Origin of the sequence: Salmonella enterica subsp. diarizonae (assembly GCF_008692785.1) — a bacterium.
GTDB lineage: Bacteria > Pseudomonadota > Gammaproteobacteria > Enterobacterales > Enterobacteriaceae > Salmonella > Salmonella diarizonae.
Genome location: NZ_VXJV01000002.1, coordinates 516543 through 573853, shown reverse-complemented (window position 1 = coordinate 573853; position 57311 = coordinate 516543). Strand labels below are relative to the sequence as shown.

Below are 57311 nucleotides of genomic sequence, written 5' to 3'. Positions count from 1 at the left end.
TATGCTGGAAAAACGCGTTAAGCGTCAGCTTCTGGAAGAAGTTCAGTCTATTTGCCCTCCGCATGTCACTATTATGCAGGTACGTCAGGGGCTGGCAAAAGGCCTGGGTCACGCCGTATTATGCGCACATCCCGTTGTCGGAAACGAACCTGTCGCCGTTATTCTGCCAGACGTTATTCTTGACGAATATGAGTCCGATCTGTCTCAGGATAACCTCGCTGAAATGATCCGCCGTTTCGACGAAACCGGAAATAGTCAAATTATGGTTGAGCCTGTAGAAGATGTGACTGCTTACGGTGTTGTCAATTGCAAAGGCGTTGAGCTGGCGCCGGGTGAAAGCGTGCCTATGGTTGGCGTAGTTGAAAAACCCAAAGCGGATGTCGCGCCGTCTAACCTTGCGATTGTCGGGCGTTATGTACTGAGTGCGGATATCTGGGCGTTATTAGCGAAAACCCCTCCGGGTGCCGGGGATGAAATTCAGTTGACCGATGCTATCGATATGCTGATCGAAAAAGAAACGGTTGAAGCTTACCACATGAAGGGTAAAAGCCATGACTGTGGTAATAAGTTGGGATATATGCAGGCATTCGTTGAATATGGCATCCGTCATAATTCGTTGGGGGCTGAATTTAAAGCCTGGCTTGAAGAAGAAATGGGTATTAAGAAGTAACGTTACGTTATAAATTTTTTAACAGAAGCGCTGGAAAATCCGGCGCTTTTTTTATGTATGTTTGCGTCAGGGGAGAACGCAGACAAAAAAATCCCGCCAGCGGCGGGATTTTAAGCAACCAGGGAGTAAATTATTCCTTGATCAGGAAGTCTTCCAGCTGCTTACCTTGTTCTTCCATTGCTTTTTTGATTACAGCCGGTGTACGACCCTGGCCAGTCCAGGTTTTAGTTTCACCGTTTTCGTCAACATAGCTATATTTAGCCGGACGAGCTGCGCGTTTAGCTTTGGTACCGGATTTAGCGGCAGCCATGCTATTCAGCAGTTCATTCGGGTCAATGCCATCGGCAATTAACATTTCACGGTACTGTTGCAGTTTACGAGTGCGCTCTTCCACTTCAGCAGCAGCAGCGCTTTCTTCTTCACGACGCTCGTTAACGACAACTTCTAATTTCTCCAGCATTTCTTCAAGCGTTTCCAGAGTGCATTCTCTTGCCTGCGCACGAAGAGTACGGATGTTGTTCAGAATTTTAAGTGCTTCGCTCATTGTAGTAATCTCAAACTTATATTGGGGTGGTTTGTTGAGCTAATAATAGAGCGATAAATTCAGTTGTGCAATAGCCAGGAATGTAAGGAATTCAAAATTACGCTTTATTAAGTACACGTCTTAATTATCTCAACTTAAATTTTCCTTGAAGCGACGCACAAAAAAGAGCTTATTGACAGGGGGGATACTCACCTCCGGTCACTAAAAATTTAGGATTCAGGTCACATTTTATCACGATGAAATACGATCTCATTGCAGAGATATCAACCCTTTGTATTAGCTTTCCTTACAAGAAACACCTATTACTTTGCACCAGGTATGAGTAACGGTAACAATAAGTGCAAGGTTTTCATATTGGTGAGGGATGTTAAGCATTGTTGATGAATTTTAACGGCATAATTTGTGAAGGAATGTGTATAGTGAACGATGTTTGCACAATTCTTAATACTCACCGGAGCGCGAGCCGCGCTGTCGCGTGGGTAAATTATGGTACAATCCCGCCAATCTTTATTTCACTCAGGTGAGGTCCTGCGACCAATGGCACAGCTATATTTCTACTATTCGGCAATGAATGCGGGTAAGTCGACTGCACTGCTGCAATCTTCATACAATTATCAGGAACGCGGGATGCGTACCGTCGTATATACGGCAGAAATCGACGATCGTTTCGGCGCAGGCAAAGTCAGCTCTCGTATCGGTTTGTCGTCGCCGGCAAAATTGTTTAACCAAAATACATCCTTGTTTGAAGAGATTCGTGCCGAGAACGCGCGACAGACAATACATTGCGTGTTAGTCGACGAAAGCCAGTTTTTGACTCGCCAGCAGGTTTATCAATTATCCGAGGTTGTCGATAAATTAGATATTCCGGTACTTTGCTATGGGCTACGAACAGACTTTCGTGGGGAGCTTTTTGTCGGCAGTCAATACTTACTGTCATGGTCAGATAAATTGGTGGAATTAAAAACCATCTGTTTCTGCGGTCGTAAAGCCAGTATGGTTCTGCGCCTCGATCAGGATGGCAGACCTTATAACGAAGGCGAACAGGTGGTTATTGGTGGGAATGAACGCTACGTTTCGGTTTGTCGTAAGCATTATAAGGACGCGCTGGAGGAGGGCTCACTGACGGCGATTCAGGAGCGCCATCGGTACATGTGATACCAGGACAGCGTTAGGCTAATAAAATGCCCTGTAGCGCTTTGGGCGTTATTATTCAGGCATACTGGTGGCAGGGGAGTGGCGTGAACACGTAGGTCTGATAAAGCGCAGCGCCATCAGGCATCTGATAAACAGGTAAAACAAAAAAACGGCCTCAATTGAGGCCGTTATAGTCATGCTAAAGCGGATAACGAATTAAGCGGATTTTTTCGCTTTCTTCTCTGCTTTCGGTGCGGCAACGACATCTTTCTTCGCTGTAACTTCACCTTCGGTGAAATCACGACCGTAGTAGGTGTCCAGCAGAATCTGTTTCAGTTCGGAGATCAGCGGATAACGCGGGTTCGCGCCGGTGCACTGGTCATCGAAGGCATCTTCAGACAGTTTGTCCACATTTGCCAGGAAATCAGCTTCCTGAACGCCTGCTTCACGAATGGATTTAGGAATGCCCAGTTCAGCTTTAATATTTTCCAGCCATGCCAGCAGTTTTTCAATCTTAGCGGCAGTACGGTCGCCCGGCGCGCTCAGACCCAGATGGTCAGCGATTTCCGCATAACGACGGCGTGCCTGCGGACGATCGTATTGGCTGAAAGCGGTCTGCTTAGTCGGGTTGTCATTCGCGTTGTAGCGGATAACATTACAAATCAGCAGCGCGTTCGCCAGACCGTGGGGAATGTGGAACTGAGAACCCAACTTGTGCGCCATTGAGTGACATACACCCAGGAAGGCGTTCGCAAACGCGATACCGGCGATAGTGGCTGCACTGTGTACACGCTCACGAGCTACCGGGTTCTTAGAACCTTCATGGTAGGATGCCGGCAGGTTTTCTTTCAGCAGTTTCAGTGCTTGCAGAGCCTGACCGTCAGAGAATTCAGATGCCAGTACAGAAACGTAGGCTTCCAGGGCGTGAGTTACGGCATCCAGACCACCAAATGCGCACAGAGACTTCGGCATTTCCATGACCAGGTTGGCGTCGACAATCGCCATATCCGGGGTCAGCGCGTAGTCTGCCAACGGATATTTCTGACCGGTGGCGTCGTCGGTGACAACGGCGAACGGCGTCACTTCAGAACCAGTACCGGAGGTGGTGGTGACGGCGATCATTTTCGCTTTCACGCCCATTTTCGGGAACTTATAGATACGTTTACGGATGTCCATAAAGCGCAGCGCCAGCTCTTCGAAATGGGTTTCTGGATGTTCGTACATTACCCACATGATTTTCGCCGCGTCCATCGGGGAACCGCCGCCCAGCGCGATGATCACGTCTGGTTTGAAGGAGTTAGCCAGCTCAGCGCCTTTGCGAACAACAGAAAGGGTCGGGTCAGCTTCAACTTCGAAGAATACTTCGGTTTCAACGCCAGCCGCTTTCAGAACAGATGTGATCTGGTCAGCGTAGCCGTTGTTGAACAGGAAGCGGTCAGTCACGATGAGCGCACGTTTGTGGCCATCGGTAATCACTTCATCCAGCGCGATGGGCAGAGAGCCGCGGCGGAAGTAGATAGATTTCGGAAGTTTGTGCCACAACATGTTTTCAGCTCGCTTAGCAACGGTTTTCTTGTTGATCAGGTGTTTCGGACCAACGTTTTCAGAGATGGAGTTACCACCCCAGGAACCACAACCCAGAGTCAGGGAAGGTGCGAGTTTAAAGTTGTACAGGTCGCCGATACCACCCTGAGAAGCCGGGGTGTTAATCAGAATACGCGCGGTTTTCATCTTCTGACCGAAGTAGTTAACGCGATCCTGCTGGTTGTCCTGGTCGGTGTACAGGCAAGAGGTGTGACCGATACCGCCCATAGCGACCAGTTTTTCTGCTTTTTCTACCGCTTCTTCGAAATCTTTCGCACGGTACATCGCCAAAGTCGGAGACAGTTTTTCGTGTGCGAACGGTTCGCTTTCGTCAACAACCGTGACTTCACCGATCAGAATCTTGGTGGTCTCTGGTACGGAGAAGCCTGCCAGTTCAGCGATTTTGTAGGCTGGCTGACCCACGATAGCGGCGTTCAGCGCGCCATTTTTCAGGATAACATTCTGAACCGCTTTCAGCTCTTGACCCTGCAGCATATAGCCGCCGTGGCTGGCGAAACGTTCGCGAACGGCGTCATAGACGGAGTCAACAACGACCACAGACTGTTCAGAAGCACAGATTACGCCGTTATCGAAGGTTTTGGACATCAGAACAGACGCAACAGCGCGTTTGATATCAGCGGTTTCATCAATAACAACCGGGGTATTGCCTGCGCCTACGCCGATAGCAGGTTTACCGGAGCTGTATGCTGCTTTAACCATACCCGGACCGCCAGTGGCGAGAATCAGGTTAATGTCCGGGTGGTGCATCAGCGCATTAGACAGTTCTACGGAAGGTTGATCGATCCAGCCAATCAGATCTTTTGGCGCACCGGCAGCGATAGCAGCTTGCAGAACAATGTCTGCCGCTTTGTTGGTCGCTTCTTTTGCACGCGGATGCGGGGAAAAAATGATGGCGTTACGGGTCTTCAGGCTAATCAGAGATTTGAAGATAGCGGTAGAGGTCGGGTTAGTGGTTGGAACGATACCGCAAATAATGCCGATAGGTTCTGCGATGGTGATGGTCCCGAAGGTGTCGTCTTCAGACAGCACGCCGCAGGTTTTTTCATCTTTATAGGCGTTGTAAATATATTCAGAAGCGAAGTGGTTTTTAATCACTTTATCTTCGATGATACCCATACCCGATTCGGCAACGGCCATTTTGGCCAGCGGAATTCGGGCATCAGCGGCTGCCAGAGCGGCGGCGCGGAAGATTTTGTCGACCTGTTCTTGAGTGAAACTGGCATATTCACGCTGGGCTTTTTTTACACGCTCTACGAGTGCGTTAAGTTCAGCGACATTAGTAACAGCCATAATGCTCTCCTGATAATGTTAAACTTTTTTAGTAAATCATCTGCGCGATACGTGAGTATAGACAGATCGACGATACTTTGTATAAATACCTGAAATTCAGGTGGTTACTTAACGTCCGTTTCGCTCTGATTTACTAAAAGAGCTTCTGCGTCAGTATCGTTTAACGCTAACGCATTACGTCTAGGTGGCGTTAGCAAGATTACTCACTTCTGAGTAGTGATTGTGTGATCTAAATCAAGTTTACGCAAAGCTGACACCTTTCAGCAGGCCATTTCAACGTTTTACGTTAAGTGTTAATAAAATGTTGTCATGAAGAGTGGGTGGATTAGCATAACTAGTACATATTAATAACAGCGAAGAATGGATGAAATTAGGTGTAGATAAGAGGTGAACTATGCGAATAAAAGGCGTATCTTCTGCGCGTTTTGATCATTAACGAACATTGACTTCATCCGGCTAACGCTTCGGAGCTAACCGTGATTCAAACGCTTTTTGATTTTCCTGTTTACTTTAAGTTTTTTATCGGGCTCTTTGCGCTGGTTAACCCGGTGGGGATTATTCCCGTTTTCATCAGCATGACCAGCTACCAGACGGCCACGGCGCGTAATAAAACTAACCTCACCGCGAATCTGTCGGTGGCGATTATCTTGTGGAGTTCCTTATTCCTCGGAGATGGCATCCTGCAGCTATTTGGCATTTCTATTGATTCGTTCAGAATTGCGGGCGGTATCCTGGTTGTCACCATTGCGATGTCGATGATCAGCGGTAAGCTGGGGGAAGATAAACAAAACAAGCAAGAAAAATCAGAGACGGCCATACGCGAGAGCATTGGCGTTGTGCCGTTAGCGCTACCGTTAATGGCGGGGCCTGGGGCGATTAGCTCCACTATCGTCTGGGGGACGCGTTATCACAGCATCGCGCATTTGCTTGGTTTTTCAGTTGCCATTGCGCTTTTTGCGCTTTGCTGCTGGGGCGTGTTCCGTATGGCGCCGTGGCTGGTCCGTTTGCTGGGGCAAACCGGTATCAACGTTATTACCCGAATCATGGGGTTGTTGTTAATGGCGCTCGGCATCGAATTTATTGTCACAGGAATAAAAGGCATTTTCCCCGGCTTGCTCAATTAAACTCCCTCATTGATTTACAGGCGGCGCCCTAAGGGGCTGCCTTGTGACATTCCCACGTAACACTTCTTACTTTGATACGCATTCAGCATTTAAATGATAAAGAATATTAATATAGCCTAATGCTATTTATTTTTATTAATCAAATCATTATGAACATTACTCAGTCCGTGAGAAGCGGTGCGTCTGTTATTTTATTCACATCATACTCTGGGGCTTGATGAAGGATTATTGAAATGTTATTAGTTGTTTCAGCGCCATCCTAGATTAATGTGCTAAATAATGAGCATTTGTTAAATTTGTGTGTTTTTTTTGAGGCGAGCATATCACTACAGAGTGATAAAGAGAGGTTTTTCTACCAACTCATTGATTAAAAATAATAAATTAAAATTTTTTAACATTTTTTAGCCGTTTTTCGGGGCAGAGAATTTTCCATAAAAGAGAATTGGTTAACAAATTTGTAAAATGAATTGGCGGTTCAGAAACGCATTTGATACTTTCCGGCCAAACATTTTGCAGAAGATTTTACATTGTTGATAACTATTTTCATTTAGATGGTTGTCAGGAATAACGTGCGACGTGGGCAGGTACGTCGTATACCGAATCGACGAAAGGCGATCGAACGAATCGTCAGAATAAATAAAGTCGGTGATAGCAAAAGCAGTGACAGACCTGGCAGTACACCACCAGTGCTGTACAGGAACCCTGACGGGATTAAACAGGCTGGTAAAAACCAGTAATTATAATGAGTGGAGTACAAACACAATGTCTAACATCACGAAAAAAAGTTTGATTGCAGCGGGAATACTCACTGCGCTCATCGCCGCCAGCGCCGCGACTGCGGCAGACGTGCCCGCCGGCGTTCAGTTAGCCGACAAGCAAACGTTGGTACGTAATAATGGCTCGGAAGTGCAGTCTCTCGACCCGCATAAAATTGAAGGCGTGCCGGAATCGAACGTCAACCGTGACCTCTTCGAAGGCTTATTAATTAGCGATGTAGAGGGACATCCTTCACCGGGCGTTGCGGAAAAATGGGAAAATAAGGATTTTAAAGTCTGGACATTCCATCTGCGTAAAAATGCGAAATGGTCAGACGGTACGCCCGTCACCGCCCATGATTTTGTTTATAGCTGGCAACGCCTGGCCGATCCTAATACGGCATCGCCGTACGCCAGCTATCTGCAATACGGTCATATTGCTAATATTGATGATATTATCGCCGGTAAAAAACCCGCCACCGATCTGGGGGTAAAAGCGCTTGATGATCACACCTTTGAAGTGACCTTAAGTGAGCCGGTGCCTTATTTCTACAAATTGTTGGTTCACCCTTCAGTGTCTCCTGTACCAAAATCAGCGGTCGAAAAATTTGGGGATAAATGGACGCAACCAGCCAATATTGTCACCAACGGTGCCTATAAGTTAAAAAACTGGGTAGTGAACGAACGTATCGTGCTGGAACGTAACCCGCAATACTGGGATAACGACAAAACTGTCATCAATCAGGTGACTTATTTGCCTATCTCTTCGGAAGTGACGGATGTGAACCGCTATCGCAGCGGCGAGATCGACATGACTTATAACAACATGCCGATCGAGTTATTCCAGAAACTGAAAAAAGAGATCCCGAATGAAGTCCGTGTAGACCCTTATTTGTGTACCTATTATTACGAAATTAATAACCAAAAAGCGCCGTTTAACGATGTCCGCGTGCGTACCGCGCTGAAACTGGCGTTAGATCGCGATATTATTGTTAATAAGGTTAAAAATCAGGGCGATTTACCCGCTTATAGCTACACGCCGCCGTATACCGATGGCGCGAAACTGGTAGAGCCTGAGTGGTTCAAATGGTCCCAGGAAAAACGTAACGAAGAAGCGAAGAAATTGTTGGCTGAAGCCGGCTTTACGGCGGATAAGCCCTTAACATTCGACCTGCTGTATAATACCTCCGATCTGCATAAAAAACTGGCGATTGCCGTGGCGTCTATCTGGAAGAAAAATCTGGGCGCCAATGTGAAGCTGGAGAATCAGGAATGGAAAACCTTCCTGGACACCCGGCATCAGGGCACGTTTGATGTTGCGAGAGCCGGGTGGTGCGCAGATTATAATGAACCGACCTCATTCCTCAACACCATGTTATCCGACAGTTCAAACAATACTGCGCATTACAAGAGCCCTGCGTTTGACAAGCTGATTGCCGACACGCTGAAGGTGACGGACGACGCGACGCGCAGTGAACTGTACGCTAAAGCGGAGCAGCAGTTAGATAAAGACTCCGCCATTGTGCCGGTGTATTACTACGTTAACGCGCGCCTGGTGAAACCCTGGGTGGGCGGGTATACCGGTAAAGACCCGCTGGATAATATCTATGTGAAAAATTTATATATTATCAAACATTAATGGCAAGACATGGGACAACAGTGGTTGTCCCATGGTGTCTTTTTTCATCGCACTATAACTTTCCCTGGCGGACCTGTTTGTCACGCCCGGGAAGTAAAGGCACACGCCAGAAGGTACGGGCAATGTTGAAATTTATTTTACGCCGCTGTCTGGAAGCGATTCCGACGCTATTTATTCTTATTACCATCTCTTTCTTTATGATGCGCCTCGCGCCGGGCAGTCCTTTTACCGGCGAGCGCGCATTGCCACCGGAAGTACTGGCCAATATTGAAGCAAAATATCATCTGAACGATCCCATCATGACGCAGTACTTCAGCTATTTGAAACAGTTGGCGCATGGCGATTTTGGACCCTCATTTAAATACAAAGATTACACGGTCAACGATCTGGTTGCCGCCAGTTTCCCCGTTTCGGCGAAACTTGGCGCCGCCGCTTTTTTGCTGGCGGTCATTATTGGCGTCAGCGCTGGCGTGATTGCCGCGCTAAAGCAAAATACGCGATGGGATTATACGGTCATGGGATTTGCCATGACCGGCGTCGTTATCCCCAGTTTTGTGGTGGCGCCGTTACTGGTGATGGTCTTTGCGATAACCTTGCAATGGCTGCCTGGCGGCGGCTGGAACGGCGGGGCGTTAAAATTTATGATCCTGCCTATGGTCGCGCTTTCACTGGCCTATATTGCCAGCATCGCTCGTATTACGCGCGGCTCAATGATTGAAGTTCTGCATTCGAACTTTATTCGTACCGCGCGGGCAAAAGGATTACCGATGCGCAGAATCATCTTCCGCCATGCGTTAAAACCTGCGCTGCTGCCGGTTTTATCCTATATGGGGCCAGCCTTTGTCGGCATTATTACCGGCTCAATGGTGATTGAAACTATTTATGGCTTACCGGGCATTGGGCAGCTTTTCGTTAATGGCGCGCTCAACCGCGATTACTCGCTGGTGTTAAGTTTGACCATTTTAGTCGGGGCGCTGACCATATTGTTTAACGCCATTGTCGATGTGCTCTATGCCGTTATCGACCCGAAAATTCGCTACTGATACTGGAGCTCGCGATGATGTTAAGTAAGAAAAACAGCGAGACGCTGGAAAATTTCAGTGAAAAGCTGGAGGTGGAAGGCCGTAGCCTTTGGCAGGATGCCCGCCGACGCTTTATGCATAACCGCGCGGCGGTGGCCAGTCTTATTGTCCTGTTCCTGATTGCCTTATTCGTGACAGTGGCGCCTATGCTGTCGCAATTTACCTATTTCGATACCGACTGGGGCATGATGTCCAGCGCGCCGGATATGGCGTCCGGCCACTATTTCGGCACTGACTCTTCCGGGCGCGATCTGCTGGTACGCGTTGCCATCGGCGGGCGTATCTCATTGATGGTCGGTATTGCCGCCGCGCTGGTGGCGGTCATTGTCGGAACGCTGTATGGCTCGCTGTCCGGGTATCTGGGCGGCAAAATTGATTCCGTGATGATGCGTCTGCTGGAGATCCTCAACTCGTTCCCGTTTATGTTCTTTGTTATTTTGCTGGTGACGTTCTTTGGACAGAACATTCTGTTGATTTTCGTCGCCATCGGCATGGTCTCCTGGCTTGATATGGCGCGTATCGTGCGTGGTCAAACCCTAAGTCTTAAACGTAAAGAGTTCATCGAAGCCGCGCAGGTTGGCGGTGTGTCGACCGCCAGCATTGTGATCCGCCATATTGTGCCTAACGTCCTGGGCGTAGTGGTAGTGTATGCGTCGTTGCTGGTACCCAGCATGATTCTGTTTGAGTCTTTCCTCAGTTTCCTGGGGCTTGGGACGCAGGAGCCGTTAAGTAGTTGGGGAGCGTTGTTGAGCGATGGCGCGAATTCAATGGAAGTCTCACCGTGGCTGCTGCTGTTTCCGGCTGGCTTTCTCGTGGTGACGTTATTCTGTTTTAACTTTATTGGCGATGGCCTGCGTGATGCCCTCGACCCGAAAGATCGTTAAGGAGTACAGCCATGAGCTTATCAGAAACTGCAAGCGTGACTCAGGCGCAGCAACCGGCGAATGTACTGCTGGAGGTAAACGATCTTCGTGTCACGTTCACCACGCCTGATGGCGATGTAACGGCGGTCAACGATCTGAACTTTACGCTTCACGCCGGAGAAACGTTAGGCATTGTTGGCGAGTCTGGATCGGGGAAATCGCAAACTGCGTTCGCATTAATGGGATTGCTGGCGACTAATGGCCGAATCGGCGGTTCTGCGACCTTCAACGGACGTGAAATTCTTAATCTACCTGAACGCGAACTGAATACGTTGCGCGCGGAACAGATTTCGATGATTTTTCAGGACCCGATGACCTCGCTAAATCCTTATATGCGCGTTGGGGAGCAGTTAATGGAAGTCCTGATGCTGCATAAAGGGATGAGCAAAGCGGAAGCTTTTGAAGAGTCCGTCAGAATGTTGGATGCCGTAAAAATGCCGGAAGCGCGCAAACGGATGAAAATGTACCCGCACGAATTTTCCGGCGGAATGCGTCAACGTGTGATGATTGCGATGGCGCTGTTGTGCAGGCCGAAACTGCTTATTGCCGATGAGCCTACCACCGCGCTTGATGTTACCGTGCAGGCGCAGATTATGACCTTGCTTAATGAGCTAAAGCGCGAATTTAATACCGCCATTATCATGATTACCCATGATCTGGGCGTGGTCGCAGGCATTTGCGATAAGGTCCTGGTGATGTATGCCGGGCGTACAATGGAATACGGTAAGGCGCGCGATGTCTTTTATCAGCCCGTTCATCCGTATTCGATCGGCCTGCTTAATGCGGTGCCGCGTCTGGATGGCGAAGGGGAGGAAATGTTGACGATTCCGGGCAACCCTCCCAATTTATTGCGTTTGCCTAAAGGTTGTCCGTTCCAGCCGCGTTGTCCTCATGCGATGGAGATCTGCAATAATGCGCCGCCACTTGAAGCGTTCAGTCCTGGTCGGTTGCGCGCCTGTTTTAAACCGGTGGAGGAACTGCTATGAGTGCTGTGATTGAACAACGTAAAGTCCTCCTCGAAATCGCCGATCTGAAAGTACATTTCGATATCAAAGAAGGAAAGCAATGGTTCTGGCAACCGCCGAAAACCCTGAAAGCGGTGGATGGCGTTACGCTACGTCTGTATGAAGGCGAAACGCTGGGCGTGGTGGGCGAATCCGGCTGCGGTAAATCGACGTTTGCGCGTGCCATTATTGGTCTGGTGAAAGCGACAGACGGTAAAGTCGCCTGGCTGGGGAAAGATCTGCTGGGCATGAGAGCGGATGAGTGGCGCGCGGTGCGCAGCGATATCCAGATGATTTTCCAGGACCCGCTGGCGTCACTTAACCCGCGAATGACGATTGGCGAAATTATCGCTGAACCGCTGCGCACTTATCATCCTAAGCTTTCGCGCCAGGACGTGCGTGACCGCGTGAAAGCCATGATGCTGAAAGTGGGGCTCCTGCCGAATCTCATCAACCGTTATCCCCATGAGTTTTCCGGGGGGCAGTGCCAGCGCATCGGTATCGCCCGGGCGTTGATCCTGGAACCTAAGCTCATTATTTGCGATGAGCCGGTGTCGGCGCTGGACGTTTCTATTCAGGCGCAGGTGGTGAATTTGCTCCAGCAGTTACAGCGAGAGATGGGGCTGTCGTTGATTTTTATTGCGCACGATCTGGCGGTCGTAAAGCACATATCCGATCGTGTATTGGTGATGTATCTCGGTCATGCGGTAGAATTGGGCACCTATGATGAGGTGTACCATAATCCACTACATCCTTATACCAAAGCGCTGATGTCGGCGGTACCGATTCCCGATCCCGATCTGGAGCGAAATAAGAAGATACAATTGCTGGAGGGCGAATTACCTTCGCCCATTAACCCGCCTTCCGGCTGCGTGTTCCGTACACGCTGTCCGCTAGCCGGACCAGAATGTGCGCAAACGCGACCGGTGCTGGAAGGGAGTTTTCGCCATGCCGTTTCCTGCCTTAAAGTAGACCCGTTATAATCGCAAGGGCTGACAATTCGTCAGCCCTTCTTTTAGGTGAGGTTACCGTGTCACTTTCTTTGTCGTCGGTTCGCCGTCGTCTTTATCATAATCTGTTCGATCTGACTACGCGCTCAGGCCGCCGTTTTGAAGGGGTATGCGCGCTGTTTGCGCTGCTTAGCGTACTGGTCATTTTTGTTGAATCCGGCGTAGGAACGGAATATCACCTGACATTTGATGAATGGCATATTTTTGTCTGGCTGGAGCTCTGTATTACCCTGATCTTTACCGGCGAATACTTGCTCAGACTGTTTAGCTGGCCCGCCCCGGCACAATACGTTTTTAGTTTCTGGGGATTTATTGATCTGGTGACGATTTTGCCGCTGTACGTCATGTGGCTGTGGCCGGAAATTAGCCTGAACTATATGTTTGCCTGGCGCGCTATGCGAGCGATTCGCGTGCTGCGCATTCTTAAACTCCTACGCTTTATGCCATCCCTGCGGGTATTCTGGAGCGCCATTATTAGCGCGCGTCATCAGCTTATTCTGTTCTATTCATTTATTGCGATCGTGATGATTATTTTCGGTGCCCTGATGTATCTTATTGAGGGACCGAAATATGGCTTCACGACGCTTAATGCCTCGGTGTATTGGGCGATAGTGACAGTCACAACCGTGGGGTATGGTGATATTACGCCGCATACGCCGCTGGGACGTATTGTCGCGTCGGTGCTTATTTTGATTGGTTATTCGGTGATTGCGATTCCTACAGGACTGATTACCACGCACATGAGCAGCGCGTTTCAGAAACGTCACTGGCAGCGAAAATGTCCGCAGTGCCAGCAAAGCCAGCATGAACATAGCGCGCAATATTGTAACCGATGCGGCAGTAAGCTACCGGATTAAGTACGCTTGCCGGAGGGCGCAATCAGACGCCATCCGGCCTGAACCGCTTATTCGCGCCAGAGAATATGGCACAGCTTGTGGTCCTTTTCCCGGCACAGCAGAACGCGGGCGAAAATGTCGTTAATTTCGCCGTCTTCGGTATCCGCCAGGCCAATAACTACCTCGGCAAAAAAGTCTGGATTCAGGTCAAAATCGACGTGCTCTTGCCAGTCTTCTGCCGGATCAAACAATTCCGCGCCGCCGCGCTCTTCGAATTGCAAATTGAACAGAATGATGTCAGCCGGATCAAGATTATCCGCTGCCAGCTCAAGAAAAATATCGTAAGCCTGCTCAAGCGTTTCGTCTTCAGTCAGGCGATTGTTCAGATCCATTTCCATAGTGACTACCTGTTTACTCATGTTGGTCACGTTTTACAGCAATGGACTAAAGAAGTAAAACAATCGCTCGGTAATCCGCTGCCATAGCGGACGTTTTACCCACAAACGCGCATCTAACAGGCGGGAGCGCGAAATATAATCGTCCTGCACCGCAGCCAGATCGGCGCCGAAACCCGTATCATCAATGACCAGCGTAATCTCGAAATTAAGCCACAGGCTACGCATGTCGAGATTCACGGTACCGACCAGGCTCAGTTCGCCATCGACCAGCACGCTTTTGGTATGCAACAGTCCGCCTTCGAACTGATAGATTTTCACGCCCGCCGCCAGTAACTCGCTGAAAAAGGCGCGACTGGCCCAGCCGACGAGCAGTGAATCATTTTTACGGGGCAGGATAATACTTACGTCCACGCCACGCTGCGCGGCGGTGCAAATGGCATGCAGCAGATCGTCGCTGGGGACGAAGTATGGCGTGGTCATAATTAAATATTCACGCGCGGCATAGGTGGCGGTTAATAATGCCTGGTGAATGAGATCTTCCGGAAAGCCAGGACCGGAGGCAATGGTATGAATGGTATGCCCGCTGGCCTGCTCAAACGGCATAATATTCACATCCGGCGGGGGAGGCAGAATGCGTTTACCCGTCTCGATCTCCCAATCGCAGGAGTAAACTATCCCCATTGCTGTCGCGACGGGGCCCTCCATCCGCGCCATCAAATCAACCCATTGCCCAACGCCAGCATCCTGTTTGAAAAAACGCGGGTCTACCATATTCATACTGCCGGTATAGGCGATGTAATTGTCAATCATCACCATTTTACGGTGCTGGCGAAGATCCATACGGCGTAAAAAGACGCGCATCAGATTCACCTTCAGCGCTTCTACGACTTCAATGCCAGCGTTACGCATCATGGCCGCCCAGGGGCTGCGGAAGAAAGCGACGCTACCCGCGGAATCCAGCATAAGCCGGCAGTGGATGCCGCGGCGGGCGGCGGCCATTAACGATTCAGCGACCTGATCCGCCATGCCGCCTGGTTGCCAGATGTAAAACACCATTTCGATATTATGCCGCGCCAGTTGGATATCGCGAATAAGCGCCTGCATGACATCATCGGAGTCGGTAAGCAATTGCAACTGGTTGCCTTTGACGCCCGCAATCCCCTGACGTCGTTCGCACAGCTTAAACAAGGACGATGCGACGCTACTGTTTTCTTGCGCGAAAATGTGTTTGCAGGCTTTGAGGTCATTGAGCCATTTGGCGGTAGACGGCCACATAGCGCGGGCACGCTCGGCGCGACGTTTACCTAAATGCAATTCGCCAACGGACAAATAGGCGATGATCCCGACCAGCGGAAGGATATAGATGATTAACAACCAGGCCATTGCGGAGGGAACTGCGCGCCGTTTCATTAGAATACGTAATGTGACGCCGGCAATGAGAACCCAGTATCCCAAAATGACCAGCCAACTCACCACGGTGTAGAAGGTTGTCATAACTTTAAAAATCCTTTAGAAAGCGTGTTGTTAAGAGTTTACGCGTCAGGATTCACATGGCAAATAAAAACACGGGAAAAGCGCTGGTCTGCATCCTGCGAGGGGGTATAATGGCGCTTCTGTTACAGTGAGAGTCGTAAACATGAAGCGTAGTAGAACGGAAGTGGGGCGCTGGCGAATGCTACGTCAGGCTGGCCGCCGTAAAGCGCGTTGGCTTGAAGGGCAATCACGCCGTAATATGCGTATCCATACCATCAGGAAATGTATCTTTAATCGTCAGCGTAATTCATTACTCTTTGCGATTCACGGTGTGTAAGCCAGAAAGGGCACCGTATGCGGTGCCCAACAGACCCTTCTTTTTAAAAAACCTTCTTATACGGTTTGACCGAAACCTGCGCATAGACGCCCGCTGCGACGTAGGGGTCCGCATCAGCCCAGGATTGCGCCGCTTCTAAAGATTCAAATTCAGCGATCACCGTTGACCCGGTAAATCCGGCTACCCCAGGATCGTTGCTGTCCACCGCGGGCATCGGTCCGGCAGTTAATAATCGCCCTTCATCATGCAGAAGTTGCAGGCGCGCCAGATGCGCTGGCCGTACCGAGAGGCGTTTTTCAAGCGAGTTGGCATTATCCTGAGCGTAAATGACATACAGCACGGGTAGAGCTCCTTAATCGGTAAAAGTCGCTGATTACGTTATTGGAAAGGGCATTTGACTGCAATGTAAAGATAACGACTTTGTTAAACATGCACATTTTGTGGTGTTTATGTACGATATCATCTTTTAAATGCCTCTATCGGCAATGCCTTATTGAATATGATTGCTATTTGCATTTAAAATTCAGCTCTGGTTTTTCAACTGAAACGATTATGACTTCAATGACCCTTGATTTACCTCGTCGCTTTCCCTGGCCGACGTTACTTTCCGTAGGCATTCATGGTGCTGTAGTGGCAGGTTTGCTCTATACCTCGGTACATCAGGTTATTGAATTGCCTGCGCCAGCGCAGCCTATCACGGTGACAATGGTTTCACCCGCCGACCTGGAGCCGCCCCAGGCGGTTCAGCCGCCGCCGGAGCCGGTGGTTGAACCAGAACCGGAGCCAGAGCCGATCCCTGAACCGCCTAAAGAAGCGCCCGTGGTAATTGAGAAACCCAAACCTAAGCCAAAACCCAAGCCGAAACCGAAGCCGGTGAAAAAGGTTGAAGAGCAGCCGAAGCGCGAAGTCAAACCGGCCACGCCGCGTCCAGCCTCACCCTTTGAAAATACCACGCCAGCGCGCTCAACAAGCAGCACCGCGTCGGCGACCAGCAAGCCTGCGGTGAGCGTGCCGGCCGGACCTCGCGCTCTGAGCCGTAACCAGCCGCAGTATCCGGCGCGGGCGCAGGCGTTACGCATTGAAGGACGGGTAAAGGTGAAGTTTGACGTGACCTCTGCCGGGCGAGTGGAGAATGTACAGATTCTGTCCGCACAGCCAGCCAATATGTTTGAGCGTGAAGTTAAGAATGCGATGCGCAAATGGCACTATGAAGCAGGCAAGCCGGGTTCCGGGCTGGTGGTCAATATTATCTTCCGTCTGAACGGTACGGCGCAGATTGAGTAACTCTGGTGCCGCCAGCGGGAATATAACATCACCTGCTGGCGGTGTAAGTATGTTACCTGACGGGCATACTTAACCCTGAACCGGGAGCGGGCGGGGTTTACCGTCCGGATCGACGGCAACATAAATGAACAGCGCCTCGGTGGCCTTGTAGCGCTGTCCAATCGGTTCTGACGCCACTTTTTTCACCCAGACTTCAATATTGATGCTAACAGACGTCGTACCGCGTTTAACGCAGCGCGCGTAGCAGCATACGACATCGCCAACCGCGACGGGGCGCAGAAATGTCATTCCTTCCACGCGAACGGTGACAACCCGACCGTGCGCGATCTCTTTGGCCAGTATCGCGCCGCCAATATCCATTTGCGACATCAGCCAGCCGCCAAAAATATCGCCGTTTGCATTGGTATCGGCAGGCATGGCCAATGTACGTAAAACCAGCTCGCCCTTAGGGGTATTATCCATTATTGTCATTGTAAACCGACTATCAGAAAAAATTACAGCCGCGATGCTACTATGAATTTTGTGTGGAGAATAGTGGGAATAAAGGTACTGAAGGGAAAGTGCAGGGCGTAAAGGTGGAGAAAATATCGCCAGACGTTCTCAGTCTGGCGATAAGTCACGGGAGGATTATGATTTATCTTCCTGTGGCAGATGCCGGTAGATATAGACACCGCTCAGCAGGGTAAAAATGAGCGTCAGCGCCGTGAGTCCGAAGACCTTAAAGTTGACCCAGATATTTTGCGGCAACCAGAAGGCGATATAAATGTTAGCCAGACCGCACACAATAAAAAACAGCGCCCATGCCAGGTTCAGCTTTGACCAGACCTGTTGCGGCAGTGCCAGTTCTTTACCTAACATACGTTGGATTAACGGTTTTTTCATCACCCACTGGCTTATTAACAGCGCGCCGGCGAACAGCGCATAAATAACTGTCACCTTCCATTTAATAAACTCATCGTTATGGAAAAAGAGCGTCAGACCGCCGAAGACGGCAACCAGAACAAAGGTAATCAGCGCCATCTTCTCTATTTTCCGATAGCGTACCCAGCTATAAATCAGCACGATTGCCGTCGCGACAATCAGTGCGGAGGTCGCCGCATAGATGTCATAAAGTTTATAAAACGCAAAAAAGACAACCAGCGGTAAAAAATCCAGAAACTGCTTCATTCTTCGATTCCATCATCAACGAGCGTCGAATGCGCCGCGTAACGGCGCATTGCGGATTATTGGCGAATCAACATATACAGGCGGAATAAGTAGATAAGCAATACTGCGGAAATCAGATTGCTCAACGTATTCGCCAGTACAGCGCCTACATTTGGGGTCAGTACAGCGAAGCTGGGCGCGAATAACAATAGCAATGTTTTAGCCAGTAACCAGCCTATCACCGCAGGCGCGACCAGTCTCATGTTAGCCCAGGCCAAACGCATACTATTGCGCATTGCGGCAAACACGCCCATTTTCTCTTCAACCAACATCACTGGCGCAAGCGCCAGCACAATGGCCATAATAATCCCCGGAACGACAATCAGCATTATACCGATTTGCACTAACAGGGTAGTGAGAAAAATGAGAATAAACAGTTTAGGTAATGCAGGGGCGCTGGCACCGATAGCGCGCAGCGCGCTAACCCGATGTCCCGCTGAAACTAACTGAATCATCAGGATGATACCGCCAGCCAGAATAGCGTTGCCGATAAGCCCGGAAAACGTCGAGGCGGCAGACGCGCGCAACAGGATTTGCTGCTGCTCCGGCGTCATATTTTGTACCAGCTCAAACAGGCCAGCGCTGCCTGCCAAATGTTCTCCTTCACTGAGTTGCGCGATTTGCGCATCGCTGGGCGAAAAGGCATGACCTAAGATCACCGTGATAAATGCGCACAGCAACGAAACCAGCAAGATAGTAATAAATTGATTTCGGAAAAAATTTCCGGCGTCACGGTAAACGGACTTCGCCGTGATAGACATGCACTCTCCTTGAGTTTTGCAGGTGTTAATTTGCGGGCAATTGTACCCTGGATAACTCTACAGTGGCAGTATCAGCAGTTGTATGGAAAAGCATATCTTTGTAAAGCGGCGGTAATCTGTATCGCGTGCGGGCGCGATTACACGCCTCATTCACTTCGCCTCCTTCGCCCGATCTCGAAAATTCACGACAGGTTGAAGGGCGGTTTTCATAAATAGCGCAACTGACGTTGTCGCCCGGTGTTCCAGGTAGTGCTTTACAGTGCGGCTGTTTATGGTTGATGCCGGCCATACAACGTAAAAAAGGGGTAACAGGTTCGGTTAATGACGCCGGAACGCGTCCGCTGGCATCGTCGCCTTCAGCCCAGTAAAAAGAGACACGAAAACAGGCACAACAGGCACCGCATGTCATGCATGGGTTAAGAATGCTCATGACTCACCTGCAAAAAACTCACGTATCAATAGATTACAACGGAAATTAATCTGTCCCGCAGTGTTCGCGAATCTTAACGCCACGCGCCATTGCGGAACATTGATTACCTTAGCCAGCCTTTATCGCCAGGGCAACAGGAGCAGGCAAATATTTGCATAGCGTGAATATGTCAAAATTGATCTGAATTCCTATAACCAGGATTTTTAATGCAAGTTCTAAATTAATCTGGATCAATAAATGTTAAATTATAAGAACAAATGTGATCTGTGTTAGATCACTTATTACTTCATTGTGGGTATATTCATCACGCTTTTATAACCATAACGATGGAGCGGGTATGAAAAAATTCACAGTGGCGGCACTGGCATTAACAACTCTTCTCTCAGGCAGCGCGTACGCGCACGAAGCCGGAGAATTCTTTATGCGCGCAGGCCCGGCAACCGTCAGACCTACAGAAGGGGCGGGTGGTACGCTGGGGCATTTAAACGGGTTTGATGTGAGTAATAACACGCAACTCGGCCTGACATTCACTTACATGGCGACGGACAATATCGGGGTTGAATTGCTGGCGGCCACGCCGTTCCGCCATAAGGTGGGTACGGGCACGACGGGCGATATCGCCACGGTTCACCTGTTACCGCCAACGTTAATGGCGCAGTGGTACTTCGGCGATTCCAGCAGCAAAGTGCGTCCTTATGTCGGCGTAGGGGTGAATTACACCACCTTCTTCGATAACGACTTCAACGATAATGGTAAAAATGCCGGGCTGTCCGATCTGAGCTTTAAGGATTCCTGGGGCGCGGCAGGGCAAGTTGGGGTAGATTACCTGATTAACCGCGACTGGTTAATTGGCGCCTCTGTCTGGTACATGGATATTGATACTACCGCCAATTATAAAATGGGCGGCGTTCAGCATCATGACAGCGTGCGTCTGGACCCATGGGTATTTATGTTCTCGGCAGGCTATCGTTTCTAATCGCGTGATGTTGTGACGAAAAAAGACCCCGCCAGGCGGGGTCAAAAAAGGACATGACACACGGATTTTACTTGTCGGAACTCACTTGTCTTCTTTCGGTTCGCCGCAGCCTAGTTCTGCGCCAGTGAGAGGATCAACGGTGGGGTCCGATTTCGTTCTTTCTGCCATCGCTTTGAGCAGCGCCAACTGCTCGCGCGGCAATTTCACTGTCGCCAGGCCATCGCCGCCATCAACAGCAGGCATCGGTTCTGCGACATAGTTGAAGTTCTCATCGCTATTCCAGCTACCTCGCGGATCGTCGCCTTGCGACATGTTGTAGTACACGTCGGTATACTGTTCTACCGGCGGTAATTTACCCGGCGGGAAGTTGTTACGAATCGAATACAGCGCCTTTTCAAAAGAGAGCTGGTGCGCGACTTCACGGGTCATTAAGAAGCTGAGCGTGTCTTTTACGCCAGGATCGTCGGTCAGATTAATCAGGCGTTCATAAATAATCTTCGCTCGCGCCTCTGCCGCGATGTTTGAGCGTAGATCGGCTGTGACTTCGCCGATAGTATCAATATAAGCCGCAGTCCACGGTACGCCGCCGGAGTTCGTTAACGCAGGGCCGCCGCCATACAGCAGAGAGGTGATATGGCTGTCATTACCATTCTGCGTCAGCGAGCGATAAAGTTCCGCTTCGCTTTCGGTGCCTTCCGCCAGCTCGCCTTTAGCGCCTTTGTTAAGCATCCCTACCAGTGAGCCGATAATTTCCAGATGACTCAGTTCTTCGGTGGCGATGTCCATTAACATCTCTCTACGACCGGCATCATCATCGCTTAAACCTTGAGTGAAATAGCGACATGCAGCCGCCAGTTCGCCCTGCGGGCCGCCAAACTGTTCCAGCAGCAGGTTCGCTAATCCAGGATTAGGCTCGCTTACTCGCACTGTATATTGAAGTTGTTTTACGTGTCGAAACATATTGCCTCCTGCTTATTATTTATTTCTTGGCTTCAACGCCATCTGCTTCAGATCGCAGTAAAAATTGTTCCGTAGTCTGCGGAATATGTTTGATAAGCCAGTCAGCCATTTGCATTTCTTCTTTCAGAATGGCTTCAATCGTCGGAATTGAAGCGGTATCGCCCGCTTTTTTTGCCGCCGCCAGCAGGGAGGTATAACAAGCAATTTCGAACTGCTCGAAAACATAACCGCTAATTGAGCCTTTGACAATTTCATCGGAAGGGAACATGCCACCGATAGATTGCCCCATTGCTGCCATTTTACTCATGGAGTCTTTCAACACCGAACGGGAAATGCCATTACGGTCCAACACTTCCTCGAGCATGGTAATTTGATGTTTGGTTTCACTAATATGTTGTTCAATTCTGGCTTTTATATCAGGATAATTTTCAATACGGCTGGCCATAGATTCAAGCATCGATTCTGCCTGTTTTTCCATGGCATGGGCGTCACGAAGCCAGTCATGATAATGTTCAGTATAATTCATTTTAAATTCCTCAATGCGTGATAATCTGCTCCGATAATAAAATCGGAATCATGCAAGCTGATAATTAAAAATATTATTTCGATTTGCGTTCAGCACTTTTATTAACATTGCTGACTGCTAAATCGGTAAGTTTTAAATCAGTTTGTTTTTCCTCGTCGAGGGTTTCTTTGAGCAGTTTTAATGCCTTGCTATAGCCGAGCTGCTCGGCCAGGGTGGCTAGCGTGCCGTAGCTGGCGATTTCGTAATGCTCGACTTTTTGCGCCGCGGCGATAAGCGCTGCATCGCGTACTTCATTTTTCTCCGTACTTTCGATGACTTCATTGGCTTCTTCAATCAGCCCTTCCATAGCGACGCATTTCATTCTTTTCAGTTTAATGCCAGATTCAGATTCGACGATCTGATCAATACGTTCAATCTGACCCTGGGTTTCTTCAAGATGAGAATGAAAGGCCTGGCTTAATTTTTCATTAGAGGTGGCTCTGGCAAGTTTAGAAAGAGCCTTGGTTAATTGTTTTTCTGCACTATAGGTGTCTGAAAGTAGATGGATAAAAAGGTCTTCAACGGTTTTGATATTCATAAATCTAACTCTCCTGGGCAAAATACTGCGAGCCAGAAGACTCGCAGATTTCTTGATAAAATCACGCGATATATTTACGTTACAGTAAATCAGGAATTATCGGATTTACGTCCGCCGTGACTATTCTGGCCACCTTTTTTACCGGCTTCAGAAGCTCGTTGCGGATCGTTTTTGAAATTCCCACCGCTATGTTGACCGCCTTTGCGGCCTGCTTCAGATGCTTTCTCACGATTTTCGGCGAAATTTCCTGAACCACCACGATGTTCGGCCATATTATTTCTCCTGTCTCGTTGATTACTGAAAAATTCGGTTTTTAACCGTGTCGACACCCTATTAAAATTAGTTGGTTAAGCCGATTAGTCAAATTGGCGGAATTAGTTGTGATTTACCACGTAAATAACGTATAAAAACAGGTTTAGTGATAATATATTCTATATTTTCTTTTAGAATAAGCGATTTAACAGAAAATGCTTTGCATTGCTATTAATAACAAGAGTCACTATCTGCGGCAATAGAAACATTAACGTATCGTTTGCTGACATTTCTTTACATAAAGAAGGGGAAACTGACGTGAAAACGATAAATTTATCGGCGTGATTAGGAGTTTTCTTAGCAAAACTTCGCTTCAGACTTTCTGAAAGCCAGACAGAGAATATCACCAAAAAGATTGATGATGTACTTCTGAAGCATGGCTATGGCTCAGCACAACCAATAATTAAGCCGCCAGCGTTATGCTGACGGCTTTACTCGTTATACGCGACTGGCGGCTTTCATGGCTGAGACAAAGGACCTGAGTTCCGCCAACATCTGCTCTGAAGACGAGTGGTTTTTCTCGATAATGTTGACAATGGCTGAACCGGAGATTGCGCCAGCCGCCCCGGCACGAATGGCCGCAGACACCTGTTCCGGCGAGGAGATGCCGAAGCCCTGTAACGCAGGCGCGGCATGGTACTCTTTAAGCTTCTCAAGGAGATGATGCAACGGCAATGCGCCACGGTTTTCTGCGCCGGTGACGCCCGAGCGGGAAAGCAGGTAGGTATAACCGCGGCCGTAAGATGCGATCTGGCGCAGAAGATCATCATCCGCATTTGGCGGGCAGATGAAGATCGGCGCGATATTATGTCGTAATGCCGCCTGGCGGAAGGGGGCCGATTCTTCAACCGGGACGTCCGCGACCAGCACGGAATCTACGCCAACCTGTTCACAACGGGCATAAAACGCATCTATGCCGTTATTGAACACCAGGTTGGCGTACATTAGCAGGCCAATCGGAATGGTCGGGTGTTTTTCACGAATCAGCGCCAGCATTTCAAAGCACTGAGCTGGCGTGACGCCAGCGGCAAAGGCGCGTAAGTTCGCATTCTGGATAGTGGGGCCATCGGCCAGCGGATCGGAGAAGGGAACCCCTAACTCCAGAGCATCGGCGCCAGCGTCAATCAGCGTGTCGATAATTTTCAGTGACTGTTCAATGCCAGGGTCGCCCAGGGTCACGAAGGGGACAAAGGCGCCTTCCCGGCGATCGTTGAGCTGTGCAAATAATTTTTCGTAGTGTTCCATCAGATTTCCCCTCGCGCTTTCAGGATATCGTGTACGGTAAAGATGTCTTTATCGCCGCGGCCAGAGAGATTGACCACCAGTAGTTGCTCTTTTTCCGGCTGCTCGCGCATCATTTTCAGAGCGTGCGCCAACGCGTGGGAGGATTCCAGCGCCGGGATAATTCCCTCATGGCGGCACAACGTTTTGAATGCTTCCAGCGCTTCATCATCGGTAATGGAGACATAATCCGCGCGTCCGATGCTGTTCAGGTGCGCATGTTGCGGCCCAACGGACGGGAAATCGAGCCCGGCGGAAATGGAATAGGACTCTTCAATTTGCCCGTCTGCTGTCTGCATCATCGGCGCTTTCATACCGAAATAGATGCCAACGCGACCATGTTTAAGCGGCGCGCCATGCTCGCCGGTTTCAATACCGTGGCCGCCCGGTTCAACGCCTATCAGCCCGACGCTGGTATCATTAATAAAATCCGCAAACATCCCGATAGCGTTTGACCCGCCGCCGACGCAAGCGATAACGGCGTCTGGCAGACGGCCCTCTTTGTCGAGGATTTGCGCTTTCGTCTCTTCGCCAATCATGCGTTGGAACTCGCGAACGATGGTGGGATAGGGATGCGGGCCTGCCGCCGTACCGAGCATATAGTGCGCGGTTTCGTAACTACCGGACCAGTCGCGCAACGCCTCGTTGCAGGCATCTTTTAGCGTGGAGGAACCGCTATGAACCGGGATTACCTCAGCGCCCATCAGACGCATACGGAAGACGTTCGGCGACTGGCGCTCAACGTCTTTAGCGCCCATATAAATACGGCATTTCAGACCCAGCAGGGCGCTGGCGAGCGCGGAGGCGACGCCGTGCTGACCGGCGCCGGTTTCAGCGATAATCTCGGTTTTACCCATCCGCTTAGCCAGCAGTGCCTGACCCAGTACCTGATTGGTTTTGTGCGCGCCGCCGTGCAGTAAATCTTCGCGCTTTAGATACAACGTGGTACGCGTACCGGCGGTAATGTTCTGACATTTCGTCAGTGCGGTGGGGCGCCCCGCGTAGTTTTTTAGCAGATCGGCGAATTGCGCCTGAAACTCAGGATCTTTTTGCGCGCTGACGAAGGCCTCTTCAAGCTGGTTCAGCGCAGGCATCAGGATCTGCGGCACGTACATGCCGCCGAATTCACCAAAGTAGGGATTGAGAAGTGTTGTCATGTTTTTTCCTTAATATGCGCGCAGTGTCTGAAAAACCGAGGCCAGAAGACGAGCATCTTTGATGCCCGGCTGTGACTCCACACCAGAATTAAAATCGAGACCGGCACAGCCGACTTGCGCCGCCTGGACGCAGTTATCGGCCGCCAGTCCGCCCGCCAGTAAAACATTATCCAGCGGTTGCCCCTGTAGTAGCGACCAATCGAAGCGTTGTCCGCTGCCGCCTTGTCCATTGTCGAAAATGTATTTATCGACATGGTGATAATCGCGCGCGGGAAGGGTATCGCCGACGCTCAGCGCTTTCCAGATTTGCACATCGCGCGGCAACGCCTCGCGCAATGCGTTGATATACGCCTGGTCTTCGCTGCCATGTAGCTGTACGGCAGAAAGCGACAGGACGGCGGCTTTCTGGCAAACATCGGCGATATCAGCGTTCTGGAAAACGCCGACGTACTGCAATGGCGCAGCGGCGATCGTCTCCCGCGCCTGGTCGATATTGACGACACGAGGCGAGGCGGGAGCGAAAATCAGTCCGCCGTAGACGGCGCCAGCGTCATAGGCGGCTTTGGCGTCCTGGGCGCGGGTCAGGCCGCAGACTTTATTCTCGCCAAGCAGCACGCGACGGACGGCGGCGTTAAGATCGTCATGCGCCATTAACGCGGAACCAATTAAAAAACCGTTGGCGAAATGGCTCAGCTCGCGTACCTGACCGTAGGTGTTAATCCCGGACTCGCTGATGACAGTCACGCCGTGGCCCAGTCTTGGCGCCAGCTGGCGGGTGCGATTCAAATCAATCGACAGATCGCGCAGATCGCGATTGTTGATACCTACCACTTTTGCGCCTAATGCCATCGCGCGCTCCCGTTCTACGTCATTACTGACTTCCGTGAGTACGCCCATTTTCAGACTGTGCGCGACGGCGGAGAGTTGGCGATACTGCTCGTCATCCAGAACTGAGAGCATCAGTAAACAGGCATCGGCCTGATAGTAACGGGCAAGGTAGATCTGATAGGGATCGATAATAAAATCCTTACACAGAATCGGCTGCGGCGCACTTTGGCTAACGACCGGCAGAAAATCGAAGCTCCCCTGGAAATATTTTTCATCGGTGAGAACCGAGATTGCCGAGGCGTAATGTTTATAAGTACTGGCAATACGCGCCGGATCGAAATCATCGCGAATCACACCTTTTGATGGAGATGCTTTCTTACACTCCAGAATAAAGGCGGTACGCGCGCCCTGGAGCGCATCATAAAAATGGCGTGTACTTGGCTGGATCTCATTTTGAAAACTGGCCAGCGGCTGTTGCTGTTTGCGGGCTTCTACCCAAATCGCCTTGTCTGCGACGATTTTCGCTAAAACGGTTTGCATTATTTACCCTCTTGCCGCCAGTGCGGTGACTCTGTCATATGCGGTGCCGTTGCGTAGAACATCAAGCACGGTTTGCGCATTGGCTTTGAGATCTTCCTGACCATGCAGACGCATCAGCATCGCCACGTTGGCGGCGACGGCAGCCTCATGCGCGGCGTCGCCTTTACCTTGTAATAACCGCGTCAGAATGTCACGGTTTTCTTCCGGCGTGCCGCCAGCCAACTGCTCCTGATGGTAAGGCGTCAGGCCAAAATCCTCCGCCGTAAGTTGATAGCTTTTAATTTCGCCGTCATGCAGCTCCGCGACAATCGTCGGCGCATGGAGCGAAACCTCATCCATGCCGCCGCTGTGTACCACTGCCGCGCGCTGATAGCCCAATACCCGTAAGGTTTCCGCAATCGGCAGCACCAGTTCCGGGCTGTAGACGCCAATCAACGCCAGCGGCGGATGCGCCGGGTTGATCAGCGGGCCGAGTACGTTGAACAGGGTTCGCGTTTTTAACTGTTGGCGAACCGGCATCGCGTGACGGAATCCGGTGTGATATTTCGGCGCGAACAGGAAACAGACGCCCAGTTCATCTAACGCCTGACGTGATTTATCGGCGTTCATATCCAGATTAATACCGAACGCCGCCAACAGATCGGATGATCCCGATTTGCTGGACACGCTGCGGTTGCCGTGTTTCGCCACTTTCATTCCGCAGGCCGCCGCGACAAAGGCGCTGGCGGTAGAGATATTGATACTGTTACTGCCGTCTCCGCCGGTACCGACGATATCCGCAAACAGATAATCCGGGCGCGGGAACGGGGCGGCATTTTCCAGCAGCGCAGTGGCGGCGCCGGCAATTTCATTGGGATGTTCGCCGCGAATTTTCATGCTCACCAGCGCGGCGGCGAGCTGTTCAGGTTTAAGTTCGCCGCGGACGACCGCCGAAAACAACTGATGGCTCTCTTGTTGCGTTAGAGTTTGCGCCTGATAGAGTTTCTCCAGAATCGGCTGCAGGGTGTTTGTTGGTTCCAGCTTTTGCTGCGCCCAGGCTAATGTCTGCTCCAGCAGACGCGCGCCCTGTGTTGTCAGGATGGACTCAGGATGGAATTGAAAACCGCAAACGCGATCCGCATCATGACGTACCGCCATCACCATGCCGTTGAAATGGGCGTTAATGGTCAGCCCGGCAGGAACATTACTGCCGACCAGTGAATGATAACGCGCGACCGGCAGCGGATTCGCCAGACCGGCGAACATCGCCTGACCGTCATGTTCAATGCTGGAGGCTTTGCCATGCAGGATTTCTCCCGCCTGACCGACATAACCGCCGTAAGCTTCGACAATGGCCTGATGCCCCAGGCAAATGCCGATGATCGGTAACTTGCCGCGTAGTCGGGTCAGCAGCTCCGGCATACAGCCTGCCTCGCTGGGGACGCCCGGGCCGGGGGAGAGCATTAGCACCGGATTTTTCATCGTCGCCAGGCGATCGATAAGCGTCTGCGCCGGAATATGATTACGGTAAATCACCACGTTATGACCGTTGGTCCGTAGCTGATCTGCCAGGTTCCAGGTAAACGAGTCGATGTTATCGAGCAGCAGAATATCAGCCATCAGAAGGTCTCCTGTGCATGATGCGCGGTGGCGATAGCACGCAATACGGCGCGCGCTTTATTACGGGTTTCATCGGCTTCAGACTGCCCAACAGAGTCCAGCACAATTCCGGCGCCCGCCTGCACGGTTGCGATACCGTTCTCCACCAGCGCGGAGCGGATAACAATACAGGTGTCCAGATCGCCGTGGGCGGTGAAGTACCCGACAGCGCCGCCATAGCTGCCGCGGCGCTGTCCTTCCGCATCGGCAATCAATTGCATGGCGCGTACTTTCGGCGCGCCGCTCAGGGTGCCCATGTTCATGCAGGCGCGATAGGCGTGCAGAGCGTCGAGATCGTGACGCAGTTCGCCCACCACCCGGGAAACCAGATGCATCACGTACGAGTAGCGGTCAACTTTTGTCAGATCGGCAACGTAGCGACTGCCCGGCGTACAGATGCGCGCCAGGTCATTGCGCGCCAGATCGACCAGCATCAGATGTTCGGAAAGCTCTTTATGGTCGGTACGCATGTCCAGCTCAATACGGCTGTCGAGATCTCTGTCCAGCGTACCATCGGCGCGACGACCGCGTGGACGGGTACCCGCGATGGGGTAAATCTCAATCTGACGGCTGGCGGCGTCATATTTCAGCGAACTTTCCGGCGACGCGCCGAAAAGCGTGAAATCATTATCCTGCATAAAGAACATATACGGGCTGGGGTTGCTCTTTTTCAGCACGTAGTAGGCAGCCAACGGCGACGGGCAGGGCAGCGAAAAGCGGCGCGACGGCACCACCTGAAATATCTCGCCCGCGCGGATGGCTTTTTGCAACTGGCGTACAACCGCGCCGAACGCGTCATCGCTCTGATTGCATTCGCAGCGCATGTCCGGCACCGGCGTCACCGGCAACGGCGGCGCAGGCTGGGTTAACTGTTGGCTAAGGTACGCCAGGCGGGCGTTCAGGCGCTGTTTTTCCCGGTCGCTGGCGGTGAACAGACTGGCCTGAATACGGGTGCTTTTTTTCTGATGATCTATCACCATCAGCGTTTCCGCTAAATAAAAGCAGTAGTCCGGGCAGTTATTGCCAGCCTCAAGGTGTGGAAGCGCTTCAAAGCCAGCCACCAGGTCGTAGGCAAACAAACCGCCGAAAAACATAGCTTCCCGCTCTTGTGTCGGTATGTTCACCACCCCCTGTATCAGGCGGAACGTATCAAATACCGACAGGGAGCATAAACGGGCGTCTTCATCTAATAATGGGCTGACGGGCGGAAAGCGCAGGACGCGACCGGCAGGCAGGGCTTCGTTCTCCACGCCAGCGGGCAGGGCGGTATCCAGTAGCGGCAATAACGAGGCGCCATTATCAGACAACGCCTGAATAGTGACGGTGTCACCTAATGCGGTAATGCGCAGCGCGCTATCCACCAGCAGCAGGCTTTTTAAATCGTCTTTACTGTCGATATCCGCGGACTCCAGCAGCAGCGTTGCCGGGCGGTCGCCGCAAACCTGGTGAAAAAGCGCCGTCGGGTTTTCCCGGTAGGCGGCATCACAGGTCAACAGTTCGAGCGTAGGTTTTTGTGTTTGCATGGTTGTTCTCATTAATTTTGTTCAAAAAAAAGCCCGCTTAACAGGCGGGCCGGGTATCTTTTGGCTTATTACATCTGTTCATACACCGCCCGCTATCAGGAAGTGCGCCACCAGCCGTGTAATGCAAATGTCGCTGCCATTTTTAGATACCCTCTTCATGTGAACTTTCGTACTAGTTAACTGGTTCGGTGGAATAATGTCAACACCTATTTCAGTATATTTGCCGGAACCGTTATGATGTACACGACATACCTTTTATCTCTATGGGAGCCGCCTTGAGCGACACGAATTACGCAGTGATTTACGATCTGCACAGTCACACCACGGCGTCCGATGGACTGTTGACGCCAGAAACGTTAGTACACCGTGCGGTAGAGATGCGAGTCGGCACGCTGGCGATTACCGATCATGACACCACAGCCGCGATTCCTGCGGCAAGAGAAGAAATTTCACGTTCAGGGCTGGCTCTGAATCTTATTCCCGGCGTGGAGATTTCAACGGTCTGGGAAAATCATGAGATTCACATTGTGGGTCTGAATATTGATATTGCGCACCCGGCAATGTGCGATTTTTTGGCGCAGCAGACACAGCGGCGTCAGGCGCGCGGTCGGCTCATTGCGGAGCGTCTGGAAAAAGCCCATATTCCCGGCGCGTGGGAAGGGGCATTGAGATTGGCGAATGGCGGCGCGGTGACGCGCGGTCACTTCGCCCGCTTTCTGGTGGAGTACGGCAAAGCCGCGACAATGGCGGATGTTTTTAAAAAATATCTCGCGCGTGGGAAAACCGGTTACGTTCCGCCGCAGTGGTGTACAATAGAACAAGCTATTGATGTCATTCATCATTCTGGCGGTAAGGCGGTGTTGGCCCATCCGGGACGCTACGACCTTAGCGCTAAGTGGCTGAAAAGATTAGTGGCGCATTTTGCCGACCATCACGGCGACGCGATGGAAGTGGCGCAGTGCCAACAATCGCCCAATGAACGCACCCAACTGGCGACGCTTGCGCGTCAGCATCATTTATGGGCATCGCTTGGATCTGATTTCCATCAGCCCTGCCCGTGGATTGAATTGGGGCGTAAACTCTGGCTGCCCGCTGGCGTTGAAGGCGTATGGCAGACATGGGAACAGCCGCAAATATCACAGTGAGGGAAGTATGAGCCAGTTTTTTTATATCCATCCGGATAACCCACAGCAACGGCTGATTAATCAGGCCGTCGACATTGTGCGTAAAGGCGGTGTTATTGTTTATCCAACCGATTCCGGCTATGCCCTCGGTTGTAAAATTGAAGACAAAGGCGCAATGGAGCGCATTTGCCGTATTCGTCAGTTGCCCGATGGTCACAACTTTACATTGATGTGTCGGGATCTGTCCGAACTGTCGACTTATTCATTCGTGGATAACGTGGCGTTTCGCCTGATTAAGAACAATACGCCGGGTAACTACACCTTTATTCTGAAGGGGACAAAAGAGGTGCCGCGTCGTCTGTTACAGGAAAAACGTAAAACCATCGGCCTGCGCGTGCCGTCAAATCCGATTGCGCTGGCGCTGCTGGATACGCTGGGCGAACCGATGCTCTCGACGTCATTGATGCTTCCGGGCAGCGACTTTACCGAGTCGGACCCGGAAGAAATTAAAGATCGGTTGGAGAAGCAAGTGGATCTGATCATCCACGGTGGCTACCTCGGTCAGCAACCCACCACGGTAATCGATTTGACTAATGACTCCCCGATGGTGCTGCGCGAAGGCGTCGGCGACGTTACACCTTTCTTATAAGGGCGTAAGTCTGTATACTACGCGGCCTTAAAATGGCGCGGCAACGCGCCGTTCATTCTCCTGTTCGACGCCTGTGAAGGCGACACCTGAAGGAAGCTCTATGAGCGAAAAGTTACAAAAAGTGCTGGCGCGCGCCGGCCACGGCTCTCGTCGTGAAATCGAATCCATTATTGAAGCGGGACGTGTCAGCGTTGACGGTAAAATCGCCACGCTTGGCGATCGCGTTGAAGTCACTCCCGGTTTGAAAATCCGTATCGACGGTCACCTGATTTCGGTGAAAGAGTCGGCGGAACAAATTTGCCGCGTTCTGGCCTATTACAAACCAGAAGGTGAACTGTGTACCCGCAATGACCCTGAAGGGCGGCCAACCGTTTTTGATCGCTTACCGAAACTGCGCGGCGCGCGGTGGATTGCGGTAGGACGTCTGGATGTCAATACCTGCGGGCTACTGTTGTTTACCACCGACGGTGAACTGGCGAACCGCCTGATGCATCCTAGCCGTGAAGTTGAACGTGAATATGCCGTGCGCGTGTTCGGTCAGGTGGATGAATCGAAACTGCGTGATTTAAGCCGTGGCGTACAGTTGGAAGATGGTCCGGCGGCATTTAAGACCATCAAATTCAGCGGCGGCGAAGGCATTAACCAGTGGTATAACGTGACGCTGACGGAAGGGCGCAACCGCGAAGTTCGCCGACTGTGGGAAGCGGTAGGCGTTCAGGTCAGCCGTTTGATCCGCGTTCGTTACGGCGATATCCCGCTGCCGAAAGGCCTGCCGCGCGGTGGCTGGACTGAGCTTGACCTCGCGCAAACGAACTATCTGCGTGGTCTGGTAGAGCTCCCGCCGGAAACCTCGTCGAAGGTTGCCGTCGAAAAAGACCGTCGTCGTATGAAAGCGAACCAGATCCGTCGGGCGGTAAAACGCCACAGCCAGATAGCTGGCGGACGCCGCTCCGGTGGGCGTAATAACAACGGGTAATCTCTACCGTGGTTTATAGGCCGAGAATCATCAGACAAGAGGGTTTGTGCCGGATGGCGGCGCAAACGCCTTAATCCGGCCTACGGTTAATAATCAATTCCCATCTGGGCTTTTACGCCCGCGTCAAAAGCATGTTTAACCGGACGCAGTTCGCTGACGGTATCCGCAAGATCAAGAATATCCCGGTGACAGCCGCGACCTGTAATAATCACCGTCTGGTGACCAGGGCGCGCGTTTAGCGCGCTTATGACCTCTTCCAGCGGCAAATAGTCATACGCCACCATATAGGTCAGCTCATCCAGTACCACCATATCAAGCTGCGGATCGGCCAGCATCCGTTTCCCATGCTGCCAAACGGCCATACATGCTGTGGTGTCTGCCTCGCGATTTTGTGTCTCCCAGGTAAATCCCGTCGCCATTACCTGAAATTCGACACCGTGCGGTTCCAGTAGATTACGCTCGCCGTTGGGCCAGGTGCCCTTAATAAATTGCACCACGCCCACCTTTTTACCGTGCCCTACGGCGCGGGCGGCAGTCCCGAAAGCGGCCGTGGTTTTACCCTTACCATTGCCGGTAAACACGATAATAATACCGCGTTCTTCCTGTGCCTGGGCGACACGGGTATCAACTCGATCTTTTACCTTCTGCTGGCGCTGCTGATAGCGTTCATTACTCATTGGGCGATTCCTGGTTTACGGCCCGGCTGGGCGTCAAAGGTCATACCGGTCTTACGGCGACTGTCGTCGCCCATGAGCCACAGGTAAAGCGGCATAATATCGGCAGGCGTTTTTAATTTCTGTGGATCTTCCGTCGGAAAGGCGCTGGCGCGCATACTGGTGCGCGTGCCGCCCGGGTTAATGCAGTTAACGCGCAGAGAACGGTTTTGATATTCGTCCGCCAGCACCTGCATCATTCCTTCAGTGGCAAACTTCGAGGTGGCATAGGCACCCCAGTTGGCGCGCCCCTGACGACCAACGCTTGACGACGTAAAGACCAGCGAGCCGGCATCGGATTTCAGTAATAACGGTAACAGCGCCTGGGTGAGCATAAAGGTGGCGTTAACGTTTACCTGCATGACATCCTGCCAGACCTGCGGATCTTGTTCGCTCATTGGACAGATTTCCCCCAGTAGCCCGGCATTATGCAGGACGCCATCCAGGCGGGGGTAGTGGGCGGCGATGCGGTCGGCTACTTGTCGGCACTCTTCAGCGGTGCAGGTCAGCAGATCGAGCGTAAGCCATTGTGGTTGAACATGTTGCGCGTCGGCAATGTGCTGCGCGACCCGACGCAATTTCTCTTCGTTGCGTCCCAGGAGAATCACCGTTGCGCCGTAACGCGCATACGTGAGCGCGGCTTCCCGCCCAATGCCGTCGCTGGCGCCAGTGATCAAAATAATGCGGTTTTGCAATAGATCTTGTTTCGGTTGGTAATGCATGGCTACTCCTCAACGGCGTGGTGAACCGTCCTGCCAGGTTGTCTTAGCTTCGCGTTAACTTTTCGGGTTTATGCCTGAAAGCGCCTCTTTTTTCAATCAGCCAGGGGCGATAACGCCGTAAAATGAACACCTTGTCATACTTTTTCTTCCTCAACAGGCATACGGATGAAGAGAGACTGACTTCGATGCCTGTTGTACACTGAGCGCAAGTCGCGTTATTTAATCAAGGTGGGAGTCGTGGAATTGTTGTCTGAATATGGCTTATTTTTGGCAAAAATCGTCACCGTTGTGGTGGCTATTGCGGTCATTGTGCTGCTGATCGTGAACGCTACGCAACGCAAACGTCAGCGCGGCGAGCTGCGCGTGACCAATTTGAGCGAGCAGTATCAGGAGATGAAGGATGACCTCGCTGCGGCATTGATGGATAGCCATCAACAAAAACTGTGGCATAAGGCGCAGAAAAAAAAGCATAAGCAGGAGGCGAAAGCCGCCAAAGCAAAAGCGAAGCTGGGGGACATTGCGACATCGGACAAACCGCGCGTATGGGTGATAGATTTCAAAGGCAGTATGGACGCTCACGAAGTTAATGCGTTGCGCGAAGAGGTCACGGCGGTGCTGGCAGTGGCGCAACCAGGCGATCGGGCGGTGGTGCGTCTGGAAAGTCCCGGCGGCGTTGTGCACGGCTATGGCCTGGCGGCATCGCAATTGCAGCGCCTGCGCGATAAAAATATTCCGCTGACCGTGACGGTGGATAAAGTCGCGGCAAGCGGAGGCTACATGATGGCCTGCGTGGCGGAGAAGATTGTCGCGGCGCCGTTCGCTATTGTGGGATCAATTGGTGTTGTCGCGCAAATCCCAAACTTTAACCGCTTTCTCAAAAGTAAAGACATTGATATTGAACTGCATACCGCAGGACAGTACAAACGTACCCTGACATTGTTAGGCGAGAATACGGAAGAAGGGCGGCAGAAGTTTCGTGAAGATCTCAACGAAACGCACCATCTGTTCAAAGATTTTGTGCAGCGGATGCGTCCGACTCTGGACATTGAACAGGTCGCCACGGGCGAACACTGGTACGGTCAGCAGGCGCTGGAGAAGGGGCTGGTTGATGAGATTAACACCAGCGATGAGATTATCCTCGGTCTGATGGAAGGGTGCGAGGTGCTAAATGTGCGCTATATGCAGCGTAAAAAACTGATCGATCGTGTTACCGGCAGCGCGGCGGAAAGCGCGGATCGGCTTCTGCTGCGCTGGTGGCAGCGTGGACAAAAGCCGTTGATGTAAACGGCTATTGCCGGATGGCATTCAGCGCCATCCGGCACGGATTAATCAATCAGGTGATACTTCTCAGACAGCACATGCGCCAGGTGTTTAAACATGTTAAACACCGCAGTGCTTTTAGGGGTTGGTAATCCTTGCTCGTCTAAAAAGTAATCGCCGCTGAAAACCAGCACGCCATTTCTCTGCGTCACGCCGGTGGCGACAATACCTGCCATCGTGTCTTCATGTTCCCGAATAATTTTGTTGGCTTCAAGCAACAGTGTTTCGCGATCGATAGGTTGCGTCTCTTTATGCATTTTTTACTCCTTAAACAAGGAGATTAGTCTACGCTGAGCACTTCTGATGGGCAAATATTCTTGTAGGAAATTGGTGGATTTGCCATGTTGCGTTCACTGGCAAGATTTGTTTTTGCATGCTAATAAAGTTGCGTATCGAATTTTATCAGGTACAGTGTGACGCTTTCGTCAATCTGGCAACAGAATTGCTTGACATTCGACCAAAATTCCGTCGTGCTATAGCGCGTGTGTGCAAAAAAGCCTGTTAACTCAGTCACCTGAGTATTACATTTCGTACACAAAGCCAGTACAAGGGGTTGATATCCGCAGACGTAGAGACCATATATCGTTGTCTCGTCGCCAGTGGAAGGTGAATCAACGTGCGACGCATTCCTGGAAGAATCAACTTAGGTAAAGGTGAATATGGGTAAAGCTCTTGTCATCGTTGAGTCCCCGGCAAAAGCCAAAACGATCAACAAGTATCTGGGTAATGACTACGTGGTGAAATCCAGCGTGGGTCATATCCGTGATTTGCCGACCAGTGGCTCAGCAGCTAAAAAGAGCGCCGACTCTACCTCCACCAAAACGGCTAAAAAGCCCAAAAAGGATGAACGTGGCGCTCTCGTCAACCGTATGGGGGTTGACCCGTGGCACAACTGGGATGCGCACTATGAAGTGCTGCCTGGTAAAGAGAAGGTCGTCTCTGAACTGAAACAGTTGGCGGAAAAAGCCGACCACATCTATCTCGCAACCGACCTTGACCGCGAAGGGGAAGCTATTGCATGGCACCTGCGGGAAGTGATCGGCGGCGATGACGCGCGCTACAGTCGCGTAGTCTTTAACGAAATAACCAAAAATGCCATTCGCCAGGCGTTCGAACAACCAGGCGAGCTGAACATTAACAGGGTTAACGCTCAGCAAGCGCGCCGCTTTATGGACCGCGTGGTAGGCTATATGGTCTCGCCATTGCTGTGGAAAAAGATCGCCCGTGGTTTGTCGGCAGGTCGCGTTCAGTCTGTCGCGGTCCGTCTGGTCGTTGAGCGCGAGCGCGAGATTAAAGCGTTTGTTCCGGAAGAGTTCTGGGAAATTGACGCCAATACATCGACGCCGTCTGGCGAGGCGCTACCGCTACAGGTGACGCATCAGAACGACAAGCCATTCCGTCCGGTAAATCGCGAACAGACGCTTGCCGCCGTCAGCCTGCTGGAAAAAGCGCGCTATAGCGTACTGGAGCGTGAAGATAAACCGACCAGCAGCAAGCCTGGCGCGCCGTTTATCACCTCAACGCTACAACAGGCGGCCAGTACCCGGCTGGGCTTTGGCGTGAAGAAAACCATGATGATGGCGCAGCGTCTGTATGAGGCGGGCTACATCACCTATATGCGTACTGATTCCACCAACCTGAGTCAGGATGCGGTCAATATGGTGCGCGGCTACATCGGCGATAATTTCGGTAAGAAATACCTGCCGGATAACCCGAACCAGTACGCCAGTAAAGAGAATTCACAGGAAGCGCACGAAGCGATCCGTCCTTCCGACGTTGCTGTCATGGCGGAGTCGCTGAAAGACATGGAGACTGACGCGCAGAAGTTGTATCAACTGATTTGGCGTCAGTTTGTCGCCTGTCAGATGACGCCAGCGCAATATGACTCTACTACGCTTACCGTTGGTGCGGGCGAGTTCCGTCTGAAAGCGCGCGGGCGTATTTTGCGCTTTGACGGCTGGACAAAAGTGATGCCGGCGCTGCGTAAAGGCGATGAAGATCGCACATTGCCTGCCGTGAATAAGGGCGATGCGCTGACGCTACTTGAACTGACGCCTGCTCAGCACTTCACTAAACCGCCAGCCCGTTTTAGCGAGGCTTCGCTGGTTAAAGAGCTTGAAAAGCGTGGTATTGGTCGTCCGTCTACCTATGCGTCGATCATCTCGACTATTCAGGATCGCGGCTATGTTCGCGTTGAGAACCGTCGTTTCTATGCGGAAAAAATGGGTGAAATCGTCACCGATCGGCTGGAAGAAAACTTCCGCGAATTGATGAACTACGATTTTACCGCGCAGATGGAAGATAGCCTGGATCAGGTTGCGAATCACCAGGCCGAATGGAAAGCGGTGCTGGATAACTTCTTCAGCGATTTTACTCATCAGCTTGATAAAGCTGAGAAAGATCCGGAAGAAGGGGGGATGCGTCCTAACCAGATGGTACTGACCAGCATCGACTGTCCAACCTGTGGCCGTAAAATGGGAATTCGTACTGCCAGTACGGGGGTCTTCCTCGGTTGTTCAGGTTATGCGCTTTCGCCGAAAGAGCGCTGTAAAACGACCATTAATCTGGTGCCGGAAAATGAAGTTCTGAACGTGCTGGAGGGCGACGACGCCGAAACCAACGCCTTGCGCGCCAAGCGTCGCTGTCAGAAGTGCGGTACGGCGATGGACAGCTATCTGATCGATCCGAAGCGTAAGTTGCATGTGTGTGGTAATAACCCAACCTGTGACGGCTACGAGATTGAAGAAGGCGAGTTCCGCATCAAAGGGTATGACGGTCCGATCGTTGAGTGTGAGAAATGTGGCTCCGAAATGCACCTGAAAATGGGGCGTTTTGGTAAGTACATGGCCTGCACTAACGACGAGTGTAAAAATACCCGTAAGATCTTGCGTAATGGCGAAGTTGCGCCGCCGAAGGAAGATCCAGTCCCATTGCCGGAACTGCCGTGTGAAAAATCGGACGCGTACTTTGTGCTGCGCGACGGCGCGGCAGGGATATTCCTGGCGGCCAATACCTTCCCGAAATCACGCGAAACGCGCGCGCCGTTAGTCGAGGAGCTTTACCGGTTCCGCGATCGCCTGCCGGAAAAACTGCGTTATCTGGCGGATGCGCCGCAGCAGGACCCGGAAGGCAATAAAACCGTTGTTCGCTTTAGCCGCAAAACAAAACAGCAGTACGTTGCGGCGGAAAAAGAGGGGAAAGCGACAGGATGGTCAGCGTTCTTCGTCGACGGCAAGTGGGTTGAAGGCAAGAAATAACCCCTGTCTGTCGCCACAATAGTAAACCGGGCCGCGTAAGCGGCCCTTTTTTATAGCACCCTTATTATTTTATCGCGCCTGCTATACAGTTCAGATATAAATGATATAGTGGTTATAGTTAACATCTTTTTTATTATTAAATCGTATTAGCAGCTCAATGAAGCCTGCGGATAAACGATGGTCTGATGGCGCTAATCTGGATGATGTATTATGAAATTGCAGCAGCTTCGCTACATTGTTGAAGTGGTTAATCATAACCTTAACGTCTCCTCTACCGCTGAGGGGCTGTATACTTCCCAGCCGGGGATCAGCAAGCAGGTTCGGATGCTGGAAGATGAGCTTGGCATTCAGATTTTCGCCCGCAGTGGTAAACATCTGACTCAGGTGACGCCCGCAGGCCAGGAGATTATCCGTATTGCGCGTGAGGTGCTCTCCAAAGTTGATGCCATTAAGTCGGTCGCAGGTGAGCACACCTGGCCGGATAAAGGCTCGCTCTATATTGCGACTACCCACACTCAGGCGCGTTACGCATTGCCAGGTGTGATTAAAGGCTTTATCGAGCGTTACCCGCGCGTTTCGCTGCATATGCATCAGGGGTCGCCAACGCAGATTGCGGAAGCGGTATCGAAAGGGAACGCCGATTTCGCGATTGCTACAGAAGCGCTGCATTTGTATGACGATCTGGTGATGTTGCCTTGCTATCACTGGAACCGTTCGATAGTGGTGACGCCGGATCATCCATTGGCGGCAAAGCCTTCCGTAACGATTGAAGAGCTGGCGCAGTATCCGCTGGTGACGTATACCTTTGGCTTTACCGGACGCTCCGAACTGGATACCGCCTTTAATCGCGCCGGGTTAACGCCGCGGATCGTCTTTACCGCGACCGATGCGGATGTGATTAAAACATATGTCAGGTTGGGGCTGGGCGTTGGCGTCATTGCCAGCATGGCGGTAGATCCGCTTGCCGATCCCGATTTAGTGCGGGTTGACGCGCACGATATTTTTAGCCACAGCACCACGAAAATCGGTTTTCGCCGTAGTACTTTTTTACGCAGCTATATGTATGATTTTATTCAGCGTTTTGCGCCACATCTGACGCGTGACGTGGTGGATACGGCGGTGGCGTTGCGTTCTAATGAAGAAATTGAAGCGATGTTTCAGGATATAAAGCTGCCTGAAAAGTAATGGCACCGTCGGTTTGCGTTGTATTTGCATGCCAGCCAAAGACGTCTTTTGAAATATCCCTCGAAGTATTGCGGGTAATTCTCAGCAAAATAGTGCTGAATTACCCGCCCCGCAAATTTCTTTTTCCAAATAGTTATCTTGAGTCAAAAGATTGATTTATTCACTGGAAACGATTCGTAAATTGACTGGATTTTTGACTAAAGTTTATTTAGGATTTGTCTCATCTGATGATTAATTGTACCGATTGTTTGGTGCTAAAATGATAAGTGATACCGATAGCATGAGGTTAGTAATGCCTTCTGAAAACCAGGAACCGCACCGCGACCCTGAGCTCAAACGTAAAGCATGGCTGGCGGTTTTTGTGGGTTCTGCGTTGTTCTGGGTAGTGGTAGCGCTTGTTATCTGGCATTGGTGGGGCTAAGTGAGCAGTACATCGGAACACGAGCACGTCGTCGCGTCCCCGATTCAACCTCGTGACGATGATAAAACACCGAATACGACCGTTTTCCGGTCTGTTCCGCAAAACTGGACGCTCACGCCGCAGCAGCGGGCATTTATTGATGCTTTTGCTGACGATGAACCACAAAAATAATATCCGTCTTTTTATTGGCGTTACTGTTTTTATTAACGCTGTCTTATTACACCGCAGCAACCGTGTGCTGAGCGCCTCTCAGTATTGATTAAACACAGTTGGTGTCGCCTATGTTAACGTCAAATATAACGTATTGGTCATGGACTGGCGCGTTTATGTTATCGCTACTGTTCTGGGCTGAGTTAATCTGGATTGCCGTCTAATCTCGCCGAAGCCCGATAATGCGTTATTTATCGGGCTTTTTCATGTTCGGTTCACGCCTGTTAGGTTTCTCCTCTTTTAGCAATTTGGGTTGTTATCAAAACGTTACATTTTGTTTGTGTTATCTTTAATACAACCCTGTGGAGAATCAGGGTAACGCAACCCTGTCATTTAAGGAGGAGCTATGTCGTCAACCCTACGAGAAGCCAGTAAGGATACATTGCAGGCCAAAGATAAAACGTATCATTACTACAGTCTGCCGCTGGCTGCCAAATCCCTGGGCGATATCGCCCGTTTGCCCAAATCACTTAAAGTGTTACTGGAAAACTTGTTGCGCTGGCAGGACGGCGAGTCTGTGACTGATGAGGATATTCAGGCGCTGGCTGGTTGGCTTAAAAATGCCCATGCCGATCGTGAAATCGCCTGGCGGCCCGCCCGTGTCCTGATGCAGGACTTTACCGGCGTGCCTGCCGTTGTCGACCTGGCGGCGATGCGTGAAGCCGTTAAACGCCTCGGCGGCGATACGGCGAAAGTGAACCCGTTATCGCCGGTCGATCTGGTTATCGACCATTCTGTGACGGTCGATCATTTCGGCGATGACGATGCGTTTGAAGAAAACGTGCGGCTGGAAATGGAACGTAACCATGAGCGTTATATGTTCCTGAAATGGGGACAGCAGGCGTTCAGCCGTTTCAGCGTTGTGCCGCCCGGAACCGGCATTTGCCATCAGGTTAACCTGGAATACCTGGGCAAAGCTGTCTGGAGCGAATTACAGGACGGGGAGTGGATTGCCTACCCGGACTCGCTGGTGGGGACCGACTCCCATACGACTATGATTAATGGTCTGGGCGTATTGGGGTGGGGCGTGGGCGGTATCGAAGCGGAAGCGGCGATGCTTGGTCAGCCCGTGTCGATGCTTATCCCGGATGTCGTCGGTTTTAAGTTAACCGGTAAACTCCGGGAGGGGATCACCGCCACTGACCTGGTGCTAACCGTCACGCAAATGCTGCGTAAGCATGGCGTAGTGGGTAAATTTGTTGAATTCTATGGCGATGGTCTGGATTCACTGCCGTTGGCGGACCGCGCGACCATCGCTAATATGTCGCCGGAATATGGCGCAACCTGTGGTTTCTTCCCAATTGACGCCATCACCCTGGAATATATGCGATTAAGCGGACGTAGCGACGATCTGGTCGAGCTGGTTGAAACCTACGCGAAGGCGCAGGGAATGTGGCGTAATCCCGGTGATGAACCGGTATTTACCAGTACGCTGGAACTGGATATGGGCGATGTCGAGGCCAGTCTGGCCGGGCCGAAACGCCCGCAGGATCGTGTGGCGTTAGGCGATGTGCCGAAAGCCTTTGCTGCCAGCGCTGAGCTGGAACTGAATACCGCGCAAAAAGATCGCCAGCCGGTTGACTATACGATGAACGGACAGCCATATCAGCTTCCGGATGGCGCTGTCGTCATTGCCGCAATCACCTCCTGTACGAACACCTCGAATCCCAGTGTGCTGATGGCGGCAGGATTACTGGCGAAAAAGGCAGTAACGCTGGGGTTGAAGCGTCAACCGTGGGTCAAGGCTTCTCTGGCGCCGGGTTCAAAAGTGGTGTCTGACTATCTGGCGCAGGCCAAACTTACGCCTTATCTGGATGAACTCGGTTTTAACCTGGTCGGTTACGGCTGTACGACCTGTATCGGTAACTCCGGCCCGTTGCCGGAGCCTATCGAGACCGCGATTAAAAAAGGCGATCTGACAGTAGGAGCCGTGCTTTCCGGTAACCGAAATTTTGAAGGGCGTATCCATCCGTTGGTGAAAACGAACTGGCTGGCGTCGCCGCCGCTGGTTGTAGCGTATGCGCTGGCCGGAAACATGAACATTAACCTCGCGACAGATCCGCTGGGGTACGATCGTAAAGGCGATCCGGTATACCTGAAGGATATCTGGCCTTCGGCGCAGGAAATTGCCCGTGCCGTTGAACTGGTGTCATCGGATATGTTCCGTAAAGAGTATGCGGAAGTGTTTGAGGGCACGGAAGAATGGAAATCGATTCAGGTTGAATCGTCCGATACCTACGGCTGGCAATCGGATTCAACCTATATTCGCCTGTCGCCTTTCTTTGATGAGATGCAAGCCCAGCCTGCGCCCGTCAAAGATATCCATGGTGCGCGTATCCTGGCGATGCTGGGGGATTCGGTGACGACCGATCATATTTCTCCGGCCGGCAGCATCAAGCCGGACAGTCCCGCCGGACGTTATCTGCAAAACCACGGCGTTGAGCGGAAGGATTTTAACTCCTATGGCTCACGGCGCGGCAACCATGAAGTGATGATGCGCGGCACGTTCGCCAATATTCGTATTCGCAACGAAATGCTGCCTGGCGTCGAAGGTGGGATGACGCGGCATTTGCCGGGTACGGAAGCGATGTCGATTTATGACGCTGCGATGCTTTACCAGCAGGAAAAAACGCCGCTGGCGGTGATTGCCGGGAAAGAGTATGGGTCGGGATCGAGCCGTGACTGGGCGGCAAAAGGTCCGCGGCTGTTAGGTATCCGCGTCGTGATCGCCGAGTCGTTCGAACGTATCCACCGCTCAAACCTGATTGGGATGGGGATTCTGCCGCTGGAGTTTCCACAGGGCGTAACGCGTAAAACGCTGGGACTGACCGGGGAAGAGGTGATTGATATCGCGGATCTGCAAAACCTGCGCCCTGGCGCGACCATTCCGGTGACGTTAACGAGACCGGACGGTAGTAAAGAAACGGTGCCATGCCGCTGTCGCATTGATACCGCAACCGAGCTTACTTACTACCAGAATGACGGCATATTGCACTATGTTATAAGAAATATGCTGAACTAAGGCCGTTTATCGGGCCTGCCGTGAACAGGCAGGCCCGCGCTTTAATAAACGGAGGTTTACTTACTTAGCAGGTGGCCCATTTTGGCGGCTTTAGTATCCAGATAATGCTCGTTATTAGGATTACGGCCCACAATGAGCGGAACGCGTTCAACGATATTAATTCCCGCTTCGGTCAGTATTTCGACTTTCTTCGGATTATTGGTCAGCAGGCGAACTTCATCCACGCCCAGTAATTTGAACATATCCGCGCACAGGGTGAAATCACGCTCATCGGCGGCAAAACCGAGCTGATGATTGGCCTCCACTGTGTCATAGCCTTGATCCTGTAACGCATACGCACGAATTTTATTAAGCAGGCCGATATTGCGGCCTTCCTGGCGGTGATAAATCAGAATACCGCGTCCTTCTTCCGCAATATGCGTCAGCGCGGCTTCCAGTTGAAAACCACAATCACAACGCAGACTAAAAAGCGCGTCCCCGGTAAGACATTCGGAATGAACGCGAGCCAGTACCGGCGTTTTACCTGAAATATCGCCAAAAACCAGCGCGGCATGGTCGTGTCCGGTTGCCAGTTCTTCAAATCCCACCATCAGAAAGTCACCCAATGGGGTTGGCAGTTTGGCTTCTGCCACACGTTTAAGCTGCATGTATTTCTCCAGATTATGCTGACGCCTGCGGTGTCGTCGCCTGTTGGCCTGTATCCCACTATTTTGCCATAAGGCGGCGGACATCACCTAATCACTACCACGTAATTGCTCAGGAATGGCACAAATTTGTCAATTTTCCAGTCCGGCGAGAATTTTCAGTTATGATTGTGATACTTACTTATAAAAGGAGCATCCATGCTTTCAATTGCGAGGCGCACTGCGGCAGGCGCCGCACTGTTGCTTATCATGCCGCTCGCCGTATGGGGATCAGGCTGGCAGTGGCAGCCAGGACATCAGATCTGGTGGCTAAAAACGCTATTCTGGATAACGGAAACCGTGACCCAACCCTGGGGCGTTATCACGCATGTAATTCTTTGTGGATGGTTCTTATGGTGCCTGCGATTTCGCCTGCGCGCCGCCATTATGCTGTTTGCGATCCTCGGCGGGGCGATTATCGTCGGGCAGGGCGTGAAGTCATGGGTAAAAGAACGCGTACAGGAGCCACGGCCATTTGTGGTCTGGCTTGAAAAAACGCACCATATTCCCGTCGATGAGTTCTACACTTTAAAGCGTACAGAGCGCGGATATTTAGTGAAAGAGCAGTTGGCCGGGCAACAGAACATCCCGGTTTTCCTGCGTCAGCACTGGCAAAAAGAGACGGGCTTTGCGTTTCCCTCCGGACACACCATGTTTGCAGCGAGCTGGGCGCTTTTAGCCGTTGGTCTGTTATGGCCGCGCAGACGTACTTTCACCATCGCGTTTTTGTTAGTCTGGGCGACCGGTGTAATGGGCAGCCGTTTGCTTCTGGGAATGCACTGGCCACGAGATTTAGTGGTCGCCACGCTCATCTCCTGGTTATTAGTTACCCTGGCGACCTGGCTGGCGCAGCGAATTTGCGGGCCGCTTACGCCGCCTCGTGAAGAAGCGCAAGAAATTGCTGAACGGGAGCAGGAACGCTAACAACGGTTGATTTTCTGTCAATTGTCCTTAAATCATCTGATGGCGGGCGCTTTTCCATTTCGCGCGAGGCGTGAAAATGGTAATTTAGAAGGCTGGATGCGGTAAGTTGGATACGATTTATTCGCGCAAACCACATAACGGGAAGTAATGTGAAATATCTACTCATTTTCTTACTGGTATTGGCGATTTTTGTTATTTCAGTGACACTGGGCGCGCAGAATGATCAACAGGTGACGTTTAACTACCTGCTGGCGCAAGGGGAGTATCGTATCTCCACGTTACTTGCTGTGCTATTCGCCGCCGGTTTTGCGATTGGCTGGCTGATTTGCGGCCTGTTCTGGCTGCGGGTCCGCGTTTCCCTTGCCCGCGCTGAACGCAAAATTAAACGACTGGAAAACAAGCTCTCGCCAGCAACCGACGTTGCGGTCACTGCCGATTCGTCGGTTGTAAAGGAATAATCATATATGTTGGAGTTGTTATTTCTGCTGTTGCCTGTAGCCGCTGCCTATGGGTGGTATATGGGTCGCAGAAGTGCGCAACAAACAAAACAGGATGAAGCTAACCGCCTGTCGCGCGATTATGTCGCAGGGGTTAACTTCCTGCTGAGTAACCAACAAGATAAAGCGGTGGATCTGTTCCTCGATATGCTTAAAGAGGATACCGGCACCGTTGAGGCTCATCTCACCCTCGGTAATTTGTTTCGCTCTCGCGGCGAAGTCGATCGCGCCATTCGTATTCATCAAACGTTAATGGAAAGCGCTTCATTGACCTATGAACAGCGTTTACTGGCCGTTCAGCAACTGGGGCGCGATTATATGGCCGCCGGTTTATATGACCGTGCGGAAGATATGTTTAACCAACTTACTGACGAAACGGAGTTTCGCGTAGGCGCGTTACAGCAGCTCTTGCAAATCTATCAGCTCACCAGCGACTGGCAAAAGGCGATCGAAGTAGCAGAACGGCTGGTGAAACTGGGCAAAGATAAACAGCGTATCGAAATCGCCCACTTTTACTGTGAGTTAGCTTTACAGCAGATGGGCAACGACGACATGGATCGCGCGATGGCGTTGCTGAAAAAAGGTGCCGCCGCAGATAAAAATAGCGCCCGGGTGTCTATCATGATGGGGCGCGTCTATATGGCGAGAGGGGATTACGCCAAAGCGGTCGAAAGCCTGCAACGTGTTATCGTCCAGGATAAAGAGCTGGTCAGCGAAACGCTGGAAATGTTGCAGACCTGCTATCAACAGCTCGGTAAAAATGCCGAGTGGGCGGAGTTTTTACGTCGCGCCGTTGAGGAGAATACTGGTGCTGGCGCTGAGTTAATGCTTGCCGATATTCTGGAAGCGCGCGAAGGTAGTGACGCAGCCCAAATCTATATCACTCGTCAGCTACAGCGACATCCCACCATGCGGGTATTCCATAAGCTGATGGATTACCATCTCAACGAGGCGGAAGAAGGGCGGGCGAAAGAAAGTTTGATGGTACTACGCGATATGGTTGGCGAGCAGGTGCGCAGTAAACCGCGATATCGTTGCCAGAAATGCGGTTTTACCGCCTATACCTTATACTGGCACTGTCCATCCTGCCGGGCATGGTCGACCATTAAACCTATTCGTGGACTTGATGGGCAGTAGCATATAAAAAAACCTTCACTTTAGTTACAACATACTTAATGAAATATTATAAGAAACGACGCTGACATCGGCGGCCAGGGTTTCGCAGGTTGTCAATCGAACCTGTTAATTTCCCTGCACCGCAGGTAGAATGCACGCCGTTTACCCAATTTGCGCCACTCCGGTGCCCATCATCAAGAAGGTCTGGTCATGACGTTTACTGCTTCATCTTCTTCCTACGCTATTACTGAATCGCCTGTCGTTGTGGCGTTGGATTACCATGAACGCGATAAAGCCCTGGCGTTTGTCGACAAAATCGATCCTTGCGATTGTCGCTTAAAAGTGGGCAAAGAGATGTTCACGCTGTTTGGTCCACAACTCGTTCGGGATCTCCAGCAACGTGGGTTTGATGTCTTTCTTGATCTAAAATTTCATGATATTCCCAACACAACGGCCCGGGCAGTCGCCGCTGCGGCGGATCTGGGCGTCTGGATGGTAAACGTGCATGCGTCTGGCGGGGCGAGAATGATGGCTGCAGCGCGCGACGCGCTGGCACCGTTCGGTAAAGATGCACCACTGCTCATTGCAGTGACCGTGTTGACCAGTATGGAAACCAGCGATCTGTGCGATCTGGGCGTGACGTTGTCACCGGCGGAGCATGCGGAGCGGCTGGCGCGTCTGACGCAGCAATGCGGGTTGGATGGCGTGGTCTGTTCTGCTCAGGAAGCTGTCAGATTTAAACAGGTCTTTGGCTCTGCATTTAAGCTGGTGACGCCGGGCATTCGGCCTGCAGGCAGCGAGGCGGGCGACCAGCGACGCATTATGACGCCCGAACAGGCATTATCCGCCGGCGTCGACTATATGGTGATTGGCCGTCCGGTCACGCAATCGGTTAATCCGGCGCAAACGCTGAAGGATATTAACGCGTCACTGAAACGGGAGGTATAATGAGCGATTCCAATAGTCGTCTGGTTTATTCAACGGAGACGGGGCGCATTGAAGAACCTAAAACGGTGCTGGTTCGTCCAAAAGGGGATGGTATCGTTCGCATTCAGCGTCAAACCAGTGGCCGCAAGGGTAAAGGCGTATGTTTGATTACCGGTATTGAGAGGGATGATGCGGAGTTAACCAAACTGGCGGCTGAACTGAAGAAAAAGTGCGGCTGCGGCGGGGCAGTAAAAGAAGGGATTATTGAAATTCAGGGCGATAAACGCGACCTGATAAAATCGTTGCTGGAAGCTAAAGGAATGAAAGTAAAATTAGCTGGCGGTTAATAAAAACGCCACGGTTGTAAATTACCGTGGCGTAAAAGTCAACTTTGTCTATTTTTGTAATCCAGACCTGAAAAGAATAATCGTATTATTTTGAACCGTTCAATATTTAAACGTCTGGATTATTTTCCGACCTGGTGACCAATAACGCCGCCGACCGCCGCGCCGCCCAGGGTGCCTAAGGTACTGCCGTCTGTTAACACTGCGCCGCCCAATGCCCCAGCACCTGCGCCAATAGCCGTGTTGCGATCGCGCTTGGACCAGTTTGAGCAGGCGCTCAGAGACATTGCTACGGTGATTGCCAGCACAGCAGCGGCCATTTTTTTGCTCGTCATAAACATAATACTTTCTCCTGAATTAACGATTCACGGAATTAAGCTCACTTTAACTATAGTTAAAATAAAACCTGTTAAGAGATTTTCCGTAAAACCTGATTGCGCAGGGATATATCACGCAGGTGATAGTCACTTCCTGTTATTTCGCTAGTATTAATTTTACGATGTTGCGCTCGTTACAACAGGTAAATAGTCTTAATTCGGGGGCGGAAAAGTCTTAGAGAGAGGATGATTTGCCATAGGGCAAATCATCGGGAAATATTTTAACTGGATGAGCCAATAACATTGACTAGCAGCCCGGCATGTTCTAACTGCATTTGATCGCTGGCGGAAATTCTGGAATCTGTAATGACACGATGGAAGCGAGAGAGCGGGCCCAGGGTATAGGGATGCACGCAGCCAAATTTGGAGCTATCGGTGAGGACAATCGCTTCTGAGCCTTTTTCCAGAACCGCGTTAACCACATCCGAGCGCATCATGTCGCGTCCAGTAAAGCCGGTATCAGCCTGCCAGCCATCAATACCGATAAACGCCTTGCTGAAATGCACTTGCTGGATAAACTGTCGCGTCAACGGCCCTACCATGCTTTCACTTTTTTTCTGATAGATTCCACCGAGGAGAATGACTTCGCAAGGGGTTTCTTTAAGCAGGTGTGCGATATAACTGCTCACGGTGATGATCGTAACATCTTTTTGTTCCGCCAGCGCTCGGGCCAATAGCGCATTGCTACTGCCATTTTCAATAAAAACGGATTCTCCTGGATTGACCAGCGAGGCGGCGAACTCCGCCAGTCGGCGTTTTAGTGTGTAATTAGTCATCATGCGAGTCTCTACGTCATCGCTCTCAAGCGAAACAGCAAAACCGTGCGCACGGCGTAAATAGCTCTGTTTTTCCAGGGTATTCAGATCCTGACGAATCGTGACTTCAGATACGCCGGTAATTTTCGCCAGTTCAGCAACGCTCATCTGGCCTTTATCAACCACCATTTGCAAAATTGATTGTTGTCGGGAGTTCATAGTATTAATTTTATACGTTAAAAGGAGTTACAGACATTCAGAGAACCGGGAAGGGCTAACGGCCACCCCGGAGCAAATAATCGCTATCAGATTTCCCAGGGTGACCCGGGAGCACGGGGTGGCGAGATACCGTCTTTAACCTGATCTAACAGCTCTGCTCTCAATATTTCAAGGTTATTGATGGCCGAATGGTAATCGCCAGCAACAAGGATATCCAGCACGGTATCAATGCGTTGGGCAATTCGTTGTGCTTCGATATCAGACATGTTTGTCATCCTTAATGTCAGAAAAGGTTTAAATTCATGATGCAGAAATTAATCTGAAAAGAGAAGGGAAAAATAGGGTTAGGCCTGTCTGCATAGGCTGTTCTCTCTATTATCGCCGTCATTAACGCATTTTTTTCGTCTGATAACGTTTGTACCAGCGTTCAAAAGAAACGGCGGGCATAGGTTTGGCGAATAAAAAGCCCTGTCGTTCATTGACGCCGTTTTTTGTCAGGAAGGCATCTTCTTTAGCATTTTCTACGCCTTCGGCAATCACTTGTAAATTTAGTGCCTGAGCCACCGCGACAATCGCCCGAACCAGAGATTGCGACAGCGGTTGCTTATGGATGTCTCTGACGAAAGCCTGATCCAGTTTAACGGCATCAATAGGGAATCGGGCGAGTTGGGAAAGCGAAGAATAACCGGTGCCGAAATCATCCAGATGAATCTGAGCGCCGAGCTGACTAAATTGCTGGATAACCGATAGCGCCAGCGTGTCGTTTTCAATCAGGCAGCTTTCTGTTAGCTCGACATCGATCGGACAATACTCAAAATTCAGATCGTGCAAAACCTGCTTAAGCGAGGTAAAAAGCGTCTGGTCGGCCAGTTGTCGCGCCGAAAAGTTAACGGCTACGCGCAAATTAATCCCTTTATCGCGCCATTTCGCAATCTGGCGAACCACATCCAGAATCACCCAGCGGCCCAGCGGAACGATGAGTCCTGACTCTTCGGCGTATGAGATGAACTCCAGCGGCGGAATTAATCCGCGTTCCGGCGATTGCCAGCGTACCAGCGCTTCCAGGCTACGTACTTCGCCGCGCCAGGTAATTTTGGGTTGATAGTGAATAAGTAACTGGTCGTTTTCCAGCGCTTTTCGCAGGTTTGTGTCCAGCCAGTGGTAGTCAAATACGCGCTGATTCATTTCCGGCGAAAAAACGCAAAACTGACCGCGGCCGCCTTCTTTGGCGTTATACATTGCGGTGTCGGCATTACGAATGATACTTTCGCTGTCCTGTCCGTGCTGGGGGGCCAATGAAATGCCAATGGCGCATCCCGTGTAAACTTCAATGAGTCCAATACGAAACGGTTGCCGCAGTCGGGTAAGGATTCGTGAGGCTACGGCTTCCAGCGCGCCCTGAGACGTATGGGCAGCGAGGACAATGAATTCATCCCCTCCCAGTCTGGCCAGCAATTGATCTTCCTCCAGACAACTCAACAGCGCCAGTGAAACGGCCTGTAAGAGCTGATCGCCAAACATATGCCCGTAGGCGTCATTAATTTTCTTGAAGTTATCCAGATCGAGATAAACGATACCCACCTGCGACTCGCCAGCCGCGGCAATAGCATTGTTAATAAATTCATGGATAGCATTGCGATTAGGCAGGCCGGTGACGGTATCTGTATTCGCCAGTATGCGTAAACGCTCCTGAGCCCGCCTTTCTTCGGTAATATCTGTGCCGGCGCAGATCAGGAAAATTTCGTTTTTACCGCTACCGCTATGGACGAATTTATTACGAAATAAGAACAGGCGTTGGCCTTTACGGGTCTTTATCCAGCGTTCGATTTCATAGGCATTGCCATTGCGAAAAAAACCCTCAATGTAGTGCCGGGAGGCGGCAGCCTCCCGGCGACTCATAAATAATTTAAAGACGCTTTGACCAATCACATCTTGCTCTTTTAAGCCCGTGTACTCTTCGCATAACCGATTAAATCGACAGATTTTTCCCTGGCTATCCAGTATCGCAATGACTGAGCTGGCTTCTGATACGATTTGCTCGGCAAAAGAGAGTTCCTGCGCCTGCGTTGGTACGACAGCGGGCGTATCAGGCCAGGTTGAAAGGCTGCCCGCCCATTCACGTTTATTAATCTTACGGCCTACCAGGTGCGCAGAGATAGCCTGTTTTTCTATTAACAACGTTATCAGCATGCTGGAGGTAATTGCCGTCATTTCCCGGATACGCCCGGCTTGCTCCGGCGATAACTCAACCGTTTTTTCTGCGTCCGTTTCACCTGCCGGAGATAGATGCAGCACGTTGCGATCATCTACCAGGCGCCAGTAAGTATGAAGGGGACTTAGCGCCGTTTGTTCCTGAATCTGTTTGATCATGCGTACCATCCCATTTAAGCGCCAGATGCCCGAAAAGAAAGGTTAGCCATGTTATACATAAGGTTAATTATGGCTGAACGTATTGTTTTATTTATATATTCATATGTAATCCAGATTCTGGAAAAAGCATAGTCGCCAGCTAAAAATAACAAGAAATGGGGCACCTGGATAAGATTAAACGCCGAGCGTGACGGAGGGGATAAGAGGGAAAGAAAACGGCCTTTGCTGAAAAGGCAAAGGCCGTTGAGAACGCTATGCGTAGTTACGCTGCCGGTCGGGCAATAATGCTACGTGTTTCCATGCGAACCTCGGCAATAGTGACATCAATAACATCCGTCACTTTATAAACCGTCTCACCTTTAATCTGTACCGTACCGTTTTCCTGGCTGCACACCAGTTCATCGCGGACGGCGTGCAGGAACGGGGCAGGGATAAAGGCGACAGCGCCGTTATCGACCAGTCGCACACGCATACCACCGCGGCTGACGTCAATAATTTCTGCCGCGAAACGGGTATCCGTACCCGCCTTATCGTTAAGGAAGCGCGCATATAACCAGTCGCCGACATCGCGCTCCGCCATACGGTTCAGGCGGCGGCGTTCCGCCATTTGCTGGGTGATGTCTTCCTGTGGGCGCGCAATGGTCTCACCCTTGATGACCGCTTTCAGCAGACGATGGTTAATCATGTCGCCATACTTACGGATAGGAGAGGTCCAGGTGGCGTAAGCCTCAAGACCGAGACCGAAATGCGGCCCCGGTTCGGTGCTGATTTCCGCAAAAGACTGGAAGCGCCGAATGCGGCTGTCGAGGAAACCGGAGGACTGCGCATCCAGTTCGCGACGCAGTTTACAGAAGCCTTCCAGAGTCAGCACCTCTTCGGCATCGATATGTAGACCATGCGTTTTTAGCAGCGCGGCCAGAGCGTCGGCATTAGCGGGATCGAAGCCCGTATGTACGTTGTAAATACCAAAACCAAGCTTATCGCGCAGTACGCGCGCGGCGCAAAGGTTGGCGGCAATCATCGACTCTTCTACGATACGGTTAGCGATACGGCGCGGTTCCGCCACAATATCCAATACTTCGCCTTTTTCGCCAAGCACAAAGCGGTAATCCGGACGATCTTTAAAGACTAACGCATGATGATGACGCCACTCACCGCGGCTCAGACAAATACGGTGCAACAGGCGAATCTGCTGGGCAATGCCTTCGTTATCCGGCTGCCAGGTGCCGCTATTTTCCAGCCAGTCGGAGACATTGTCGTACGCCAGCTTGGCCTTCGACTCGATCGTGGCCGCAAAAAAGGCGATATCATCGTCAATGGCGCCGTCCGCGGCGATGATCATGCGACAGGCGAGCGCCGGGCGCACTTCGTTGGCGCGCAGCGAGCACAGATCGTCAGACAGCTCACGCGGCAGCATAGGAATATTGAAGCCCGGCAGGTAGTTGGTGAAGGCGCGAATTTTCGCTGCGTTATCCAGCTTACTACCTTCGGCAATCCAGGCGGTAGGATCGGCGATAGCCACCGTTAACTGAAGTCTGCCGTCCGCCAATTCCTCGGCATAAAGCGCATCATCCATATCCTCGGTGCTGGCGCTATCGATAGTAACGAAATTCAGCGCGGTCAGATCCTGACGCTCCAACCCTTCGTCAAGCATTTCCGTCGTTACGCCATTTGGCGCTTCTTTTTCCAGGTTGTGGCGGGCAAGCGTAACCCACCAGGGAACAAAGTGATCGTCGGCAAAGGTGATGTACTGCGTTAAATCGGCGTAAAACGAACGGTCACCTTTAAGCGGATGGCGGCGCATTTCGGCAACCGCCCAGTCACCTTCTTTGAACTCATGCTGAACGCCGCGCGCGGCGCGGCAGGAAATCGCGTCTTTCAGCAACGGATGATCCGGCACGATGGATAGACGGTCATTTTTACCCTGAACTTTTCCCACAAAACGCGTCAGGAACGGTTCGATCAGTTCTTCCGGCTCGGCAGACTCACGTTCTTTTTCTGTGTGGATGACCGCGACGATGCGATCGCCATGCATCACTTTTTTCATCTGCGGCGGAGGAATGAAATAGCTTTTTTGCGCGTCAACCTCGAGGAAGCCAAAGCCTTTTTCCGTGGCTTTTACGACCCCTTCAGCGCGCGGCGTCTGGGAATGCAGTTGCTGTTTAAGCTGCGCTAGCAGCGGGTTGTCCTGAAACATATTCGTCTATTTTCGTAGCCAAAAGAGCGGCTGACAGTTTTACGCGATTCTGCCTGGCGCAGCAAGCGCTCTTTCAGTAATGGATGGGTTAATGGGTTTCGCCCAACGCGATTTTTAAACGATTTAACCATCCGCACACGCTGCACCAGCCTAACATATTAATAACCTGTTCCGATGAGCCCCCCCTATTAAGTAGCGGGGAAAAATGCACGGCGCTAAAACGATCGGGCGCTCTGGTGAGCCATTGTATCGCCTGTGTCAGTGCGGGCTCAACTGAATGTTGTCGTTCCCAACGTGCGATATCGTCTTCTTCCAGGCGTAACGTAACTACTGCGCGGCGCCACGCGCCAGGTTGGGTCGCCTGTTCATTAAAGCAGGAGGCGCTGCCGTTGATACGTGATGTGAGGAGCGTAATAAGTGGAAGTAAAGAGGGGGGTGAAGCTGTGCGTATTGTGCTGGTCAGTATGCGTTCGAGTAACGCGAATGAAGACGGATCGCGCAGGAGTACCGGCGCCAGCATTTGGCATTGTGAAGGCGAATATTGTCGGCGAACTTTGGCGTGGGCAGCGGGATGTTCTACCAGACTGGCGGCGGGCCGCCATGTCGCCTGGGGGGTTTGAAACGGCACGGCTCCGGCAAAGCGCTGCATCTCCAGGCCGGGCAGCTCGCGTACGGGCAGACGGCAAAACGCCTGGAATACCGCCGATACCCGCGCCTGAAAACCGATAAACCCAATGATCTGATTGATGAGTACGGTATCCCGGGCGGTTAATCCCACCTCTGCAAGCTGTTCACGGGCACGCGTATTGATAACGGAGGGGGAACCGGCAAGCTGACGGGCATATTGCGTAATTTGCGCCAGCCGTTGATTGCTCTCTCTTGAAGCGTCAGGTCCAGGCAGCGGCGCCAGACGTGCGGCATAATGACGGCATAAACGCTGCACCCCAAAAACCTGAGCGGCGGTCAGCGCGGTGCTCATACGTTCATAGGCGCTAAACGTATGAAGCCGATCGTTGATAACTGTGGGAGGAAATAAGATATTCGCCAGTTGGCGAGCTGGATTTAACCATGACTCAAAGGGCACCAACGCTGTTTCAGATATCGCTAAATCGAGTAAAAAACGATCGTTAACATACGCGGCTTCCGGCATCAGCGGAAGCGTGGTTTGTGACGACATACTGGATTGTGTTTCATGATACCAGTGGCTTTTACCCGCTTTTCGGCATTGTTCCATAGGTTTTCCCGAGGATGAAATGGCCATCGATAATGATTCGGCGTCGGATCGTTTATGCTGGCTTATCCTGCCGTATGCGGGAAAGGGGTGAAAGATTGTTAGGTGATAACAAATATCAGAACGCTATATAGCGGGATGAGCGGTGTGTCGAGAAATGGGGCAGCACAGCCATGCCGCCCGCTAATAGACTTAATGCGCTTACTTCAGTTCCAGCTCATTCATTGCCGCAATGCTGAATCCGCCGTCAACATGAACGACTTCGCCAGAAATTCCTGCAGAGAGATCGGAGCACAGGAACGCTGCTGAGTTACCCACATCTTCAATGGTAACGGTGCGACGAATTGGCGTAACGGCTTCACAATGCGCCAGCATTTTACGGAAATCTTTAATGCCGGATGCTGCCAGCGTGCGGATTGGACCCGCAGAGATGGCGTTGACGCGAACGCCTTCCGGTCCCATTGCATTTGCCATGTAACGCACGTTGGCTTCCAGAGAGGCTTTCGCCAGACCCATGACGTTGTAGTTCGGGATGGCGCGTTCCGCCCCCAGATAAGATAAGGTCAACAACGCAGACCCCGGATTCAGCATGGCGCGGCAGGCTTTCGCCATGGCAACAAAGCTGTAAGAGCTAATATCGTGAGCGATTTTAAAGCCTTCGCGGGTAACCGCATTAACATAATCGCCGTCCAGTTGGTCGCCAGGCGCGAAACCGATTGAGTGTACGAAACCGTCAAATTTCGGCCAAACGTGACTCAGCTCCGCAAACATAGCGTCAATGCTGGCGTCTTCAGCGACGTCACACGGTAAAACGATGCTGGAACCCAGTTGGGCAGCAAACTCCTCCACGCGGCCTTTCAGTTTGTCGTTCTGGTAGGTGAACGCCAGTTCAGCTCCTTCGCGGTGCATCGCCTGCGCGATACCGTAGGCGATGGACAGTTTACTGGCCACGCCAGTGACCAGAATGCGCTTACCGGAAAGAAAACCCATAGCTTTAATCCTTATAGTCATTGCTTGTTTTTTGCTTTTAATATCAATAAGTTAAAAGCAGTATTTCAAAATTATTCGAAATTAGCCTGAAATTATATCCCACTCCCGGCCCTGTGTGTCACGCTATTTTTCCGCCGCTATCACTGAAGTGAGCCCGGCAGGCGGTGTTCTGAAACAGCACGGTAAGTCACCAGAAGGAAAACGGCGTATTAAGAGCCTAATGTGATAGACGCTAAGGTGCAGTATACCAGCTAGTGTGAGGTTCGCCTCATCCAACCAGAGGCACCGGGACGGACAGTAAGTGTTACAGCGACGTGCCTTACACCAGACAAATAACGGTAATGTCGGAAGCCTGAATATTTATCTGTATTATCGTCCCACTTTAATACCTCATCTATGGATGATGTTATAATAGATTTGTAACTTTAATAATCGAGTTCTTAACAAAAATAATTTCTTTTTTGATATTGAGTGATTGCTTCATTTGCTGGTAACAGTATGAATGCTGTATATGAGAATTTTTGAAAATCAGGTGATTACAGTAGTTACAAATATGGTTTTTATATGTTTGTATGTATATCATAATGATCTCTTAGAGGACGACATGTATGCAGTTTATATTTCATATTGGAAATCATAGCTGTCATATATCGGAAAGCCATCTAAGAGATATTGTTGATAATAAAAGAGAATACATTTTTTTCAACATGTGAGCGATTTATAGATTTTTTCAGGAATATATTCACCAATCGCAGTTTAATTTCTGAGTATAAAGAAATATACAATCTTTTGTGCCAAAATAAAGAGCATCCCGATATTAAGGGACCTTTCTCGCCAAGACCATTTTCAACACGAGATGAAGACTGTACACGATGGCGACCCCTTCTCGGATATGTTAAACTTATTGATGCCTCCAGACCTGAAACAATAGATAAATACACTGTAGAAGTATTAGCACATCAAGAAAACATGTCACTGTTAAAATTATATTACGATGGGATATTAATTTCCGAGACAGAGTGTTCTGAGCGTTGTCTCGGTTTTTTAAAAGAAACGATGTTTAATTACAATACGGGTGAGATTACGCTTGCTGCTTTGGGTAATGATAGCCTGACGCTGAGCGAAGCAGGTGGGAATGGGCGCTATGACGCTTTTGAGCAACGTTTGATAGAGTACTTGTCAACGCTGCCTGGGGCGTCAGGCGATGATCGCGGCGCTATTGATCAGGTGGATTCCCAACAACCAGCGCCGATAGAGGT

General features: G+C 51.1%; 56 protein-coding genes, 2 pseudogenes and 1 other annotated feature (2 of these 59 cut by a window edge). Of the genes and pseudogenes, 28 read left to right on the top strand and 30 right to left on the bottom strand.

The window, feature by feature from the left end:
* Positions 1–670, top strand: partial view of a UTP--glucose-1-phosphate uridylyltransferase GalU gene (gene galU / locus F4V72_RS06800; RefSeq protein ID WP_000729452.1) — the 3' portion only. The gene continues 239 nt to the left of window position 1, outside the view; 670 of the gene's 909 nt are visible here — the last part of the coding sequence; the start codon falls outside the window, past its left edge; it ends in the stop codon at positions 668–670.
* Positions 671–800: 130 nt separating this feature from the next.
* Here the strand turns inward: galU and hns are convergent, their stop codons facing one another.
* Complete coding sequence (gene hns, locus F4V72_RS06795; protein ID WP_001287383.1) at positions 801–1214, bottom strand: histone-like nucleoid-structuring protein H-NS; 414 nt, start codon at positions 1212–1214, stop codon at positions 801–803.
* 537 nt (positions 1215–1751) lie between these two features.
* On the opposite strand from hns, the gene tdk reads away from it, so the two are divergent.
* Complete coding sequence (gene tdk, locus F4V72_RS06790) at positions 1752–2369, top strand: thymidine kinase (RefSeq protein WP_023246938.1); 618 nt, start codon at positions 1752–1754, stop codon at positions 2367–2369.
* 195 nt (positions 2370–2564) lie between these two features.
* Here the strand turns inward: tdk and adhE are convergent, their stop codons facing one another.
* On the bottom strand, positions 2565–5243 hold the full coding sequence (adhE, locus tag F4V72_RS06785; RefSeq protein ID WP_053529002.1) for a bifunctional acetaldehyde-CoA/alcohol dehydrogenase: 2679 nt from the start codon (positions 5241–5243) through the stop codon (positions 2565–2567).
* Positions 5244–5719: 476 nt separating this feature from the next.
* Here adhE and ychE point away from each other — a divergent pair, with 476 nt between their 5' ends.
* The 7 genes from ychE (at position 5720) to F4V72_RS06750 (ending at position 13637) form a co-directional block, all read left to right on the top strand.
* On the top strand, positions 5720–6367 hold the full coding sequence (gene ychE, locus F4V72_RS06780; protein WP_000616775.1) for an NAAT family transporter YchE: 648 nt from the start codon (positions 5720–5722) through the stop codon (positions 6365–6367).
* Positions 6368–7129: 762 nt separating this feature from the next.
* Positions 7130–8761 carry an oligopeptide ABC transporter substrate-binding protein OppA gene (gene oppA / locus F4V72_RS06775; protein ID WP_053507921.1) on the top strand — a complete coding sequence of 544 codons (1632 nt, stop codon included), beginning with the start codon at positions 7130–7132 and terminating at the stop codon, positions 8759–8761.
* 122 nt (positions 8762–8883) lie between these two features.
* Positions 8884–9804 carry an oligopeptide ABC transporter permease OppB gene (oppB, locus tag F4V72_RS06770; protein WP_000911097.1) on the top strand — a complete coding sequence of 307 codons (921 nt, stop codon included), beginning with the start codon at positions 8884–8886 and terminating at the stop codon, positions 9802–9804.
* Positions 9805–9818: 14 nt separating this feature from the next.
* Positions 9819–10727, top strand: a complete 909-nt coding sequence (gene oppC, locus F4V72_RS06765) for an oligopeptide ABC transporter permease OppC (RefSeq protein ID WP_000979653.1) — start codon at positions 9819–9821, stop codon at positions 10725–10727.
* A gap of 11 nt (positions 10728–10738) precedes the next feature.
* On the top strand, positions 10739–11752 hold the full coding sequence (locus F4V72_RS06760; RefSeq protein WP_079817681.1) for an ABC transporter ATP-binding protein: 1014 nt from the start codon (positions 10739–10741) through the stop codon (positions 11750–11752).
* Positions 11749–12753, top strand: coding sequence for a murein tripeptide/oligopeptide ABC transporter ATP-binding protein OppF (gene oppF / locus F4V72_RS06755; RefSeq protein ID WP_053507923.1), 1005 nt, complete (start codon positions 11749–11751; stop codon positions 12751–12753). The genes F4V72_RS06760 and oppF overlap by 4 nt, the downstream gene beginning before the upstream one ends.
* A 47-nt stretch (positions 12754–12800) precedes the next feature.
* Positions 12801–13637, top strand: coding sequence for an ion transporter (locus tag F4V72_RS06750; RefSeq protein ID WP_023246933.1), 837 nt, complete (start codon positions 12801–12803; stop codon positions 13635–13637).
* Positions 13638–13684: 47 nt separating this feature from the next.
* Here F4V72_RS06750 and F4V72_RS06745 read toward each other — a convergent pair whose 3' ends face one another.
* A complete protein-coding gene (locus F4V72_RS06745; RefSeq protein WP_000425070.1) occupies positions 13685–14014 on the bottom strand; it encodes an HI1450 family dsDNA-mimic protein in 330 nt (109 codons plus the stop codon).
* 33 nt (positions 14015–14047) lie between these two features.
* The gene (gene cls / locus F4V72_RS06740) at positions 14048–15508 is read right to left on the bottom strand and encodes a cardiolipin synthase (protein ID WP_000206886.1); all 1461 of its coding nucleotides are present in this window, start codon (positions 15506–15508) and stop codon (positions 14048–14050) included.
* Positions 15509–15650: 142 nt separating this feature from the next.
* Here cls and F4V72_RS06735 point away from each other — a divergent pair, with 142 nt between their 5' ends.
* A complete protein-coding gene (locus F4V72_RS06735; RefSeq protein WP_023180195.1) occupies positions 15651–15824 on the top strand; it encodes a YciY family protein in 174 nt (57 codons plus the stop codon).
* A 43-nt stretch (positions 15825–15867) separates the two neighbouring features.
* Here F4V72_RS06735 and F4V72_RS06730 read toward each other — a convergent pair whose 3' ends face one another.
* On the bottom strand, positions 15868–16164 hold the full coding sequence (locus F4V72_RS06730) for a YciI family protein (protein WP_023246932.1): 297 nt from the start codon (positions 16162–16164) through the stop codon (positions 15868–15870).
* 221 nt (positions 16165–16385) lie between these two features.
* Between F4V72_RS06730 and tonB the strand changes: the two genes are divergently transcribed.
* Positions 16386–17108, top strand: a complete 723-nt coding sequence (gene tonB / locus F4V72_RS06725; RefSeq protein ID WP_136058613.1) for a TonB system transport protein TonB — start codon at positions 16386–16388, stop codon at positions 17106–17108.
* 69 nt (positions 17109–17177) lie between these two features.
* Here tonB and yciA read toward each other — a convergent pair whose 3' ends face one another.
* The 4 genes from yciA to F4V72_RS06705 all read right to left on the bottom strand — a co-directional run bounded on the left by yciA (position 17178) and on the right by F4V72_RS06705 (position 19505).
* Positions 17178–17579 carry an acyl-CoA thioester hydrolase YciA gene (gene yciA, locus F4V72_RS06720; RefSeq protein WP_053529005.1) on the bottom strand — a complete coding sequence of 134 codons (402 nt, stop codon included), beginning with the start codon at positions 17577–17579 and terminating at the stop codon, positions 17178–17180.
* 156 nt (positions 17580–17735) lie between these two features.
* Positions 17736–18275 carry a septation protein A gene (locus tag F4V72_RS06715; RefSeq protein WP_000808683.1) on the bottom strand — a complete coding sequence of 180 codons (540 nt, stop codon included), beginning with the start codon at positions 18273–18275 and terminating at the stop codon, positions 17736–17738.
* Between the two features lie 56 nt (positions 18276–18331).
* Positions 18332–19075: a YciC family protein gene (locus F4V72_RS06710; RefSeq protein ID WP_023246930.1), complete on the bottom strand. Its 744-nt coding sequence runs from the start codon at positions 19073–19075 to the stop codon at positions 18332–18334.
* A gap of 25 nt (positions 19076–19100) precedes the next feature.
* Positions 19101–19505: a YkgJ family cysteine cluster protein gene (locus F4V72_RS06705; RefSeq protein ID WP_136058301.1), complete on the bottom strand. Its 405-nt coding sequence runs from the start codon at positions 19503–19505 to the stop codon at positions 19101–19103.
* Between the two features lie 337 nt (positions 19506–19842).
* Between F4V72_RS06705 and ompW the strand changes: the two genes are divergently transcribed.
* Positions 19843–20481 carry an outer membrane protein OmpW gene (gene ompW / locus F4V72_RS06700; protein ID WP_023246928.1) on the top strand — a complete coding sequence of 213 codons (639 nt, stop codon included), beginning with the start codon at positions 19843–19845 and terminating at the stop codon, positions 20479–20481.
* An 81-nt stretch (positions 20482–20562) separates the two neighbouring features.
* On the opposite strand, the gene F4V72_RS06695 is transcribed toward ompW, so the two are convergent.
* The 10 genes from F4V72_RS06695 to trpL all read right to left on the bottom strand — a co-directional run bounded on the left by F4V72_RS06695 (position 20563) and on the right by trpL (position 29963).
* Positions 20563–21441, bottom strand: coding sequence for a manganese catalase family protein (locus tag F4V72_RS06695; protein WP_000488353.1), 879 nt, complete (start codon positions 21439–21441; stop codon positions 20563–20565).
* A gap of 19 nt (positions 21442–21460) precedes the next feature.
* Entirely contained in the window at positions 21461–21967 is a 507-nt protein-coding gene (locus F4V72_RS06690) for a ferritin-like domain-containing protein (protein WP_001109977.1), read from the bottom strand.
* Positions 21968–22040: 73 nt separating this feature from the next.
* Positions 22041–22544: a ferritin-like domain-containing protein gene (locus F4V72_RS06685; protein ID WP_053529008.1), complete on the bottom strand. Its 504-nt coding sequence runs from the start codon at positions 22542–22544 to the stop codon at positions 22041–22043.
* Positions 22545–22633: 89 nt separating this feature from the next.
* A complete protein-coding gene (locus F4V72_RS06680) occupies positions 22634–22816 on the bottom strand; it encodes a general stress protein (RefSeq protein WP_000807657.1) in 183 nt (60 codons plus the stop codon).
* Between the two features lie 478 nt (positions 22817–23294).
* The gene (gene trpA / locus F4V72_RS06675) at positions 23295–24101 is read right to left on the bottom strand and encodes a tryptophan synthase subunit alpha (protein ID WP_136058300.1); all 807 of its coding nucleotides are present in this window, start codon (positions 24099–24101) and stop codon (positions 23295–23297) included.
* Positions 24101–25294 carry a tryptophan synthase subunit beta gene (trpB, locus tag F4V72_RS06670; protein ID WP_023246926.1) on the bottom strand — a complete coding sequence of 398 codons (1194 nt, stop codon included), beginning with the start codon at positions 25292–25294 and terminating at the stop codon, positions 24101–24103. Before trpB ends, trpA begins: the two co-directional genes overlap by 1 nt.
* A 9-nt stretch (positions 25295–25303) precedes the next feature.
* Complete coding sequence (gene trpCF, locus F4V72_RS06665) at positions 25304–26662, bottom strand: bifunctional indole-3-glycerol-phosphate synthase TrpC/phosphoribosylanthranilate isomerase TrpF (RefSeq protein ID WP_053507927.1); 1359 nt, start codon at positions 26660–26662, stop codon at positions 25304–25306.
* 3 nt (positions 26663–26665) lie between these two features.
* Entirely contained in the window at positions 26666–28261 is a 1596-nt protein-coding gene (gene trpD / locus F4V72_RS06660) for a bifunctional anthranilate synthase glutamate amidotransferase component TrpG/anthranilate phosphoribosyltransferase TrpD (RefSeq protein ID WP_023246924.1), read from the bottom strand.
* Positions 28261–29823 carry an anthranilate synthase component 1 gene (locus F4V72_RS06655; protein WP_053507929.1) on the bottom strand — a complete coding sequence of 521 codons (1563 nt, stop codon included), beginning with the start codon at positions 29821–29823 and terminating at the stop codon, positions 28261–28263. Before F4V72_RS06655 ends, trpD begins: the two co-directional genes overlap by 1 nt.
* 23 nt (positions 29824–29846) lie before the next feature.
* Positions 29847–29942, bottom strand: a sequence feature (Trp leader region).
* Positions 29919–29963 (bottom strand): trp operon leader peptide, encoded by a 45-nt coding sequence (gene trpL / locus F4V72_RS06650; RefSeq protein WP_010989026.1) that lies wholly within the window; start codon positions 29961–29963, stop codon positions 29919–29921. Its footprint overlaps the feature before it by 24 nt.
* Positions 29964–30086: 123 nt before the next feature.
* On the opposite strand from trpL, the gene rnm reads away from it, so the two are divergent.
* From rnm to rluB, 3 genes are all read left to right on the top strand, one after another.
* Positions 30087–30968 (top strand): RNase RNM, encoded by an 882-nt coding sequence (gene rnm, locus F4V72_RS06645; RefSeq protein WP_023246922.1) that lies wholly within the window; start codon positions 30087–30089, stop codon positions 30966–30968.
* Positions 30969–30975: 7 nt separating this feature from the next.
* Complete coding sequence (locus tag F4V72_RS06640) at positions 30976–31596, top strand: L-threonylcarbamoyladenylate synthase (RefSeq protein ID WP_023246921.1); 621 nt, start codon at positions 30976–30978, stop codon at positions 31594–31596.
* Positions 31597–31696: 100 nt separating this feature from the next.
* On the top strand, positions 31697–32572 hold the full coding sequence (rluB, locus tag F4V72_RS06635) for a 23S rRNA pseudouridine(2605) synthase RluB (protein WP_001291233.1): 876 nt from the start codon (positions 31697–31699) through the stop codon (positions 32570–32572).
* An 86-nt stretch (positions 32573–32658) separates the two neighbouring features.
* Here rluB and cobO read toward each other — a convergent pair whose 3' ends face one another.
* On the bottom strand, positions 32659–33249 hold the full coding sequence (gene cobO, locus F4V72_RS06630) for a cob(I)yrinic acid a,c-diamide adenosyltransferase (RefSeq protein WP_023246920.1): 591 nt from the start codon (positions 33247–33249) through the stop codon (positions 32659–32661).
* Entirely contained in the window at positions 33246–34007 is a 762-nt protein-coding gene (locus F4V72_RS06625; protein ID WP_053529011.1) for a YciK family oxidoreductase, read from the bottom strand. The genes cobO and F4V72_RS06625 overlap by 4 nt, the downstream gene beginning before the upstream one ends.
* Positions 34008–34244: 237 nt before the next feature.
* Here F4V72_RS06625 and sohB point away from each other — a divergent pair, with 237 nt between their 5' ends.
* Entirely contained in the window at positions 34245–35291 is a 1047-nt protein-coding gene (gene sohB / locus F4V72_RS06620; RefSeq protein ID WP_080070205.1) for a protease SohB, read from the top strand.
* Between the two features lie 41 nt (positions 35292–35332).
* Here the strand turns inward: sohB and F4V72_RS06615 are convergent, their stop codons facing one another.
* On the bottom strand, positions 35333–35584 hold the full coding sequence (locus F4V72_RS06615; protein ID WP_000548615.1) for a YciN family protein: 252 nt from the start codon (positions 35582–35584) through the stop codon (positions 35333–35335).
* Between the two features lie 402 nt (positions 35585–35986).
* Between F4V72_RS06615 and topA the strand changes: the two genes are divergently transcribed.
* The 6 genes from topA (at position 35987) to acnA (ending at position 43422) form a co-directional block, all read left to right on the top strand.
* On the top strand, positions 35987–38584 hold the full coding sequence (topA, locus tag F4V72_RS06610; protein WP_023246917.1) for a type I DNA topoisomerase: 2598 nt from the start codon (positions 35987–35989) through the stop codon (positions 38582–38584).
* Positions 38585–38794: 210 nt separating this feature from the next.
* On the top strand, positions 38795–39769 hold the full coding sequence (cysB, locus tag F4V72_RS06605) for an HTH-type transcriptional regulator CysB (RefSeq protein WP_023246916.1): 975 nt from the start codon (positions 38795–38797) through the stop codon (positions 39767–39769).
* A 280-nt stretch (positions 39770–40049) separates the two neighbouring features.
* Positions 40050–40190: a YmiA family putative membrane protein gene (locus F4V72_RS06600; protein WP_213083627.1), complete on the top strand. Its 141-nt coding sequence runs from the start codon at positions 40050–40052 to the stop codon at positions 40188–40190.
* The gene (locus F4V72_RS06595) at positions 40191–40361 is read left to right on the top strand and encodes a hypothetical protein (RefSeq protein WP_072158643.1); all 171 of its coding nucleotides are present in this window, start codon (positions 40191–40193) and stop codon (positions 40359–40361) included.
* A gap of 110 nt (positions 40362–40471) precedes the next feature.
* On the top strand, positions 40472–40564 hold the full coding sequence (gene ymiC, locus F4V72_RS24370; protein ID WP_232081666.1) for a small membrane protein YmiC: 93 nt from the start codon (positions 40472–40474) through the stop codon (positions 40562–40564).
* A gap of 182 nt (positions 40565–40746) precedes the next feature.
* Positions 40747–43422, top strand: coding sequence for an aconitate hydratase AcnA (acnA, locus tag F4V72_RS06590; protein ID WP_023246914.1), 2676 nt, complete (start codon positions 40747–40749; stop codon positions 43420–43422).
* 56 nt (positions 43423–43478) lie between these two features.
* Here the strand turns inward: acnA and ribA are convergent, their stop codons facing one another.
* Positions 43479–44069: a GTP cyclohydrolase II gene (gene ribA, locus F4V72_RS06585; protein WP_001176284.1), complete on the bottom strand. Its 591-nt coding sequence runs from the start codon at positions 44067–44069 to the stop codon at positions 43479–43481.
* 195 nt (positions 44070–44264) lie between these two features.
* Here ribA and pgpB point away from each other — a divergent pair, with 195 nt between their 5' ends.
* The 5 genes from pgpB (at position 44265) to yciH (ending at position 47916) form a co-directional block, all read left to right on the top strand.
* Positions 44265–45029: a phosphatidylglycerophosphatase B gene (pgpB, locus tag F4V72_RS06580; protein WP_023246680.1), complete on the top strand. Its 765-nt coding sequence runs from the start codon at positions 44265–44267 to the stop codon at positions 45027–45029.
* A gap of 149 nt (positions 45030–45178) precedes the next feature.
* A complete protein-coding gene (gene lapA / locus F4V72_RS06575; RefSeq protein WP_000876280.1) occupies positions 45179–45487 on the top strand; it encodes a lipopolysaccharide assembly protein LapA in 309 nt (102 codons plus the stop codon).
* 6 nt (positions 45488–45493) lie between these two features.
* A complete protein-coding gene (lapB, locus tag F4V72_RS06570; protein ID WP_023246679.1) occupies positions 45494–46663 on the top strand; it encodes a lipopolysaccharide assembly protein LapB in 1170 nt (389 codons plus the stop codon).
* A gap of 189 nt (positions 46664–46852) precedes the next feature.
* Complete coding sequence (gene pyrF / locus F4V72_RS06565; protein ID WP_053529015.1) at positions 46853–47590, top strand: orotidine-5'-phosphate decarboxylase; 738 nt, start codon at positions 46853–46855, stop codon at positions 47588–47590.
* Complete coding sequence (gene yciH, locus F4V72_RS06560; protein WP_023246677.1) at positions 47590–47916, top strand: stress response translation initiation inhibitor YciH; 327 nt, start codon at positions 47590–47592, stop codon at positions 47914–47916. The genes pyrF and yciH overlap by 1 nt, the downstream gene beginning before the upstream one ends.
* Positions 47917–48035: 119 nt before the next feature.
* Here yciH and osmB read toward each other — a convergent pair whose 3' ends face one another.
* From osmB to fabI, 7 genes and pseudogenes are all read right to left on the bottom strand, one after another.
* Positions 48036–48254 carry an osmotically-inducible lipoprotein OsmB gene (osmB, locus tag F4V72_RS06555; protein ID WP_000481166.1) on the bottom strand — a complete coding sequence of 73 codons (219 nt, stop codon included), beginning with the start codon at positions 48252–48254 and terminating at the stop codon, positions 48036–48038.
* Between the two features lie 257 nt (positions 48255–48511).
* Complete coding sequence (locus F4V72_RS06550; RefSeq protein ID WP_070801283.1) at positions 48512–49264, bottom strand: DNA-binding transcriptional regulator YciT; 753 nt, start codon at positions 49262–49264, stop codon at positions 48512–48514.
* Positions 49265–49350: 86 nt separating this feature from the next.
* Positions 49351–49530 carry a YciZ family protein gene (locus F4V72_RS06545; RefSeq protein ID WP_023246675.1) on the bottom strand — a complete coding sequence of 60 codons (180 nt, stop codon included), beginning with the start codon at positions 49528–49530 and terminating at the stop codon, positions 49351–49353.
* Between the two features lie 121 nt (positions 49531–49651).
* Positions 49652–51634, bottom strand: a complete 1983-nt coding sequence (gene pdeR, locus F4V72_RS06540; RefSeq protein ID WP_063390966.1) for a cyclic di-GMP phosphodiesterase — start codon at positions 51632–51634, stop codon at positions 49652–49654.
* Positions 51635–51896: 262 nt separating this feature from the next.
* Complete coding sequence (locus F4V72_RS06535) at positions 51897–53831, bottom strand: exoribonuclease II (RefSeq protein WP_136058299.1); 1935 nt, start codon at positions 53829–53831, stop codon at positions 51897–51899.
* Between the two features lie 244 nt (positions 53832–54075).
* Positions 54076–55065: pseudogene (locus tag F4V72_RS06530) on the bottom strand (carboxymuconolactone decarboxylase family protein); the annotation flags it as partial.
* Positions 55066–55263: 198 nt separating this feature from the next.
* A complete protein-coding gene (gene fabI, locus F4V72_RS06525; protein WP_023246671.1) occupies positions 55264–56052 on the bottom strand; it encodes an enoyl-ACP reductase FabI in 789 nt (262 codons plus the stop codon).
* Between the two features lie 608 nt (positions 56053–56660).
* Here fabI and F4V72_RS06510 point away from each other — a divergent pair.
* Positions 56661–57311, top strand: a pseudogene (locus tag F4V72_RS06510) (Secreted effector kinase SteC); it runs 719 nt beyond the window's last position.

Bases quoted from the DNA above. Each gene is read 5' to 3' on its own strand.
- hns (WP_001287383.1), bottom strand. From the start codon at position 1,214: ATGAGCGAAGCACTTAAAATTCTGAACAACATCCGTACTCTTCGTGCG.
- tdk (WP_023246938.1), top strand. From the start codon at position 1,752: ATGGCACAGCTATATTTCTACTATTCGGCAATGAATGCGGGTAAGTCG.
- adhE (WP_053529002.1), bottom strand. From the start codon at position 5,243: ATGGCTGTTACTAATGTCGCTGAACTTAACGCACTCGTAGAGCGTGTA.
- oppA (WP_053507921.1), top strand. From the start codon at position 7,130: ATGTCTAACATCACGAAAAAAAGTTTGATTGCAGCGGGAATACTCACT.
- oppB (WP_000911097.1), top strand. From the start codon at position 8,884: ATGTTGAAATTTATTTTACGCCGCTGTCTGGAAGCGATTCCGACGCTA.
- oppC (WP_000979653.1), top strand. From the start codon at position 9,819: ATGATGTTAAGTAAGAAAAACAGCGAGACGCTGGAAAATTTCAGTGAA.
- F4V72_RS06760 (WP_079817681.1), top strand. From the start codon at position 10,739: ATGAGCTTATCAGAAACTGCAAGCGTGACTCAGGCGCAGCAACCGGCG.
- oppF (WP_053507923.1), top strand. From the start codon at position 11,749: ATGAGTGCTGTGATTGAACAACGTAAAGTCCTCCTCGAAATCGCCGAT.
- F4V72_RS06745 (WP_000425070.1), bottom strand. From the start codon at position 14,014: ATGGAAATGGATCTGAACAATCGCCTGACTGAAGACGAAACGCTTGAG.
- cls (WP_000206886.1), bottom strand. From the start codon at position 15,508: ATGACAACCTTCTACACCGTGGTGAGTTGGCTGGTCATTTTGGGATAC.
- F4V72_RS06735 (WP_023180195.1), top strand. From the start codon at position 15,651: ATGAAGCGTAGTAGAACGGAAGTGGGGCGCTGGCGAATGCTACGTCAG.
- tonB (WP_136058613.1), top strand. From the start codon at position 16,386: ATGACCCTTGATTTACCTCGTCGCTTTCCCTGGCCGACGTTACTTTCC.
- yciA (WP_053529005.1), bottom strand. From the start codon at position 17,579: ATGACAATAATGGATAATACCCCTAAGGGCGAGCTGGTTTTACGTACA.
- F4V72_RS06715 (WP_000808683.1), bottom strand. From the start codon at position 18,275: ATGAAGCAGTTTCTGGATTTTTTACCGCTGGTTGTCTTTTTTGCGTTT.
- F4V72_RS06710 (WP_023246930.1), bottom strand. From the start codon at position 19,075: ATGTCTATCACGGCGAAGTCCGTTTACCGTGACGCCGGAAATTTTTTC.
- F4V72_RS06705 (WP_136058301.1), bottom strand. From the start codon at position 19,505: ATGAGCATTCTTAACCCATGCATGACATGCGGTGCCTGTTGTGCCTGT.
- ompW (WP_023246928.1), top strand. From the start codon at position 19,843: ATGAAAAAATTCACAGTGGCGGCACTGGCATTAACAACTCTTCTCTCA.
- F4V72_RS06695 (WP_000488353.1), bottom strand. From the start codon at position 21,441: ATGTTTCGACACGTAAAACAACTTCAATATACAGTGCGAGTAAGCGAG.
- F4V72_RS06690 (WP_001109977.1), bottom strand. From the start codon at position 21,967: ATGAATTATACTGAACATTATCATGACTGGCTTCGTGACGCCCATGCC.
- F4V72_RS06685 (WP_053529008.1), bottom strand. From the start codon at position 22,544: ATGAATATCAAAACCGTTGAAGACCTTTTTATCCATCTACTTTCAGAC.
- F4V72_RS06680 (WP_000807657.1), bottom strand. From the start codon at position 22,816: ATGGCCGAACATCGTGGTGGTTCAGGAAATTTCGCCGAAAATCGTGAG.
- trpA (WP_136058300.1), bottom strand. From the start codon at position 24,101: ATGGAACACTACGAAAAATTATTTGCACAGCTCAACGATCGCCGGGAA.
- trpB (WP_023246926.1), bottom strand. From the start codon at position 25,294: ATGACAACACTTCTCAATCCCTACTTTGGTGAATTCGGCGGCATGTAC.
- trpCF (WP_053507927.1), bottom strand. From the start codon at position 26,662: ATGCAAACCGTTTTAGCGAAAATCGTCGCAGACAAGGCGATTTGGGTA.
- trpD (WP_023246924.1), bottom strand. From the start codon at position 28,261: ATGGCTGATATTCTGCTGCTCGATAACATCGACTCGTTTACCTGGAAC.
- F4V72_RS06655 (WP_053507929.1), bottom strand. From the start codon at position 29,823: ATGCAAACACAAAAACCTACGCTCGAACTGTTGACCTGTGATGCCGCC.
- rnm (WP_023246922.1), top strand. From the start codon at position 30,087: ATGGGAGCCGCCTTGAGCGACACGAATTACGCAGTGATTTACGATCTG.
- F4V72_RS06640 (WP_023246921.1), top strand. From the start codon at position 30,976: ATGAGCCAGTTTTTTTATATCCATCCGGATAACCCACAGCAACGGCTG.
- rluB (WP_001291233.1), top strand. From the start codon at position 31,697: ATGAGCGAAAAGTTACAAAAAGTGCTGGCGCGCGCCGGCCACGGCTCT.
- cobO (WP_023246920.1), bottom strand. From the start codon at position 33,249: ATGAGTAATGAACGCTATCAGCAGCGCCAGCAGAAGGTAAAAGATCGA.
- F4V72_RS06625 (WP_053529011.1), bottom strand. From the start codon at position 34,007: ATGCATTACCAACCGAAACAAGATCTATTGCAAAACCGCATTATTTTG.
- F4V72_RS06615 (WP_000548615.1), bottom strand. From the start codon at position 35,584: ATGCATAAAGAGACGCAACCTATCGATCGCGAAACACTGTTGCTTGAA.
- topA (WP_023246917.1), top strand. From the start codon at position 35,987: ATGGGTAAAGCTCTTGTCATCGTTGAGTCCCCGGCAAAAGCCAAAACG.
- cysB (WP_023246916.1), top strand. From the start codon at position 38,795: ATGAAATTGCAGCAGCTTCGCTACATTGTTGAAGTGGTTAATCATAAC.
- F4V72_RS06600 (WP_213083627.1), top strand. From the start codon at position 40,050: ATGAGGTTAGTAATGCCTTCTGAAAACCAGGAACCGCACCGCGACCCT.
- ymiC (WP_232081666.1), top strand. From the start codon at position 40,472: ATGTTAACGTCAAATATAACGTATTGGTCATGGACTGGCGCGTTTATG.
- acnA (WP_023246914.1), top strand. From the start codon at position 40,747: ATGTCGTCAACCCTACGAGAAGCCAGTAAGGATACATTGCAGGCCAAA.
- ribA (WP_001176284.1), bottom strand. From the start codon at position 44,069: ATGCAGCTTAAACGTGTGGCAGAAGCCAAACTGCCAACCCCATTGGGT.
- pgpB (WP_023246680.1), top strand. From the start codon at position 44,265: ATGCTTTCAATTGCGAGGCGCACTGCGGCAGGCGCCGCACTGTTGCTT.
- lapB (WP_023246679.1), top strand. From the start codon at position 45,494: ATGTTGGAGTTGTTATTTCTGCTGTTGCCTGTAGCCGCTGCCTATGGG.
- pyrF (WP_053529015.1), top strand. From the start codon at position 46,853: ATGACGTTTACTGCTTCATCTTCTTCCTACGCTATTACTGAATCGCCT.
- yciH (WP_023246677.1), top strand. From the start codon at position 47,590: ATGAGCGATTCCAATAGTCGTCTGGTTTATTCAACGGAGACGGGGCGC.
- osmB (WP_000481166.1), bottom strand. From the start codon at position 48,254: ATGTTTATGACGAGCAAAAAAATGGCCGCTGCTGTGCTGGCAATCACC.
- F4V72_RS06550 (WP_070801283.1), bottom strand. From the start codon at position 49,264: ATGAACTCCCGACAACAATCAATTTTGCAAATGGTGGTTGATAAAGGC.
- F4V72_RS06545 (WP_023246675.1), bottom strand. From the start codon at position 49,530: ATGTCTGATATCGAAGCACAACGAATTGCCCAACGCATTGATACCGTG.
- pdeR (WP_063390966.1), bottom strand. From the start codon at position 51,634: ATGATCAAACAGATTCAGGAACAAACGGCGCTAAGTCCCCTTCATACT.
- F4V72_RS06535 (WP_136058299.1), bottom strand. From the start codon at position 53,831: ATGTTTCAGGACAACCCGCTGCTAGCGCAGCTTAAACAGCAACTGCAT.
- fabI (WP_023246671.1), bottom strand. From the start codon at position 56,052: ATGGGTTTTCTTTCCGGTAAGCGCATTCTGGTCACTGGCGTGGCCAGT.